This window comes from Flavobacterium sp. RSSB_23, from assembly GCF_051547145.1.
In the GTDB taxonomy this organism is placed as follows: Bacteria; Bacteroidota; Bacteroidia; order Flavobacteriales; family Flavobacteriaceae; genus Flavobacterium.
Genome location: NZ_JBPTTO010000007.1, coordinates 1 through 57671, shown reverse-complemented (window position 1 = coordinate 57671; position 57671 = coordinate 1). Strand labels below are relative to the sequence as shown.

Genomic DNA, 57671 nt, shown 5'->3' with positions numbered 1-57671 from the left:
TTGGAAGCCCTGAGGTCATTGCCTCCAAAGCTGAAGTTGGTGTTCCTTCCGCAAAAGATGTTAACAAAAAGCAATCTGATTCATCATATATTTTTTTTATTTCTTCAGCTGACTTAAATCCAAACAATTTTACATTTTTTAAATTATTTTGCAAAATGGTATTTTGTAGAATAACTCTTTCCGGACCATCTCCTACAATGAAAAATTCAACATCTGGTAAATCAATAGCTATTTCTAGTATAAGATTTATATTTTTTTTAGGTACGAGATTAGCAACTGTTACAACAATAAATCTTTCGTTAGCAAACTTTTTGATTGAACTATTATAAAAAACATCATTTACTCCACTATGTTGAAATATTATTTTTTTTTGGGGGAAAAACTTCTTAATCACACATGAAGATTCATACCCCGTTGTAAATATTAGATCAACATTCTTTAATCCCAAAGGTAGTAGTTTTCTATGCTGAAAATTATTGGTTATTGTATCATGATTAGTGTAAATAATTTTTTTCGCTCCTGTTATTTTTTTTAAAACACCTATAAAAACTAGAGAACTCCAATCTCCATGAATATGTATTACATCAAATTGCTTCTTTCTAATTAATAGCTTGATGACAGTAAAAATATAAAATAAAAACACGCCTATGAACAAAGGTCTAATCTTATAAAACTTTACAATGGGTAGTATTTTTCTATCCTTATAAGTTATTGCATTACCTTGATTAAAAAAAACTGTTGCAGAATTCTCAATATTTTGGAATTTAGTCAAAAAATATACATGCTTCTCCATCCCTCCTTTTATTGGAGGCAATAAATAATATAATCGCAGAATTCTCATATTTTTCTGATAATTTTAGCAGGATTCCCTCCTATTACACAATTTGACGGGACATCTTTTATGACAACACTTCCTGCACCGATAACTACATTATCTCCAATTATTATATCACCGATGATGACGCTATTCGAGCCAATTTCAACATTATTACCAATAGTCGCAGCTTTTGTATTTGTTCCATCAGAAAGCTTTTTACTACCAATAGTAACACTGTTTCGGATTAAACAATTTTTACCAATAATAGTTGTTGCATTTATTACAGTTGACTGACCATGAAATATTTGAAAATTACAACCAATTTTTGCATTTAAGTTAATTTCAATCCCTATTAACCATTCAACTACTACTCTATATAAAAATATCAATGGAAACAAAAAAATCCTTACATAACGTTGTCTATTTAAAGCCGAAAATAACCTAAATAAGAACATAATGAATCTTCCCTTTACACTGTATTTATTGGCTCTCCAGTCTTGTACTAAATATTTAAACATCATTTTATTTATTCAAATTTTGTAAACATCACCACGGTATTACATATCATTTATCTCTTTCCTATACAAATCAAACATCTTGTTCCAATTGTATTTTTTTGAGGCATCAGAATAAGCTTCTCTACCTATCTTTTCTCTTAAAGTCGAATTTTCAACTAATGATATGATTGCATTCTCAAGTTCAAATACAGAACCTGGAGTTACTAAAATAGAATTCTCAGAATTCAATATACCAGGAATAGCACATACCGTAGTAGAAATTATTGGCAATCCCATAGCCATAGACTCTAATATTGTTCGAGGCATTGCTTCACCAAAATAAGGCAAAGATGGCTGTATATAAATATCCGATTTCTTTAGTAAATCAATTAAATTTTCTTGTTCAATCCAATCTATCAATTGAACGTTCTTACTTTCTCCAATTAACTGTTTCAATTCATTTTTCAAACTTCCACCGCCAATTAAAATAAGCTTTATATTAAACCTATCACTTAGATTTTGAACAACTTTAATAGCAACATCATATCCTTTTTGTCTAACAAATCTTCCAACACTCGTAATGACAATATCATTTTTAATTTCATAATCTGTTTTAGGAGGAGAAAAAAAATTACAGTTAACCCTATTAGGTATTAAAGCAATATTATCTATTTTTAAATTATGATTCAATAACGCTGTCATCGTAGAACTCAAGGATCTCACTTTAGTAGCACTTTTAAATACAAATTTTGATATTCTAGACAATATTCTTTTTTTTAAGGTATCCTCTTTAAAGAAATCAAAATAAAAATCTCCGTGAATTTCAATCATAATTGGGATTTTAAAAATCTTGGATGCGAAAATTCCAGAAATCCCTCCTGCTAAAGCATCTTGTGCTAATATTCTGTTAATCTTATACTTTCTTACATAATACAATAGCAATAAACTAGTTAAAACAAATATTTTAGAGGAATTAAATACTTTAGGAATTAGAATTAAATTTATTTTTCCTTTTTTAAATTTCTCAAACTTATTTCGTTTTGATCTTGCAAATACATAATAATTATCAAAACCTGTTGAAAGCTCCTCCCAAATTTTAGAAGTGTGTCCAGAAGCTTCTATGGCTCCGAATTGATTCGCGGAAATATGCAATAAATTATTCATTAAATATGGTTTGATATTAAAAAAAAACTAGTTTGATAAAGCATTTAAGATTATAAACTTCTTAATTCTTACACAACATCAATTTGAAAGATTAGCTAAAAAAAAAATCAAATACTCTTTTTTATCGTTTCTAATTCTTCTTTTAAATAATGAGAAAACAACTTAGCTCCATCTAAATTAAGATGCTCAGAATCATACCAAAAAGAAAGATTAGTTAAAGTCGGATATTTTTGAAAATCATTAAAATCTATTAAAGGAACATTAAATTGTTTTAGCAAAGGTTTGATTGATTGCATACTTCTTTCATATTTTTTTTTAACTGAATGCATGGTTGGCGGCACTATTACAATTATACTTAAATTATTCTCTTTGCATTGATCTAATAAATCTTTTAATACTTCAATCTTTAAAGGCTCAACATTGTCTGAATATTTTACTATTCTCGCTTCTTTTTCCTTAACTGTCAATACAACTCTCAAACTATCAGTATTAGTTTTTTTAAAACAACTAAATCCATCATTTTCAACCAAAGCTCCTTTATGGGTTTTATAAGCATTAATAAAAAGTGTTGGGAGGACACTATTATATCTGTAAAGGTAAGATTGCCATTTAAAATAACAGTATTTATCTTTGCCACTATTAACGTATTTTTTTACTAATGGTTCATTATCATAATATTGACGAAGAGATATTGACGAATCAAAAGCTGGAAAATCCACCGATTCTAAAAATTGATATGGGTCAATAGAAATAATAATATTTTTTGGCAATTTATTTTTATGCTCAAGAATCTCCAAAACTGACGAATGGAAATCTAACAACTTTCCAGCGTGCGCCAAGTTAAAAACCTCACTCCCAATACTATCTGGTATAATTCCAAATTCCACTTTTGAATCTCCTAACAAAAGGGTATTTGTATTACCCTTTTTCCATAGATAAAAATTTAACTTACCTCCTACATTATCACCACATTTAACATAGTCATTTACGTTGAATAGTAGAGTTCCAAAAATTCTATCTATACTTAAAAGTATTATAAAAATAATTAATAAGAATACTAATATTTTTTTCATATAAAACTAAAATTGAAAATAAATAAATTGATCTCCAGATTGAGGGCTAAATAGGATTACTAATAACAGAATCAAAATAACAAAACTTGCATAAAAGAATAGTGACTTAGGATTATATTGTTGTTTAAAACTCCCTTTTCTTAAATATAAATAATCAAACCCAATGGTAATAAATATACCCGCTATAGCCGTTCCAAAAGCCACTGTACTATTTATATAAAAATCTGATATTGATAAATCCGTAAAACATTTCTTTAAAATGATTATTGCTTGATGTAATGTTTCTGCCCTGAAAAAAATCCAAGTTATACAAATCAAATTAAAAACTAAAAAGCTAAAAAAAACTTTAGCAAAAATATTTTTAGTAGCAAAATCCTTAATTAGCTTAGGATAATCTATATATTTCTCAACACAAAGAAAAACAGCTATTAATGCACCCCAAATTATATAGTTCCAAGAAGCTCCATGCCAAAGCCCTCCAATTAGCATTGTAATAATTAAATTCCTATAAGTAAATAATGTTCCTTTTCGATTGCCTCCGAGTGAGAAATAAAGATAATCCCTAAGCCAAAAAGAAAGGGATATATGCCATCTTCTCCAAAATTCAGTTACAGATTTTGAAAAATAAGGAGCATTGAAATTTTCCATTAAATCATAGCCCATCATTTTTGCTATTCCAATTGCCATATCTGAATAACCGGAAAAATCACAATAAATCTGAAACGCAAATAAATAGGTAGCAACTAATAAAGTACTACCAGAATTAAGTTCGTAATTTGGGTAAACCGTATTTACATATACTGCAATACTATCTGCAACAATAGCTTTTTTAAACAATCCATAACTAAATTGTGTCAATCCACAAACAAAGTAGTCAAAATTTATTTTTTGATCATTTTTACGCAACTGTGGTATTAATGCTGAAGGTCTTTCAATTGGCCCGGCTACAAGTTGTGGAAAAAACATTACATATAAAGAATAAATTCCAAGATTTCTTTCTGCTTTTTCTGTCCCTCTGTATACTTCAATAGTATAAGCCATTGATTGAAAAGTGTGGAAAGACAAACCTATAGGAAGGATTATATTAATAAAATCTAATTTGAGGTCTTGACTAAAAAAATTGAAAGCTATAAAATTCCAATTTTCAATAAAAAAATTAACATATTTGAAATACCCCAATAGGAGAATATTAGCCATTAAACTTACAATTAAAATTATTTTTTTGTTTCGTAATTTGGTTTGGTTTTCAATCAGTATTCCAGCAAAATAATCAATTAAAATAGTAAGAAATAAAATCAAGATATAAATTGGCACTAATCTCATATAAAAAAAGCAACTAGCAATGAGTAAAAACGTACCTCTCCATTTAGGTGCAAGTGCAAAAAAAACAATAAAAACTAAAACAAAAAATATTAAAAAATCAAAAGAATTAAAAAGCATAACATATTGTAAGTTTGGGTAAGTATTTATTGAAATTCACAACTTTTATATCCTGAAAATCAATTTTCAAAAATTGTTTCTGTGTACATTCTCGCAACCGATTCAGTACTAAATTTTTTTATGACCATTAGATTCTCATTCTTTATTGATTCTAATTCTATTGAAGACAATTTAGCCATTTTCTTCAAATTATCAGCAAAGTCTCCAGCCTCGCTAATATCTGACATATAATTCAATTGCTTCTCCCCTAATATATCTTTTATCCCTCCTGCATTAGTTGTTACAATTGGCAATCCACAAGCCATCGCCTCTATTAATACTCTTGGGAATCCTTCTGCTCCCGTTGGATTTATAAAAATATCTGCTACTTGATAATATTGATGTACTTTACTGTTTGGCTGAGATCCAAGAAAAATAACGCTTTGCCCAAGCCCCATTTCTCTTACTTGGCTCTCAATTTCATTCCGGTCACTACCCCCTCCAATAAAATAGAATTTAAAATTCTGACAAGCCAATTCAGGGTCAAGAAAGAAACTTTGAAGAAACTTTTTCACATAAAACTTTGTTTTTCTAACAGGTGAAAAATTATGCACAAATAAAACCACCTTGTGGTTTAGCTCTATTTTTAAATCTGCCTTTATCATTTCTTTATCCTCTTGTGAAATCATAGAAAATCTAGAAACATCAATATCGTTATATAGTATTTTTATTTTCTTTCTATCAACACCAACATTTTCAGTATAATAATCCTTCATACTCTCTGGACCAGTTACAAAATGAGTTACATTCCTTTTTATAAAGTTAAATGGAAGTCTAGTCTTGAAATACCATTTTACTTTACTGAAATTAAAAGGTTTACTATCGTCATATTCAAACACAGTTCCGCTGTGCCAATAATACACCTCCAATTTTGAAAAAAAAGACTTAAAGATACATGTTACGGTAGCCCAAGTAGATATTCTAGAAAAAACTTTATTATAGTTTTCTTTTTGAGCCTTCCCTAATAAAACATAAAGTTCTATCAATCTATTTACTTTTTTTGATTTTAAACATACTACTTTGATATTTGAATTCTTCATTAGTGGCTCCCCATCAGACTTTTCAATTATTAGTAGTAATTCCACACCATTATTAGCTATCTCTTCAAGTAAATTTATAACATGAAAAAAATGTTCAGAACTATTAACTGAATAATGATTAAGAATATAAATTAATTTTTTTTTACCTAACTCCATATATTTGATTGATTTTATAACTTATGGCCGTAACTATGCATATCAAGATCCACAAAAAACTACCTGGCAAAAACCAAGTTGCACTTTGATTAAATAATATAAAAACTGTTAACCACACATACGCAGATTTTTTAAAAACATCTAGATATGTTGGCAATTCCATACATTTTACCCTAACGATCTTTATCAATCCATAGATAAAAAAGACGAATGCAATAAAACCAATAAAACCATAATCACATATGACTGCCAATATTTGATTATTGGGTGTCGTTAGAAAAGTTAAATCTCCCTTTTCAACATCAGACAATAATTTATCATATTTATTGTACATAGTCAATGAGTAATTCTGATACCCCAATAAAGGTCTCTCTGATATGTTTTCTAAAGCGGTTGATATTGCATTAAATCGGTGTCCAGTTGTTTGTGCATCCTTTCCGGCAAAATCTCCATTATTATATCTTTGCAAAATTCCAATTTTATTAAAAACACTAGGTGAAAATAATAATAAAAGAATAAAAAACACTAATAAAAATCCAGCTTTGATATAAAAAGAAGGTTGTATTTTTTTTCCTTTTAACAAGTATACTGCTGACGAAACAACTAATACTATAGTAGCCCCAACAGATGCTCCCATTAAAATTCCAATAGCAAAAAAAACAAAGAGTGGTGTTTTTTTACTATACAATGCATATATAGCAAAAAAAGAAAGAAACCAAGGCAATTGATCGCCCATCAAACCAAAAGCTCTAGTTACAGTTTCATTGCTAGAAATCTCACCTAAAATTCCTATTTTCCCAAAAAAGAAAGTATAATAAACTAATAGGGTGTTTATAATAGCAAAATAGACAAGGCTATTTATCACTTTTTTAATGCCATATGTATCAATATTAATGCTCTTAAAATCAATAAAAAGCAAGTAGATTAAAAATAACTGTAAATTAACAGTAACAACACCAGAGGATATACTTGGAGACAGAAAAAAAGAACTTAATGTTGAGAAAAGTATATATATCCAAAAAACTCTTGCTGCTTTATTAAAACCAAAAACATTTACATTTTGCAATAGTAATTTAAAGAATACTCGCAGAAGGATAATTAGCAATAAAAGAATTGACGCTGTAATATCAATATTTTCCGAAACAAAAAAAGGTTCAACAAAAAACAATTTTACATAAAGTAACAGAATTCCGATATATGCGGAATAATCCATTTTTTTTGCTTTCAATATATTCATATAAATTATTTATACCTTACAAAGAGAAAAAACATTTTAAAATAATTATTTTTTCTGAACAAGAATTTTTTTGTGCTTAAATTTGTTGTATACAAAAGGATCCTTCTCTTGGAGCAATTTTTCAACAGATTCTTGATTTCTATATCGTACCACTTTTGCTGGATTACCTACTGCAATACCATAGTCTGGTACATCTCTACTAACAACCGCACCAGCACCTACAATAGCACCTTTACCTATTGTAACACCTGGAAGAACAATCACTCTTCTGCCTATCCAAACATAATCTTTAATAACAACTTTTGCTATTAAAAATTTATTATCAAAAGGTAAACCAGCCAAATCTTCACTGTCAAAATTATGACTTCTTGAATAAATACATACTTCAGGACCAAAGATTACTCCATTCCCTATCTCTACTTCTCCTGTACCATCAATCTCTGTGTTTTTACCTAGGTATACATTATTTCCTAAAATAATTTTATTAGGACTAATAAAAACAGATGAAAATCCTTTGTAATTACAATTTGTACCTTCTCTTTTAAATTTAAAATTATAATACTTAAAAAAAATAATGATTTTTCTAAACATAACCTTTTTTATTTACTTTAAAACTTTGACTCAAAATCATAAACAATTGTAATCCAAAAGTAGCAAGAACAAATGTTATCAATATAGGATAAATTGTATTTGAATTAATATAAAAACTAATAAATGAGCCTATAACTACAACTACCATATAAATCAATTCACTAATATTAGCTTCTTTATTTTTATAATTTGATAGCATTTCAGATCTAGCTAAAAGAAAATAAACATGGGGATAAACTAACAAACTTGGTATTAGAATTTCAAGTAAAAAATAATTTCCAGTAAAAATTTTTAAATAAATAACACCAATAAATAAAAATAAAAATTGAAGAACAACTGAAAAATATAATACTTTTTTATAAAAAATTTCTCTATACCTTTTTATATTTTCCTTATTCATAAAGAATGCTTCTAATGTCCTACTCAATCCAAAAACAAAGGAAGCTATCTTAACAAAAATCGTAAATAACCCAATAATATCTTTATTTGTAAAATTACTGAATACTAAAACTATAACATTTTCTCTCAACCTCTTTAAGAAAGTATTGAGATAATAGGGTTTAAAAACTTCAAAATTATTCTTTATGAAAAATACCGTTTCTGGAAAAACATTTAGATTCTTCATTATAAAGCTAATCTCTTGACGATCCTCAAAAGCATAAATAAGAATTACTATTAGTTGAACAATTGTCATTGTCCATAACAAATCTGTTAAGTTGTCCATATACCCCATATAATAAAAAAGACCAAGCGTAGCCACTTTTAAAACAGCGATTATAAAAAGCATAAAAAAATACCTAAGGAGTCTACCTGACGCTTGAAACTTTATATCAAAGTAACCTAAAAGATAAGTACTGATTCCAAATAAATATACTGTCAAAATATCAAGAGAGATAAAACCTAAACCTGATATTAGTAAAACAAAAAACAAAAATAAAATACTGGATATAATAAAAAAAACCAACAACTTAACTTTGTATTCTTGATTATCCTGTAATTTAAATATGGAAAAATTTGCAGGTATTACAGAATAAATTAGCCCTCCAAAAGCCAAATAAGAACTGAATATAGCAAATTCACCAAAAATAGTTAAAGACAAAGTTTTTACAATCAAATAACTTGATAGAAAATTGATAGCCGCAGTAAGTGTATTTAAAATTGATGTTGATAATAATTTCCTATACATTTTTTATATTATTTTAGTCAGAACATCCTTGCTTAATCTATCTAAACACAATTAGCACAATCATAGATTACGATAATAATAAAATGGATTATTATTATTTAGTATAATAGGACTGAAACCATTTAACAAAATTTGCAACGCCAATATTTATATCTATTGTAGGGTGGTAATTGAAATCATTTTGCAATTTTGTAATATCTGCCCAAGTTTTTTCTACATCACCAGCTTGCATCGGCAAAAAAATCTTTTGCGCTATTTTACCAGTACTTTTTTCAATTTCTATTATAAAGTCTAATAATTTAACTGGCTTGCTATTTCCAATATTGTATAACGAAAACAAATTAGTTTCACCATTATCGTTAATTAAAATTGAAACTACACCGTTAACAATATCATCTATATATGTAAAATCTCTTGAAAGTTCACCATTATTAAAAACGTTAATCGGCTTATCATTTAATATAGCTTCTGTAAATAATGACATGGCCATATCTGGACGTCCCCAAGGGCCATAAACCGTAAAAAATCGTAATCCAATAGTCTTTAGACCAAATAAATGACTATATGTATGTGCCATCAATTCGTTAGATTTTTTAGTTGCTGCATACAAACTTATAGGGTGATCTACACTATCATCAGTTGAAAATGGTACTTTCTCATTCTTACCATATACGCTTGAACTACTAGCATAAACCAATTTCTTTATTTTATGATGGCGACAATTCTCTAATAAATTTACAAATCCAAGAATATTACTTTCAATATAAGTAAATGGTTTTTCCAAAGAGTAACGAACACCGGCCTGAGCAGCTAAATTGCAGACAACATCAAACTTTTCTTTACTAAAAAGTTCGCACAAACCCTCTCTATCCTCAAGATTCATTTTTATAAATTGAAAATTAGTTTTATGTATTGTACTTTCTGCTTTTACATCCTTTCCAATAATAATTCCTAAATTCTTAAGTCTAGCCAATTTTAGATTTATATCATAATAGTCATTGATATTGTCTAATCCAAAAACCTGAAAACCCATTTTTAGCAAATGTTCACAAACATGATATCCTATAAAACCTGCGGCTCCTGTGACTAAAATTTTTTTCATTTCTTTATATATTTAATATCAATATTTCTCAATTACGTTTTTTACTTACAATACATTTAATAACAAACTCTTTTTTATGTGTATACTTTTCTAAGATATTAAGCACATCACAACAAATGGTAAACTTAATATACTATTATCTTATAAATTATAAATCATTATTTTTTTAATTCATTCTTATTCTAGCTAATACATTCACTGCTAAAGTTTTTAATTTGATTATAAAAAATATATATTGCAATAATCCATATGTTTATATGAAAATTATAGGCACATAAATAAAAATTATTTATTATAAAAAATATGTAAATAAATATCTAAATGCAATTCTGTTATTTAAATAAAATTTTGCTTACAGATCAGCGAGATTTTTATTGAATGTACCTCTCACTTGCTGTGGGTATCTCTTTTTTTACTTGAACATTAATAGGTTCAATTTGGTATTATATACTTAAATACTCAATCAATTTTATTTTACCGAGCATTTTTAAATATGGGATAAAAAAAGCAAAAAAATTTTCTTTATAAAAATAAAATCTTCATTACAATTTACCATCTACATTTCCTTGCATACCCCCTTTTACATCATACATCAAGCTATTTCTGTTTTTCAAAGAAGCTAAATCTAAATCTAAAAAAACTTTATGTGCAACTCCAAGAACAATTGCATCAAATTTCCAATTTGGTAATACTTGTGTTGTAATCAAATTGTACTCATGTTTAACTTCATCGGGATTTGCCATAGGGTCAAATATTGTGACTTGAATTCCATAGTCACTTAATGCTTTGACAACATCCACTATCTTGGTATTACGTACATCTGGACAGTTTTCTTTAAAAGTTATACCTAGCATTAATAATTGTGAATTTTTTACGGCAATTCCTTTTTTTATCATTAATTTTACAACCTGAGAGGCCACATACTCTCCCATACTATCATTCATTCGGCGGCCAGCCAAAATAATTTCAGGATGGTAGCCAAACTCTTGGGCACGTTGTGCCAAATAATAGGGATCTACCCCAATACAATGCCCTCCTACCAATCCAGGTTTGAATGGCAAAAAGTTCCATTTGGTCCCAGCCGCTTCCAAAACCGCATGGGTGTCTATCCCCATCAAATTAAAAATTTTAGCTAACTCGTTTACAAACGCAATATTGATATCCCGTTGAGAATTTTCAATCACTTTAGCAGCTTCGGCTACTTTGATAGTTGGTGCTAAATGGGTTCCTGCGGTAATGACACTTTTATACAAGGCATCTACTACAAGACCAATTTCTGGTGTAGAACCAGCAGTAACTTTTAGTATTTTCTCTACAGTATGCTCTTTATCACCTGGATTAATACGTTCTGGAGAATAACCTGCAAAAAAATCTACATTATATTGCAAACCCGAAACTTTTTCCAAAACGGGTACACATTCCTCCTCAGTTACTCCAGGATATACGGTAGATTCATAAATAACAACGTCTCCTTTTTTCAAAACCTTCCCTACAGTCTCACTTGCCTTATAAAGAGGAGTCAAATCAGGGCGGTTGTTTTTATCTACTGGAGTAGGTACCGTAACAATATAAATGCTACACTCTTTTAAAATAGCCAAATCATTGGTACAATACAATCCTTTTGCATCCGAAAATTGAGCTACCAATACTTCTTGTAGAATAGCCTCTTCCACTTCTAGAGTACTATCGTGTCCCTGAGTAAGTTCTTGAATCCTTTTGGTATTGATATCAAAACCAACCGTGGGATATTTAGTAGCAAACAATCGAGCCAAAGGCAAGCCTACATATCCTAAACCTATAACAGCAATTTTTTTCATAAACCTTATTAAATTATCTAATTATTCTAATTTTTACTTATCCAAATTGGAAAAATACCAAGCTACGGCTTGTTGCAAGCCTTCTTGGATAGCATATTTTGGAGCGTAGCCTAATAGTTGCTTTGCTTTTTCAATACTTGCCAATGAATGGGGTATATCCCCTGCTCTGTTGGGACCATGCAACACTTCCACTTCAGCAATTTTAGGATCAAAAAGGGCAAGATACTCTTTAAGTAATCCAACTAATTGGGTTAAAGTAGTACGGTCACCAAAAGCTGTATTGTACACCGTATTCACCGCTTCAGGATTAGTAGTAGTCATTGCTAATTCATTCATTTGAATCACATTATCAATATAAGTAAAATCCCTAGAATGTAAACCGTCTCCATTTATCATTGGACTTTCATATTGCATCAATTGCATTACAAATTTAGGGATAACCGCTGCATAAGCACCTTTAGGGTCTTGTCTTCTCCCGAATACATTAAAATAGCGCAAACCAATAGTCTCTATACCGTAGGCTTTAGAAAAGATATCGGCATAAAGTTCATTCACATACTTGGTAATAGCATAAGGAGACAAAGGCTTGCCTATCACTTCTTCTACCTTTGGTAACCCTTGTGAATCGCCATAAGTAGAAGAGCTAGCAGCATACACAAAACGCTTCACTTTGGCATCTCGCGAAGCAGTCAACATATTTAAAAAACCTGATACATTGACCTCATTAGTAGTAATTGGATCATTAATAGAACGAGGCACAGAGCCCAGAGCCGCTTGATGCAACACATAATCTATTCCTTCAACTGCCTTTTGGCAATCAGATAAATTACGAATATCACCTTCTATCAACCTATACTTAGGATGCTCCAAAAAAAGAGCTATATTGTGCCGATGACCAGTTGCAAAGTTATCCAAACAAACCACTTCATATCCTTTTTCTAAAAAATATTCCGTCAAATTGGAACCGATAAAACCAGCTCCGCCTGTAATTAATATATTCATTATTTTCTTTTTTTTATCCTTAATGGTTTAAAAAAATTAGTCTTTTTTTAATTCTTTCTGACTAACTTCCCTTCTCAAACCTGAACTCGAAAAGCGGTGATCTCTGGTATTAAAATACAATTCAATCCCTTTCGCTTCGCAATACATTCTACCAGTAAAATCATGTTCTCGGTATTCGTCACCTACAATACGCACGTCTATTTTAAAAGAGCGTAAGATATCTTCTAAATCTTGTTCAGTAGCATAAGGTACAATTTCATCTACGAACTTACATCCTTTCAATTGAATATATCGTTCCACTACAGTCTGAACAGGCCGATTCTTTTCTGGTCGGTCTAAAGTGGGATCCGTTTGCAAACCCACAATCAAAAAATCACATTGCCGTTTGGCTTCTTCTAACATTTTGATGTGCCCAGCATGCAAAAGATCAAAGGCACTAAAGGTAATTCCTACTTTCATTTTTTTAGTTATCTGTTTTTAGTTATGAGTTATGAGTTGTCTGTTTTCGATTATCATTTATGACTTTATACTGTTAAGTCTCTAAAAAAGTCTCAAATGCTCTTCAACTTCGCTCCGTATAAACTGCACTACTTAACATTACGATGGTAAGATTCCTTCAACCTTTGTAAACCCTTAACCAACGAAATAGTTAAAAATGCAAACTCTTAAACCTCATCTCTTCCTTCTTACTAGCGCTTTACTTCCTCCCACGGCTTCGCCACTGTAAGTCCCATTTAAGAAACTACATTCGTAATTTTTTTTGCGAATTTAACGTAAATAAACAAGAATAGTCAGCTTATTTAAAACTTAAATTTCAACAATTTTGTTAATTTTTTAGTCATTAGCTGGTTAATAGGTGAACTGGTAAAAAGTTTATTCGATTAACCAATTAAACCTTAAACACTAAACTACTAACCTTTAAACAACTTTAAACTTTAAACCTTAAACTCTAAAATAATTAACCAACACTCCCTTTTCGCTCTACTCGTAACAGACAGCCCAAAGCCTCTAAAACGAGAACGTAACATTTATCATTAACTTCTTGCACTATGGCGGATTGGTCTTTAAAAACACCTTGCTCCAAGACAATTCGATTGCCCGCTTGCCAAGTAGTAACCTCAACCTTATAAGTGTCCGGTTCCGAAAGCCATTGTTGAATATCTTGAATCTCTTGTGTTCTAACGATGGCTGGTTGCCCTAACCAAAATAAATAACGAACCACACCTAAGACAGCGAAAACAGTATTTCTATCCCTCTCTTCAATTTGTACAAAAACATAGGAAGGAAAAAGCGGCGTTACTACTTTTTTCTTGCGATCACTCCATTGCTGCACTTTTGTAATTACTGGACAATAGGCTGTAACACCTATTTGCTGCAACTTTTCGGTCACTTTCTTTTCCCATTTGGGCTTTGTATAAAGTACGTACCAGTTCATTTTTATCGGGTTTCGGTTATCGGTTTCATTTGTGGGTTTACGGTTTGGGTTGTCGGTTGTTGGTTGTCTGTTATCTGTTGTGGCTGGAGGTTGCATTATCTGATAACTCATAACCGTGAATAACTCTTAACGGGTGACACACAACTCATAACTCACAACTCATAGCAAATACAATAGCAATATAACCCAATGTATTCTTGTCATATCGAGCGCAGTCGAAAGGTAACAATGGCTCTCGACTGCGGTCGAACTGACAAAATGGACTATTTAAAATAAGCTATTAGTATCACAAAACCATATCTCTTTGAGCAGTTGATGCTTAGCGAAGTAGAAGCACAATCGAGAAGTCTTGTTTTCGACTCCCTTCAGCGTCGGGTTACAACGAAAACTTCCCTAGACAACTCATAACTCTTAACCCACAACTCAAAACTCAAAACCTCCTACAACTTCCCGTCTACTTGTTCTCCCAAAACTCCTTTCACATCGTAGACCACTGCCCTTTCTTTTTTCAAATCAGCTATAGATAGTTGTAAAAACTCGGAATGTGCTACCCCTAAAACTACCGCATCGTACTTGGTATTGGGTACTTCTTTTTGGGTGGTTAATCCATATTCATGCGCCACCTCAGCAGGACTGGCCCAAGGGTCGTAAATCGTAACGGCTATACCATATTCTTGAAAAGCGCGAACCACATCAACAATTTTGGTATTGCGAACATCCGGGCAATTCTCTTTAAAAGTGATTCCTAATAACAACAAGCTAGCGCCATTTATTATCACTCCTTTTTTTATCATTAACTTCACCACTTGAGAAGCTACATACTCCCCCATACTATCATTCAAACGTCTTCCTGCTAAAATGATTTCAGGATGATATCCTTTTTCTTGGGCTTTTTGTGCCAAATAATAAGGATCTACTCCTATACAATGTCCACCCACTAAGCCTGGTTTGAACGGCAAGAAATTCCACTTAGTACTCGCAGCTTTTAAAACTTCACTAGTATCAACATCCAATAAATTGAAGATTTTAGCCAATTCGTTTACGAAAGCGATATTGATATCCCGCTGTGAATTTTCAATTACTTTGGCCGCTTCCGCCACTTTAATCGTAGGCGCTAAATAGGTTCCGACTGTAATAACACTTTTGTATAAAGCGTCTACTTGCTGACCAATTTCTGGCGTAGAACCTGAAGTTATTTTTAAGATTTTATCAACGGTATGCTCTTTATCTCCGGGATTGATGCGTTCAGGGGAATAGCCTGCAAAAAAATCGACATTGAATCGCAAACCAGAAATTTTTTCTAATACAGGTATGCACTCTTCTTCAGTTACCCCAGGATATACTGTAGATTCATAAATAACAATATCTCCTTTTTTTAATACTTTCCCAACGGTAGCACTTGAAGCATACAGGGGTGTTAAGTCAGGGCGATTGTTTTTATCAACTGGAGTAGGCACAGTAACAATGTAATAATTACAGTCTTGTATCGAAGTCAGCTCATTTGAACATAGCAGTCCTTTTTCTGACGCATCGAAATCTGTAACCAAAACCGATTGCAATACAGCATCGTCGATTTCTAAAGTACTATCAACACCTGACTGCAATTCAGCCACTCTGTTTTTATTAATATCGAACCCAACCACAGGATATTGAGTAGCAAATAGTCTGGCCAAAGGCAATCCAACGTAGCCTAATCCAATTACGGCAATTTTTATTTTTGTATCCAATGTATTACTTATTTAAGCTAACAGTCTTTTTCTGAAAGTTATTAGGATTGCAAATATAACAAAAAGCAAAACAGCAATCCTTTGCTTTTGGATGGAGTAAAAAAACAAAAAGAGACATTTCAAGCAATAAACCTTCAACCTATTGTTTTTGAGATACTAAGCAATCTATTAGCGTTAAATTAAATATAAAAAATCACTAGTTTTAGGGATAGTCCAAGTAAGATGTTTTGTGAGAAAAATAAGCAATAGCTAACTTTATATTAAGCTAGCTATAGGCACGGTGTGTAACGATTTTCAGAACGTCACGATCGGCTCCAATTTAATAAATCAAATGCAAGGTTCGCAATGGATTACGCAATGAAACGCAAAAGTTGTATTGACAAGAAACATTCTCGATTGTTACCAACTGAAGCAGGGATTGCTTTTTCTTTTCCCCAAATCCTAAAGGGCAAAAAAAGGAACAACAACGCGTTGTATGGTAAGGTGCTTTTTGATTTTTTTTACCTCTACAGGAAGTAATGAATTATGTGCTTCTAAACAGTCTCGACTGCGCTCGACTTGACAATTATACAGAGCATCATAGTAAGATTTCAGCAGTTAACTGTTGCCTAAGTACTTGGCTGACGGAGGAATCGTTACAACATTTCATATCATATTGGTCTCAGCAATTGAAGTGATGATCAAAGTTACTGTCAAGGAAAAGAAGAGGCTTCTATTTCCTTTTTCAACCTCTAAGTCCTACCTTCTGAATTTAAGTATCCTCTCAAAAGTTGATACTCAGCGAAGTCGAAGTATAGTCGAGAGGACTTGTTTCACCTACACGTCTTGTTTTCGGCTCCCTCTAGGGGCGGGGTAAAACGAAAACTAAAAAAAAGACTTTCTATTAAACACTATACCTTAACCGCAATGTTCGCAAAGAATTACGCAAAGGAACGCAAAGTATTTAGATGTTGATAAATAGACTCTCGGGGTAAAAAAAATGAGGTTTAAATGCTTGACATCAAACCTCATTACTTCAAAATACACCCCAGCTCCTATAACTCCAAGTGTATATTTTTTTTAAAGGAGTCGTTGAATCTTCGATTTCAAGAGGGGAGTAAACCGCTTAATCAAATTTTGTTTGCTTATTATTCAAAAGGATTCTTTTACCTAATTTCTGTCTTTAAGTGTAAACTCGAGTAGTTTATACTGAGCTAATCTAAGTACAGTCAAGAGGATATGTTCTTCTACACGTCTTGTTGTCGGCTCCCTTTAGGGTCGGGGAAAAACGAAAACTCTCCCTAACACCCGACAACTGATAACTGACAACCCATAACCAATAACTGATTACCAATAACCGACAACCCACAACTCACAACCCATAACAGATAACTGACAACCGACAACTGATAACTGACAACCCACAACTCAAAACCGACAACTCACAACTCACAACCCACAACTCACAACTCACAACCGACAACTCACAACCGACAACCCACAACTCACAACTCACAACTCACAACCCAAAACCGATAACCAATAACCCACAACTCACAACCCATAACCGATAACTGACAACTAAAAACTGAACACTGCCCACTCTTTTCGGCTCCTTTCAGTACATAATTTGTAATTATATTTTCCCCTACTTACAGCAATAAATCAATCCTAAAAAAAGCTATGTGATTGAATTTCAATCAACAGCACGCACTTATTTTTAAAAAAAACACAGTTTTTAATAAAAATTCTCACTACCTTTAATATATAATTAACTCATAATGAATATGTTTACAATCATATCCTTATAAAATAATTGTAAAACCATATAAAAAAATACAAGAACTATTTTTCTGATTCAATCTTAAAAAAATAATTTTTAACAAGTATTTATATGAAAAAAATTAGCCCCAAAACTAGTCTCGTTTTAGTAGCAACATTGCTCATTTTGTTGTATTCGTGTGCTCACGATACTACTAATGACAATACTCCGATTCCGAATAGTAGTACATTCGATTTTAAAACCACTAAACAAGTAAAAGTTTCACTTTCAGTCTTAAATTCAGAAAACAAACCTATCGGAGGGGTATTTGTACAAATTTACACTCAAAATCCTTTGACAACGGAAGGTTTACTTAAAGCAAATAGCAGCGATTTTTTAGCATTTAAAGGCATTAGTTCAACTGCTGGAATAGTAGATTTTGAAATAGCACCACAAACATTTGTTGACAGCATAAGTGTTTTAGTAGACCATGTTGGTTTTCCTTCATTAAAACAGATTAAAATTGATTCTAATACTATTAGTGCTGTAATCGGTGGATCAAATCCAAAAACGAATAAGAGTGCCACAAATTTAAAAACTAATGCAACAGTAGTTTTACCAGAACCGACAAAAAAAAATGGCTACTATGCACTTGGTTCTTGGGATAACTTGGGTAAACCAAATTACTTATGGAATACGGATGACAAAATAGCCAATGATTTTTTAGCAGATGTAAATGCGTCGCTACCGGAACGAAAAAAACTAACAGATTCACATCCTGAATATTTCGCTACTACTGATAATGGCAACATTGAACTGATAGCTGATGCAGAAGTTTGGATTACATTCGTGCACGAAGGCACTGGTTACAAAAATACGCTAGGATATTATACGCATAAAAATGACAATCCCCCAAACAGTAAAACAGAGATAAAAGATGCCACTATCCTCTTCCCAAATAGTTCTTACACTGGGTCTGGGGGTTCTTTACGCAGTGGTAACAAAGTACAACTATTGTATCTGGATCCTGTAACTAATAAATACACAACCGTTTTCCCGAAGGGAACCACTATCGCTTGGTTTTTAATTACCGCTGGCTTTTCAACTACTAATGGTGCTATTGGTACTGGTATCAACACCTACTATTCCGACACCCGTTTTAATCCAGAGAAAAGTGAGAGTAAAAAAAAGCACAATGTCGTTCTAAAAGATGTGAAACGGCAACTTTTCTTAGTAGGTTTTGAAGATCTCCAAAGAGAAGGAAATACAGATGACGATTTTAATGATGTTGTTTTTTATTCTACCGTTTCTCCCTACACTGCCGCTAAAACAGACAACATAAGAGCAATAGATACACCAACAGATAGCGATGGTGATGGCGTGGGTGATACGCTTGATGAATTTCCAACTGAGCCTACAAAAGCATTTAACAATTATTATCCATCCAAAAATAATGTTGGAACACTTGCCTTTGAAGATTTATGGCCTTACAAAGGAGATTATGATTTCAACGATTTAGTACTTGATTATAATTTTAATCAAGTAACTAATGCCGAGAATAAAGTTGTTGAAGTAAATGCTGCCATAACAGTTCGAGCAATTGGTGCTTCATTGAAAAATGGGTTTTCGTTACAATTTAACACTATACCAACCAATGTAAAATCGGTTACTGGACAAAGTTTAAATAATGGGGTATTTGTTCTAAATTCCAATGGAACAGAACAAAAACAATCAAAAGCAGTCATCCCCATTTTTGACGATCCATTTAAAGTATTGAATTATAATGGCTCTATTGTTAACACTTATGTAGGAGGAGCCTATGCAGCTCCTAAAACAATTAACACAAAAATTGAGTTTATAACTGCAATACCCTTCAGTAATTTTGGAACACCACCTTACAACCCTTTTATTGTCATAAATGCAATACGCGGCAAAGAGATCCATTTACCAGCTAGTGCACCCACAGATTTGGCAGACAAATCACTGTTTGGTACTGGTGACGACAACACTAATCTGTCTATTCAAAAGTATTACATGTCAGACACCAATTTACCTTGGGCCATTAACATCCCCATGCAATTTGCATATCCTGCAGAAAAACAAGACATTACTAAAGCCTTTTTAGTTTTTAACCAATGGACTAAAAGTCAAGGATTTAATTATATGGATTGGTACATGGACAAAAACGGATACAGAGACACTTCTAAACTATTTAAAAAATAAAAATCGGAACAGCAATAAATCCAAAATAAGAACTATTTTAAATACTCTTCAAACGGAACTATGTGCAGACATACAAGAACATTTACTACTTTTTAAAGCAACAACTAGCCGTTACACTGCTCCAAAGTGTAACGGCTTTTAATTTAATGCTAAAGCCACCCATTAGCTACCTTTTTCTTCCCAAAAGTTTTAAAGCTCCAATCATAAGTTCTTTTGCGAAAGACAATTCAAGGTCATAAAAAAATGGAGTAAAATCAAAGATTACAGCACTTTAGGTTGTTTTTTAATTGACTATTAAACTAGACTTATTAACAACAGAAGCAAATGTAGGTTTTCTGTTTATTAATAAATTATTAATTCATTAATAGAAATACCACAAAAAAAAAATTTTTACAAAAAATAAATTAAAAATTGAATAAAAACTAATTTAAGCATAGGAAATAACTTTAAAAACTGTTAATAAGTTCACTTTTTTTACAATCACTTTTTTATAATCTTTGTAGTGTTATTACAAAGTAATTAATCAGCTTTGTATGACAAAATCATTTATTATTAACTTTTTAAAAAGCTAGATTATGGCTATTAAATTTAGAATTCAGTCAAGAAAAAACCCACAGGACCTGACTGCCCCTGAAAAGTATTATGCCGCCTCTATTGGCAATGGTGAAACAGATTTGGAAGCTTTAGCGACCATGATTTCGTATCAAAGCACCTTGACGGATACGGATTGTTACGCTGTGTTAAAATCGTTGGAGTACAACATCATCAACGAGCTCAATCAAGGACGTATTATCAAATTGGGAAGTTTGGGTAACTTTCAAGTCAGTATCAGCTCGGAGGGAAAAAACACGCCCGAAGAAGTTACTGCAGCAGACGTTAAAAAAAGCCGCATATTATTCCGCCCTGGAAAGAAATTGCGCCAACTGCTTAAATCAGTAAATTACCAAAAAGCCAGCTAGTAGCCCGTATTTTTAGTTAATTGAGTAGTTGAAAGTCTCGAGTGTTCCCGCACTCGGGGCTTTTTTTTTATAAATTTCCTTTCATTTCGTCCGTATGCAATTTATAGTTCATCAGGATGAACCGTTTACTTCATCAGGACGAAGCCAAAAAAGCATCAAGACGAAATGAATTGTCCCGCGCTCAGACAATTGAAAAGATTAATAAATGTTTTTTTCCTACAAAAGGAACGAAATACTTTTGTTTTTCACACAAAATAGTTTCCAATCTCCCCCTCTTCGCGTACTTTTTTTTAAAAAAAAGGTGCTTTTACTTCATTTTTAAGCAAAAAAAAGCTCAAAAAAAGCAGCTAGTAACCCGTCTTTTTGAGCAAATTAAGAGTTGAAAGTCTCGAATAGTTCCCGCTATTCGTATTTCGATGCGGTAAAAATACCTTTTCCCTAGCTATTTGTCAACTTTTTTTAAGCCTTTTTTAAGCTTTTTTTTAAAGGTTGGGTTGATTTCTTTGGCGGGTTTGGTGGATTATGATTTGCGAAGGGTTCTTTTAGATTGCTTACTATGGTCAACCTATAGCTGGGACATATGAAACCTTAACCGCAAGGTTCGCAAAGAATTACGCAAAGGAACGCAAAGTATTTATATAATGACAAATAGAGTCTTGGTGTAAAAAAAAACAAGGTTTAAATGCTTGATATCAAACCTCATTACTTCAAAACACACCCCAGCCCCTATAACTCCACGTGTATATTTTTTTTAAAGGAGTCGTTGAATCTTAGATTTCAAGAGGGGAGTAAACCGCTTAATCAAATTATGCATGCTGTATTTTCAGGAGGCTTCTTTACCTAATTTCTGTCTTTAAGTGTCACCTCGAGTAGTTTATACTGAGCGAAGTCGAAGTAAAGTCGAAAGGACTTGTTCTCCTTTACGTCTTGTTTTCAACTCCCTTTAGGATCGGGGTAAAACGAAAACTTAACCTCATCAGCCCTTTATTGTTCACCTCAAAAACACACCCCCACCCCCTCTCAAGAGGGGAGTAAACTGCTTAATCAAATTTTGTTTGCAGTATTAGTCAAGAGGCTTCTTTTACCTACTTTGTTTTTAAGTGTCACCTCGATTAGTTTATACTGAGCTAAGCTAAGTACAGTCAAGAGGATATGTTCTTCTACACGTCTTGTTTTCGGCTCCCTTTAGGGGCGGGGTAAAACGAAAACTCTCCCTAACACACAACAACTGTAACTGACAACCCACAACTCAAAACCGATAACTCACAACCCACAACCGATAACTCACAACTCATAACTCACAACCGATAACTGCCCCTACGCCCCAATCCCTAGATACACAAAACCAATGGCTTTCATTTGATCAACATCTAAAATATTTCTACCATCAAAAACAAAGGCTGGTTTTTGCATGCTATCATAGATTTTTTGCCAATCATAACTTCTAAATTCATCCCACTCTGTTAGGATGGCAATAGCATGGGCATTCTGACACGCTTCATAGGCAGTAGCAGCCGCAGCAATGTGCTCTTTGTTTTTGCCTGGGGTTCTTGATTCTAAATAATCCAAATCAGAAAGAATTTTAGAAAATGAAACTTTAGGATCATATACTGTAAGTCGGGCTTCTTCATTAATCAGATCGTCAGCTACATAAATCGCTGCAGATTCTCTCGTATCATTGGTGTCTTTTTTAAACGCCCATCCCAAAAGAGCAATTTTTTTATCGGCTACTGTATTGTATAATGTTTGTACTATTTTATTGGAGAAACGTCTTTTTTGATGATCATTCATAATGATAACCTGCTCCCAATAATCGGCTACTTCATGTAACCCATAGGATTTGGCAATATACACCAAATTCAGAATGTCCTTTTGAAAACAAGAGCCTCCAAAACCTACAGAGGCTTTCAAAAACTTGGGACCTATTCTGCTATCCATTCCTATAGCTCTGGCTACTTCATTCACATCGGCACCCGTTTGCTCACACAATTCAGACATCGCATTGATAGAAGAAATTCGTTGTGCTAAAAAAGCATTGGCTGTTAATTTTGACAATTCAGAAGACCAAACATTGGTGGTCAAAATCTTTTCAGGGGCTACCCAATTGGCATACACGGCTACTAAAGACTGAATGGCTTGTTCTCCTTCTGGAGTAGTATCTCCACCAATTAGAATACGGTCTGGAGCCAAAAGATCGCTTACAGCTGTTCCTTCAGCTAAAAATTCAGGGTTGGATAAAATTTGAAATTGCACCCCATTACCTGTATGGTCTAAAATACTTTTAAGTGCTTCAGCTGTACGAACTGGCAAAGTCGATTTTTCAACCACTATCTTATTGTCTTTGGCAACTTTAGCGATTTGACGCGCGCACAACTCAATGAATTTCAAATCGGCAGCCATTCCTTTCCCTTTTCCATAGGTTTTGGTTGGTGTATTCACCGAAATAAAAATCATTTCCGCTTCGTCGATTGCTTTTTCAACATCGGTTGAGAAAAACAAATTACGCCCTCGAGCTTCTGCCACAATCTCAGCCAATCCTGGCTCATAAATTGGAATAGTAGTTACATCTTCATTATTCCAAGCTGCAATTCTTTCTTGATTTAAATCCACCACAGTGACTTGAATCTGTGGACATTTTTGCGCAATAACCGCCATCGTAGGTCCTCCGACATATCCGGCGCCTATGCAACATATTTTTGTAATTGACATTTTTATTTTTTGGTTTATTTTTTATTTTTATCTTTCAGTTATCAACCTTCAATCAGTGAACTTTCTAGCAGCAGCATTCAAATTACTATAGGCTAAATACTACACTTCTGACTCTTGACTCAAATTCGCTTTCTTTCCGTCAACAAATACTACACATACACCCAAAACTCATAACAGAAAACTCACAACTCAGAAAGTCACTATTTCAAATGCTCCCAATACCAACCCACCGCTTCTTTTAAACCCTGTTGCAGAGAAAATTGAGGAGCATAGCCTAATAGTCTTTGTGCCTTATCAATACTAGCCAACGAATGAGGTATGTCGCCCGTGCGATTGGGACCATATTCAATAGGAATGTTTTTGATGCTTTCATCATATTCTCCTAAATAGGCTTTCAAATAACCCACAAGATCATTCAATGTATTTCGGTCTCCAAAGGCAGTATTAAAAACAGTATTAATGGCTTCTGGCTGCGTGGTCGTCATTGCCAATTCATTCATCTGAATAACATTATCGATATAGGTGAAATCTCTAGAATAATTCCCGTCTCCGTTAATTATTGGGCTTTGGTGTTGCATCAGCTGCATCACAAATTTTGGAATAACTGCTGCGTAAGCACCTTTAGGGTCTTGCTTGCGTCCGAAAACATTAAAATAACGCAATCCGATGGTTTCTAAACCGTAGGTTTTTCCAAAAATTTCAGCATACAATTCATTAACATATTTTGTAATCGCATAAGGAGACAATGGCTTACCTATAACCTCTTCAACTTTTGGCAACCCCTGAGAATCTCCATAAGTAGAGGAACTCGCTGCGTAGACAAAACGCTTTACTTTAGCATCTCTTGCAGCCACCAACATGTTCAAAAAGCCAGAAACGTTTACGTCATTGGTAGTAACAGGATCACCAATTGAGCGCGGAACAGAACCTAATGCCGCTTGATGCAACACATAATCGACTCCTTCAACCGCCACTACACAATCATTTATATTTCTGATATCACCTTCAATTAATTTAAATTGAGGATGAGCGGCCACTGCTGCAAGATTATGACGATGTCCTGTTGCAAAATTATCTAACACTACTACTTTATATCCTTTTGCTAAAAAATATTCTGTAAGATTAGAACCAATAAAACCAGCACCACCTGTAATTAGTATCGTTTTTTCCATCATAGTTTTCGTTCCTTTTTTAACCACTTCAACACTTTAGAAATAGTGCTTACAACTGGTTCTTTTTCATGATAACCATCAGCATAACTATTATTACCATAACCGTAACCATAGCCATAACCATAACCTGTACCGTATTTTGCTTTGTTTTCAAAACCATTCAAGATGATACTAGTGTTCTTCAATTCCCCTCTTTTGACTCTATTATTTAAAAGCGTTATCATGTCCTTTTTTGAAAAGTTTTGACGAACAATATAAAGAGTTACATCACAATATTGATCCAACTCCAAAGCATCTGATACCAATCCAACTGGAGGGGTATCCAAAATGATGTAATCATACTTTTGTTTTAATTCGCGCATCAAATCTCCCAAGTGCTCACTTATAATTAACTCAGCAGGGTTAGGCGGAATAGGTCCAGATAAAATAACATCTAGAAAAGGAATTTCTGTAGCATTTGTAATTTCATCAACAGAACTTTCATTGATTAAATAATTGACAACTCCTTTATCATTATTTAAATTAAATTCTTCAAACAACTTTGGTTTACGCAAATCCAAACCAACTATTACTGTCTTTTTTTCACTTAATGCAAAAACCGTTGCAATATTAATAGAGCAAAATGTTTTTCCTTCACCACTTACAGAAGAGGTAATCATTAATGTTTTCGCCCCATCTACATTTTGCTTTTTATACAAAAACTGTAAAGATGATCGAATGGCTCGAAACGATTCCGACAAAGCTGATTTAGGTTTATTATATACTGCTAAGGCAGTTTTATCTCTATTAACCCCAATCACTCCTATCAAAGGAATGTTCGTAAGATTGGACAACTCCTCTGTGTTTTGAATAGAATTATTGATAAAGAAAATAATCAAAACTACAATTAAGGGTATCAAAATCCCTAAAAACAAGGCAAGAACGTAGTTAACAGAAGTTTTGGGACCAATTAAACCTCCACCAACATCTTTGGCGGGATCAATAAAGTGAATATCGGATAAGTTTGCGGCTTTTACAATATCAGCCTCACTTCGTTTTTGTAAAAAAGTAGTATAAATATTGTCACTCAAATCATACTTACGTTTTATTTTAATCAATTCTTGCTGATCTTCGGGTAACTGTTTGATAACACTCTCTGAAGCTCCTATTTTACTATTGACTGTCGCTAAATCATATTGTAAAGCTTGTTTGGCCGTAACGATGTTTTCTAATAAAACATTTTTTACTGCCAGCATTTGATTGTCAAAATCTTTAAATATTTTCTCGCTCTTTACGGCATAAGCCATTTCAGAACGTTGGGTAGACAATGCAATTAATTTAGAAACATTTACCACAATATTAGGATCTTCAATTCCTGCTACTGATGGTGCTGGTAACTTAGAATAATCGACACTGCTTTTCAGATAAGAACGTAACGAATTGTAATACGCAATTTTTCTAGTAATCTCGTCTTTCTCAACATCGTACTTTAAAATTCTATCTGAAAATTTTACCCCTCCATCTTCAACATCAATAATGTTTTTATCTTTTCGAAAGGATTTTAATTCATTACCTGTTTCTTTTAATTGCGATTCCATTGACACTAACGTACTATCAATAAAAGCAATTGTATTGGTAGCAAATTGATTTTTACTATCCAATTGCCTTTTTATCAACATCTTTACCGTAGCATTCAAATAATCTACCAAACGTGCTTTGTTGGTACCCTGCATGCTTAAGGTCAAAACAGAACCTCCTTTATCATCCGCTCTAACTGCTATACCTTTATAATTCGATACAGTACCATCAAAATCATTAAAGCGAACGAAGTATTCATTTCCTTTATAAAAACCAGGATTGTCCTTTATATTTAAACGCCAATTCAAAAAAGGAAGCACCACTTCTTGCCCTACTTTAAATCTCTTTTTAAATTCACCAACGGCTACATTTGTAGTTGACCTAGAAGCATCAGCATAATGAATTAAAGGAACAGAACTGTTCTCAAAGGTGATTTTAAGCTCGTAAACAGATTCTGATACGAAAGTTATACTAATTAGTGCACCTGTTAATTGCCCTTTCTTCTTATCTAACTCTAGTTCAAATGGTACTGCACCATAAGCATCAATTAAGTTGTATTCGCCTTGCACTAAATAGTCAATATAATACTGTAATTTTTCAACCACTAATTCGTTATGGGAACGCGATTGCAAGGTGGTAGTAATGGTTTGCACTTCATCAGAAACTCCTCCCCAATTAAAAGTCAAACTGGTATTTGAAGTGAACAATGGATTGCTTTCTTCTTTTACAGAAATCAATGTTTCTAATCCATAAATTTTTTCTTTCCTAATATTGACTTGATAGGCAATAAAAAAACAGATGGCTAAGCTTATCAAAAACCACTTCCAGTAGCCCGCTATTTTAAGCAAAAAGCCTTTGAAATCAAACGTGGATTGATTTTCAAAAATGGAAAAATCTTTAAGGTCAAGCATTTTTAGAAAAGGGATTTAGTTTTTTAATAATAGATAGGTAGTTGTAACCAATGACAGAAGTGTAATGATAGTACCTAAAGATTCGATACCTGTTTTTCCTGTACCCCAAGATTTTTGTTTCATAGGCTTCACATATACATAATCATTGGGTTGCAAATAATAATAAGGCGAGTTGATAACATTGCGATCGGTTAAATCCAAATCATGCATTTCAACTCCAGTGGGTGTTTTTCGCATAATGGTCACTTCTTTTCTATTTCCAACCATTGTAATGTCACCTGCATTGGCAATAGCCTCTAATATGGTTACACTCTCCTGGAAAAGCGTTTTGGTACCTGTACTCCCCACCTCACCATTAATAGTATAACGGAATCCTGATAACTTTACGTTGACAAAAAGATTCGCTTCGTTTTTAAAGTATTCTTCTAAGAGTTTTTTTTCTATTTTCAAACGAACTTCTTCCAGTGTATAACCCAGAACATTCATTTCTCCTAAAATAGGAATACGAATATTACCGTGATCGTCTACTCTATATCCGTTAAAGTACAAGCCACTTTCAGAATTTTGATTTAAATTCTCATTGGCACTTGCGTTAGCATTAAAAATAGCCACCAATTTTGGATCTATGGCTTTCAAATTGATACTTAAAACATCATTCGTTTGCAGTCGATAAGGTTTTGACCCAATAGCCATAACAGCCTTTTCAGGAGACTCCGACTCTTTTTGTTGCAAATAAGTTAAATCTTTGGTTGGTATACAAGAACTCAAAAGTAAACCACTCATTAGTACCAAAAAGAAAATCGTTTTGTTCATCCTTATTATTTTATTACAAATATAGTTTATCATTCACAATTAACAGAAAACTCAATGTATTAATTAGAACCTGTAGTCTTAAAGGAAGACTCAAAAGGCACACGTTGCAATATACTTCGTCCTAAAGTTACCTCGTCTGCATATTCTAATTCATCACCAACTGCAATACCTCTTGCAATGGTTGACAGAATCAAATCAGTAGCATTGATTTGCTTATATATATAAAAGTTTGTCGTATCCCCTTCCATTGTTGAACTCAATGCAAAAATCAATTCTTTAACTTGACCTGAATTTACTTTTTCGATTAAGGAATTAATATTCAATTGACTAGGTCCTACACCATCTATTGGAGAAATTTTCCCTCCCAATACATGGTAAATCCCTTTATATTGACCTGTATTTTCAATAGCCATAACATCACGGATATCCTCAACTACACAAATCAACTGATGATTTCTGGAAGTATTGGCACAAATCTGACACAACTCAGTATCTGATATATTATGACAACTAGTACAAAAACGAATATCGTTCCTCATATTAAGCAAAGATTCCGATAAAAAACGTGTTTGGTCGGATGGTTGTTTGAGTAAGTGTAAAACCAATCGCAAAGCAGTTCTTTTACCGATTCCTGGTAATTGAGCCATTTCACTAACCGCTTTTTCTAATAACTTCGAAGAAAATTCCATAGCGACAAAAATACGTTTAAAATTGAAAAAACACTATTTTTATAGCAAACTAGCGCTTTTATAGGATGTTATTAGTAATTTTTACAAACAATTGTACTTATCCAATAAAATCATACACTTTTCTTTTATTCTTGCTTTTTTTTCTTCACCTAAAGTCGAACTTGATGGAAGGCATAACCCTTGTTCAAACAAAGTTGCCGCAATTACTCCTCCGTAGTAAGGGTATTTTTCAAAAACAGGTTGCAAATGCATCGGTTTCCATAATGGACGCGCTTCAATATTAAATTCTTCTAAAAACAAACGAAAAATTTCGGGCGTTAATCCGTTTGTTATTTCACTATCAATTAAAATGGTGGTCAACCAATAATTGGAAAAAAAATCAGCATTGGGCTCCGTAAAAACTGAAATTCCCTTTACTCCTAAAAATAGCTCTTTATAAAAAGAATGATTATTTCTACGTGACTGAATACGCGAATTGAGCACCTCTAATTGTCCTCTCCCTACAGCTGCTGCAATGGAGCTCATGGCATAATTATATCCAACTTCAGTGTGTTGATAATAAGGCGCTGCATCACGAGCTTGCGTAGCCAAAAAAGCAGCGCGCTCTTTTTGTGAAGCATCCGAAAGTAATAATGCACCACCACTTGATGTCGTAATGATTTTGTTCCCGTTAAATGAAAAAACACCAATATCCCCGAGAGTTCCACAAGGGACACCTTTATAGCGACTTCCCAAAGCCTCAGCACTGTCCTCTAAAACTGCAATTCCATATTTATTTGCTACTTCATTAATCTTATCTGCCTGATAAGGCATACCATACAAATCCACAACAATAATGCACTTTGGTTTTTTACCTTTACTAATTCTATCTTGTATTGCTTCTTCTAATGCTATTGGACACATGTTCCAAGTATCCAACTCACTATCAACAAAAACTGGACTTGCTCCTATATAAAGAATTGGATTCACCGAAGCTGAAAAAGTCATTGATTGACAAATAACTTCATCTCCAGGTTGCACACCTAACAATAACAACCCCAAATGAATAGCCGAAGTACCAGAATTAGTAGCATTTACAATGACATTATTACCTAAATAACACTCTAAATCCTCCTCAAAATCACGCACAACATTTCCACCAGAAGTTATCGCTTTAGCTTCTAATGCTTGTTGTACATAGTGCAACTCTTTACCACAAGGATGAGATTCAGAAAGAAAGATTCTATCTAGATTCATAAATAAAACTGCCTTTAAAGACTAAATGATTATTTTTTTAAACTTTAATCAAAACAAAATGGTTACTTAAAAATTGAGATACCAACGCTACCTACTGAATTGTTGCGTTAAAAATCAATCCAAATTAGTAATAACTTAGCATCTCAAAATATAACAAATCCTTTAATATTGATTGAGCGTAAGTAAAACTAAAGTACAAGCTACTTCTACTTGAATCCCATTCAGTTCAAGCAATTGATACAACTCTGGATTCTCAGTACCTGGGTTAAAGACTACACGTTTAGGCTTTGCTTCCACAATGTAATTATAATAATCCCTTTGTCTTGATGGATTCAAATACAAGGTTATGGTATCTATATTTTTCAAAGGAATTGCCTTTGTTTTAATTTTCACACCAGCTACCTCTCCTGCATTTTGACCTATTGCAATTACAGAATGCCCTTTCTCGACCAATAAGGAAATGGCTTTAAAGGCATATTTTTCCGGTTTAGAAGTCGCTCCTAAAACTACTGTTTTTTTATTTTTTGTCATTTTTCTAAATATATGCTACAAAAGTAGTCAAAAAACAAGGACAGCCTCTACCTTTTAACCAATGAAAACCGTAGTGTTCAGAAAACAATAAATTAACAAACAAGTAAGATTTATCACTCTGAAAAGTGTAGCTTTGTAACAAAACACGAGATATGGAATTATTTATTTACCTATTTGCCGCTTTATTTTCTGTTTTAAATCCTATAGGAACAGTTCCAATTTTTGTTGGGCTAACCCAAAACGACAGCCAACCCGAACGTAACAGACTCTCCCTTTGGACCGCTATAAATGTCTTTATCATTTTAGTAGTGTCCTTTTTGGTCGGACAATATGTACTAACTTTCTTCGGAATTAGCATTGACTCATTAAGAATAGCTGGTGGAATTGTAATTGTAAGCTCTGGTTTTTCACTTTTGTCAGGAAAATTCAACAAGAAAAGAGGTATTAATAAAAAGATTGAAAATGATGCCCAAAAAAGAAATGATATCGCACTTACTCCATTAGCAATACCAATGCTAGCGGGACCTGGCTCAATGTCCCTACTGATTGCATTTTACAACCAACATAAATCTACAAATGAAATTTTGATTTCAATAGCTGCTATTTTGGCCATATCAGCAACTATATTTGTTATTTTAAGGAGCGCACACTATTTGGCAAAAGCTCTAGGAGCCTCTGGGATTGTTGCGATTTCTCGTATCGTAGGATTTATTGTAATTGCTATTGGTATACAATATATAGTAGGCGCTTTAGTGAATATAATCAAAGCTAATTTTTAGATAAAAAAATGCCTGTCAAAACTTATTTCTGACAGGCTGAATTTTAAAATGTTTTTGTATTTAAGCTCTTGGCAAAAAAATCTCCGCCATCATACATCGGGCACTTCCACCACCACAAGCCTCAATAGTATCCAAACTAGAGCTTAAAATCGTAACGTGCTCTTCTAATTCTGTAATTTGTTTTTTCGTCAATGATTGATGAGCTGCAGCACTCATAATCAAATACCTTCTGTCGTCAGCACCTTTGACTTCTAGCATGTTACCTGCAAAATTATTAACTTGATCTTCAGTAATTAAAATCACTTGTTTATCATCGTTTTTCAAACTATCAATAACCATCTTACGTTCTTTTTTATCGTCAATTGCATCTGCACATAAAACAGCAAAAGTTTCACCCAAACACATCATCACATTAGTGTGATAAATCAATTTACGTTCTCCATTTACGGTTTGAAATGCTTCAAAAATTACTGGCGCAAAATCAAAATCTTCGCAAAATTCGATAAACAACTCTTCATCAGCTCTAGGTGATAAAGCACAATAAGCTTTCCCATTAGCACGATCTAGCAACAAACTTCCGGTTCCTTCCAAGAATATACTATCCATTTCAGCTTCAGTATAATCCATAATCTCATTGATTACAAAACCTTCATCTTCGAGAATATCTAAAATTTCTTCTCTTCGTTCTAAACGACGATTTTCAGCAAACATTGGATACAAAACAACATCTCCATTTTCATGAAAAGAAATCCAATTGTTTGGAAAAATACTGTCTGGAGTATCTGGAGACAATGTATCATCAACAACAATCACATTCACACCTACAGAACGTAATTTTTTCACAAATGCATCAAATTCTTCTTGTGCCTTGGCATTAACAGTAGCCGGTAACAATCCATCTAATACTTTTTGGTAATAATTATTTACGGCAGTTTGCTCATTCATTCTAAAAGCAACTGGACGTATCATCAATATAGAATTGGTAGTTTGTTTCATCTTTTTTTTAATTTAAATAATTCGGATTTAAAAAAATAATCCCAAAACACTTTTTAATCTCTAAGTAAAGGTAGGGTTGAACAACGTAATAAGCCTTCTTGTTTAGCTATCTCGGCGTATGGAATCTCCTCAACCACAAAACCTTGCTCTCTCAACCAATTATTCAATCTTGTAAAATTCTTCTCAGAAACAACGACATTGGGAGCAATAGAAAAAACATTAGAATTCATATCATACATTTCGTCTCTTGTGATATGAAACAAATTTTCCTTTCCAAAAAGACTCACCAAGAACAGATAATCAGCCTCTTCTCTAAATCCATTTTTATAAATAATTCCTTTATCATTACCTACTGGTTGGAAACAACAATCTAAATGTAAGGCATTATCTCTAGCTTCTAATTTTGATTTAACCAAATCAAAATCTTTGACTATTTTATTGGGAAAAAGTTGTCTAATAAAATCAACACCTTGCCAATTCGTTCTTGCAGTTATATAATCTTTATAATCGCTTCCTTTATAGGTTCCAATAAAAATGTAATCATTCCAAAGCATAACATCACCTCCTTCAATATGGACTTCTTCTGGAGGCCTAACAACTTTTGAGGGGTTGATTTGATCAATAACATATTGAATCGCATCTAATTCTCTCTCTCTGTCTGGCAAAATATTCGATTTGATAAAAACATCATCAATAACAAATCCAATATCTCTTGCAAATATTTGATTATAATTTGAAATTAACTCAGGTCTATATACTGTAACGTTGTATTTTTCAAAAACAGCATTAAAAGCATCCATCTCAACAATCATGTCTTTTTCTAAAGGATAAGTACCTGCTACTATATGCTCTAAAGATTTTGGATCATAAGCTTCATCTACCGTTGGAGTTGGCCCATTACTATTTGCTACTCCTAAAATAACCTTTCTTAATCTTGCCGTTTCATTTTTTACATTTAACTCTAACATTATAACTTGAAATTATTTAGAACCAAAAAAGCTCCACAGATTCGTGAAGCTTTTTAGTCATTATATTTTATCTTTTATCTACACTTTTAAATTCCCGTAATGGATAGCCAACATAAACTTGTCTTGGACGACCAATAGGTTCTTTGTTTTCTCTCATTTCTTTCCATTGCGCAATCCAACCTGGCAAACGTCCTATAGCAAACATTACTGTAAACATATCAGTTGGAATTCCTAAGGCTCTGTAAATAATTCCAGAGTAGAAATCAACATTAGGATACAAACTTCTTGATTTGAAGTACTCATCTTCTAAAGCCGCAACTTCTAATTTTTTAGCGATCTCTAAAATTGGGTCTTCAACACCCAAAGTAGCTAAAACTTCATCTGCTGCTTTCTTAATAATTCTTGCTCTAGGATCGAAATTTTTGTAAACTCTATGACCAAATCCCATCAAACGGAAAGGATCATTTTTATCTTTTGCTTTTGATAAGTACTTTTCAGTATCTCCACCATCTTTGTGAATTTCTTCTAACATCTCTAAAACGGCTTGGTTAGCCCCACCATGAAGTGGCCCCCAAAGTGCAGAAACTCCAGCTGAAATAGAAGCAAATAAACCAGCATGCGAAGAACCTACCATTCTCACTGTAGATGTAGAACAGTTTTGTTCGTGATCAGCATGTAGAATAAACAATTTATCTAACGCACTTACAACAATAGGATCTGCTTTATAAGGTCCTGTAGGCAATTCAAACATTAGACGCATAAAATTCTCTACATACCCCTTTGTATTATCATAATAATTTAATGGGAATCCCATGCTTTTTCTGTACGTCCAAGTAGCAATAACTAAAAATTTACCCATAGTTTTGCATACCGCTTCATACATTTCCTTCTCGTTCTCTACATTAACTGATTTAGGATTAAAAGCTGTCAAAGCACTTGTTAAAGCAGATAAAACACCCATTGGATGGGCAGTTTTTGGAAATCCGTCAATAATATTCTTCATTTCTTCGTTTACCAAAGTATGCTTGCGAATATCATTTTCAAACTGAATTAATTCTTCAGCAGTTGGTAATTCACCAAAAATTACAAGATAAGACACTTCTAAAAAGTGACCTTTTTCAGCTAAGTCTTCAATTGAATACCCTCTGTATCGAAGAATTCCTAACTCACCATCTAAAAAAGTAACCTCACTTTTACAAGAACCTGAATTTTTGTATCCAGGATCTATAGTAATCACCCCAGATAAATCTCTTAATTTACTAATATCAACAGCTCCTTCGTTTTCGCTACCCACTATGAATGGAAGCTCAAATTTATTGCCATCAATTTCTAACGTTGCTATTTTTGACATAATATTATATGGATATACTTTTAATTAAATATTTCCCAAATCTAATGAATTTAGAACTAATTTAAAAACGAATTCAATCCCCAACTTGTTAAATGTTTACAAAAAAAGCCATCTGAATAAACAGATGGCTTTTAGTATAAAAAACACTATTGTTATTTTACATTGAAAGCATTTTTGCCAGGAAAATAGGCAGTAGCTTCAAGTTCTTCTTCTATTCTCAATAATTGATTGTATTTAGCCATACGATCAGAACGAGATGCAGAACCTGTTTTAATTTGACCACAGTTCAAAGCAACCGCTAAATCAGCAATAGTATAATCTTCAGTTTCTCCTGAACGGTGAGACATTACAGATGTATACCCAGCATTTTTAGCCATATTTACTGCTGCAATTGTTTCAGTCAAAGTACCAATCTGATTTACTTTTACAAGGATTGAATTCGCAATTCCTTTTTCAATACCAGTAGATAAACGCTCAACATTAGTAACAAATAAATCATCACCAACCAATTGCACTTTATCTCCAATTTTCTCAGTTAATAATTTCCAACCATCCCAGTCATTTTCTTGCATACCATCTTCGATAGAAATAATTGGATACTTAGCTGTTAATTCTGCCAAATATTCAACTTGCTCTGCTGATGTTCTAACTTTTCCAGTTGGACCTTCAAATTTAGAATAATCATATTTACCATCAACATAAAACTCTGAAGAAGCACAGTCTAAAGCAATCATCACTTCATCTCCAAAAGTATAACCTGCAGCTTCAACTGCTTTTTTGATAGTATCTAATGCATCTTCTGTACCACCTGCCAAATTAGGAGCAAAACCTCCTTCATCACCAACTGCTGTAGAAAGACCTCTATCGTGTAATACTTTTTTAAGATTATGGAAGATTTCAGTACCCATTTGCAATGCATGTGTAAATGACGTTGCTTTTACTGGCATAATCATGAACTCTTGAAAAGCAATTGGAGCATCTGAATGCGAGCCACCATTAATGATATTCATCATTGGTAATGGCAAAGTGTTAGCTGAAACTCCACCTACATATCTATACAAAGGAAGCCCTAATTCATTTGCAGCAGCTTTTGCAGCAGCAAGAGAAACACCCAAGATAGCATTTGCACCTAATTTTGATTTATTTGGAGTACCATCTAAATCAATCATTAATTGATCAATTTTATTTTGTTCAAATACAGAAGTACCTACTAACTCTTCAGCTATAATCGTATTTACATTATTCACAGCAGTTAAAACTCCTTTTCCTAAAAAGGCTTTACCACCATCTCTCAACTCTACCGCCTCGTGTTCACCTGTTGAAGCTCCTGATGGAACTGCAGCTCTTCCTATAATTCCGTTTTCTGTAATTACATCTACTTCAATAGTTGGATTACCTCTTGAATCGAAAATTTGTCTTGCGAAAATTTTAACAATAATACTCATTATTCTTATATTTTATGTTATTAATTTGTATTTTACTCAAAATTACGGAAATAAAATGATAATCATAAATAAAGAATAGACTATATTTTATAATTTATTAACGATAACGTTTTAGCTTTTTGCTTTCTCAATATTCGAAATAAACTGATCAAATAAATACGATGAATCATGTGGTCCAGGGCTTGCTTCAGGATGATATTGAACAGAAAAACAATTTTTACTTTTCATTCTCATTCCTGCTACAGTAGAATCATTTAAATGTAGATGAGTAATTACTAAATCAGGATGTTTTTCTAATTCTTCTTTATTGACGGCAAATCCATGATTTTGAGAAGTAATTTCACCTTTTCCAGTTTCCAAATTAGTAACTGGATGATTGATACCTCTGTGACCATTAAACATTTTATAAGTAGAAACTCCGTTTGCTAATGCAATTACTTGATGTCCCAAACAAATTCCAAATAAAGGTTTATCTTTTTCTATAATTTGTTTTGCAACATTAATAGCGCTTTCAAGAGGATCAGGATCACCAGGCCCATTCGACAAAAAGTATCCATCAGGATTAAATGACGCTAAATCCTCAAAACTAGCATCATAAGGAAAGACTTTAATATAACAATCTCTTTTGGCAAGATTTCGTAGAATATTAGTTTTAATACCTAAATCTAAAGCAGCTACTTTATATTTTGCATTTTCATCACCATAAAAATAAGGAGTTTTTGTAGACACTCTAGAAGCTAGCTCCAAACCTTTCATATCAGGAACTTTAGCGAGTGCTAATTTTAAATCTTCGATTGGTGTCCCATCCGTACAAATAACAGCATTCATAGCACCATTTTCTCTGATATAACTCACAAGAGCTCTAGTATCAACATCAGAAATACAAATGAGGTTTTGCTTTTTAAAATAATTTTCAAGACTCTCAGTTGCATCTGGACGCGAATAGTTAAAACTAAAATTTTTACAAATAAGACCAGATATTTTAATATTGCCTGATTCTACTTCTTTATCATTAACACCATAGTTACCAATATGAGCATTTGTAGCTACCATTAATTGTCCAAAATAAGAAGGATCAGTGAAAATTTCTTGATATCCTGTCATTCCAGTGTTAAAACAAACTTCACCATAAGCGATTCCGCTTAAGCCAATTGATTTTCCATAGAAAATAGTTCCATCACTAAGTAATAATAAAGCTTGTTGTCTAGTTGTATATTTCATTTGCGGTTGTTGTTATTATTTTGCAAATTTAAACCAATTATTTAGGCTTGGTATTAAAAATGCAATAAAAATTTACAATTCAAAAGCTTTTAACAAAACACTATAAAAATGAAACTAATTATACAAATTACAAAATAGATTTATAATAATCTAAAATTTTACATATGTCTCCTTCATCATCATACTTAAGTTTATTTGTTTTAACATACTCCTTAATCAAATCACTTTTATCAATTAAAGCATTAAGAACAGCATTTTTCTTAAGTTGAACTTTTACTTTTCTTCCATTCAGAATAAAAAAATACGAGGATATTTGCGTATATTCAGCATCACTAATAATAACATTTGTCATTGGATTAATTACAGCTTTTGTTGTTGAAAGGTGGACATATTTCAAAAACTGTATTGAATTCAAATTGCAAATTTCAAGAGACAAACCTTTTAAATCCCCATCATTAAAAACTTTATATCGTTTGTCATTCTTTAAAACATAATCAAACTTATCTAAATCATATTGAAAAACTGAATCCTTCGATAAATAAGATTCTAAAGTTTTAGACTTTAGATTAAAATTTAAATTAACAACATTTATTGACTTACCACTTTTCAATACTACAATATAGTTACTATTAAAATTGGGAAACAAGTAAATTGAACCCTTAATAGTATTATCAACTACTACACCTGGCACCCATAAACCGGAGGTTCTGAGATTACCAACATAGCTAGAAGTATTAAAATCACTTACAGAAACGTTTTCAATATCGTTTTGGGAAAGTGCTTGAAAAAATGATAAAACAAAAATAAAAAGAAAACAAAGCTTTTTCATAATGGAATTTGTGTTAATTTATAAAATATTACGAATATAACTACAAATTTATGAAAAACAAAAAAAAGGGTAAACTATAAATAGCTTACCCTTAATTCTTATTGAATAATTATTTACATATTTATTCAGCAGCTTCAGCAGTTGGCTCAGCATTAACCTCAGGAGCTTCAGTAGCTTCTTCAACTTTTTTAGCTTTTCCACCACGACGGCTTTTTGCTTTTTTAACCTCTTTTTTACCTCCGTTGTAAAGTTCGTTAAAATCAACTAGTTCAATCATTGCCATATCAGCATTATCTCCCAAACGATTTCCAACTTTAATAATACGAGTATATCCACCTGGACGGTCTCCTACTTTTGCAGCTACATCTCTGAATAAATCAGTTACAGCATATTTATTACGTAAATAAGAGAAAACGATACGACGATTGTGAGTAGTATCAGCTTTAGATTTTGTTATAAGCGGCTCAACAAATTGTTTAAGCGCTTTAGCTTTAGCAACAGTAGTGTTAATACGTTTGTGCTCTATAAGAGAACAAGCCATATTAGCTAACATAGATTTTCTATGTGCAGTCTGTCTGCTTAAGTGATTATTTTTTTTTCCGTGTCTCATTGCTTTATGAATTTAATCGCGCCTCAAGGCGGATTAGATTATTCTTTATCTAGTTTGTATTTTGTCAAATCCATACCGAAAGTAAGGTTCTTCACTGCTACTAGTTCATCTAGTTCAGTTAAAGATTTTTTACCGAAATTACGGAACTTCATTAAGTCATTTTTATTAAAAGATACTAAATCACCAAGTGTATCAACTTCAGCCGCTTTCAAACAATTTAAAGCTCTAACAGATAAGTCCATATCAACAAGCTTAGTTTTAAGCAATTGTCTCATATGCAATGATTCTTCATCATACGATTCTGTTTGTGCTATTTCATCAGCCTCAAGTGTAATTCTTTCATCAGAAAATAACATGAAATGGTGAATTAAAACTTTAGCAGCTTCAGTAAGTGCATCTTTAGGATTAATAGATCCATCAGTTTTGATTTCAAAAACTAATTTTTCATAATCTGTTTTTTGCTCTACACGGAAGTTTTCAATAGCATATTTTACATTTTTTACTGGAGTAAAAATAGAATCTGTAAAAATAGTACCAATTGCTGCATTCTGTTTTTTGTTCTCTTCTGCAGGAACATAACCTCTACCTTTTTCAATAGTCAAATCAAAACTTAATTTGATTTTACTGTCTAAGTTACAAATAACAAGTTCTGGGTTCAAAACTTGAAATCCTGAAATAAACTTTTGAAAATCACCAGCTGTTAATTGATCTTTACCGGAAACAGAAATAGTAACTGATTCATTATCAATATCCTCAATTTGACGTTTAAAACGTACTTGTTTAAGATTTAAGATAATTTCGGTAACATCTTCAACAACTCCTGATATAGTGGAAAACTCATGATCTACACCTTCGATACGAACAGATGTTATTGCATATCCTTCTAATGCTGAAAGCAAAACTCTTCTAAGTGCATTACCTACGGTCAATCCGTAACCTGGTTCTAAAGGTCTAAATTCAAATTTACCTTCAAAATCGGTGGAATCGATCATGATAACTTTATCGGGCTTCTGAAAATTAAATATTGCCATAAATTTCGACTAAGTCAATTATTATTTGTTGTACAACTCTACGATTAATTGTTCTTTAATATTTTCAGGAATTTGAAGTCTTGCAGGTACAGAAACAAAAGTTCCTTCTTTAAGATCATTATTCCAAGTAATCCATTCATAAACATGACTTGAATTAGACAAAGAACGTTCGATAGCTTCTAATGATTTAGACTTTTCACGAACAGCAACTTTATCACCAGGCTTAAGGTGGTAAGAAGGAATATTTACAACTTCACCATTTACAGTAATGTGTCTGTGAGAAACGATTTGACGAGCACCTCTTCTAGAAGGAGCAATTCCCATTCTAAAAACTACATTATCCAATCTTGATTCACATAATTGTAATAAAACCTCACCAGTAACACCTTTAGTAGCTGATGCTTTTTCAAATAAATTTCTGAATTGTTTTTCTAAAATTCCATAAGAATATTTAGCTTTTTGCTTTTCCATTAACTGAACAGCATACTCAGATTTTTTTCCTCTTTTTTTAGCCATCCCGTGTTGTCCAGGAGGGTAATTTCTTTTTTCGAAAGCTTTGTCATCTCCGAAAATTGCTTCGCCAAATTTACGAGCGATTCTTGTGCTAGGACCAGTATATCTTGCCATTTTAATTTGTTTAAGATAGAAAATTATGAATTCAGGTCAAATCCTTCGATAATCTATGTTCTATCTAGGTTATACTATAAATAATTTTTGAGTATTAAACTCTACGTCTTTTAGGAGGACGACATCCATTGTGAGGCATTGGAGTAACATCAATAATTTCTGTAACTTCAATTCCACCATTATGTATAGAACGAATTGCAGACTCACGTCCGTTTCCTGGTCCTTTTACATATACTTTAACTTTTTTAAGTCCAGCCTCAAGAGCTACTTTACTACAATCTTCTGCTGCCATTTGGGCTGCGTATGGAGTATTCTTTTTAGAACCTCTGAAACCCATTTTACCAGCTGAAGACCAAGAAATAACTTCACCTTTTTTGTTTGTTAACGAAATGATGATGTTATTGAAGGTAGCAGAAATATGAGCCTCTCCCGTTGATTCAACGATAACTTTACGTTTTTTTGCAGTTGCTTTAGCCATATTACTTATTATTTAGTTGCTTTTTTCTTGTTAGCAACAGTTTTTCTTTTACCTTTTCTTGTTCTAGAGTTGTTTTTAGTTCTTTGTCCTCTTAATGGAAGACCCGATCTATGACGAATACCTCTGTAGCATCCAATATCCATTAAACGTTTGATGTTTAAAGAAACCTCTGAACGCAACTCTCCTTCAATTTTGAAAGCAGATACAGCTTCTCGGATTGCTCCAATCTCATCGTCATTCCAATCTTGAACTTTTTTATCTTGGCTTACTTGAGCTTTCTCTAAAATCTCAATTGCTCTACTTTTTCCTAATCCGAAGATATAGGTAAGTGCTATAACACCTCTCTTGTTTTTTGGGATATCTACCCCTGCTATTCTTGCCATAATTATCCTTGTCTTTGTTTAAATCTAGGATTCTTTTTGTTGATTACGTATAATCTGCCTTTTCTACGCACAATAATGCACTCGGCGCTTCTTTTTTTAACTGATGCTCTTACTTTCATTTTGAATATCTTTAATATCTATAAGTAATTCTTGCTTTTGACAAATCGTAAGGGCTCATCTCTAGTTTCACTTTATCACCAGGTAATAATTTGATATAATGCATACGCATTTTACCAGAAATGTGAGCAATTACAATATGTCCATTTTCTAACTCTACACGGAACATTGCATTAGATAATGCTTCTATAATTGATCCGTCTTGTTCTATTGCTGATTGTTTTGCCATAAATTAAGCTACTGCTTTTCTATTTTTACCACTTTTCATCAAACCATCATAGTGCTTATTCAACAAGTATGAATTAATTTGCTGCATTGTGTCAATAGCAACACCAACCATAATGATTAATGAAGTACCTCCAAAAAACATTGCCCAAGATTGCTGTACATCCATTAGACTCACAACAATTGCTGGGAACACAGCTATTAAAGCAAGAAATAGAGACCCTGGAAAAGTAATTAGTGACATCACTTTATCAAGATAATCAGATGTTTCAGCACCTGGTCTAACACCTGGGATGAAACCACCGCTTCTTTTCAAATCGTCAGACATTTTGTTAGTAGGAACAGTGATTGCTGTGTAAAAGAATGTAAAGATAACTATTAAGCTAGCAAATACAAAATTATACCAAAAACCAAAGATATCACTAAAAGCACTAACAATTGTTTGAGAAGTTTCTGATTTTGACAAACCAGCTACAGCAGCTGGAATAAACATAATAGCTTGAGCAAAAATAATCGGCATAACTCCAGAAGCATTTAACTTCAATGGAATCCATTGTCTATTACCGCCCATCATATCTTGTTCAAAATCTCCTGATGTCGTACGTCTTGCATACTGAACAGGAATTTTTCTTACCGCCATTACAAGCAACACACAAGAAATAATAACCAACATCCAAATGATAACTTCAATTACTAAAAGCATTAAACCACCATTGTTATTCGTTACTCTCGTTGTAAATTCTTGAATAAATGCTTGTGGGAATCTAGCTAAAATCCCTACCATAATAAGTAGAGAAATACCATTACCAATACCTTTATCAGTAATTTTTTCACCCAACCACATTGCAAAAATTGTACCTGTAACTAAGATAACTACAGAAGAAAATAAGAATTCAAAAGAATTAAAACCTAACAAAAAGGCATTACTTGGTAATGTTCTGTAAAGATTGTAGATGTAAGTTGGCCCTTGTACTAAGGTAATACCAATAGTTAACCAACGGGTAATCTGATTGATTTTTTTTCTACCGCTTTCTCCATCACTTTGTAGTTTTTGCAAATAAGGAATAGCAATTCCCATTAACTGAACTACAATAGAAGCAGAAATATACGGCATAATTCCTAATGCGAAAACAGACGCTTTAGAAAAAGCACCACCTGTAAACATATCCAAAATAGAACCGATACCTTCTTTTGTTTGACCAGCTAAACCAGTCAATTGAGTAGCATCAATTCCAGGAAGTGTTACATGGGCACCAAATCGATAAACTAAAAGAAGTCCTAGAGTTACTAGGATTCTGTTTTTTAGTTCCTCAATCTTCCAAACATTACTTAATGATTCAAAAAATTTCTTCATCTTTATTGAAAAATTATAATGTTACAGCTTCACCTCCAGCAGCTTCAATAGCAGCTTTTGCAGTAGCAGTAAATTTGTGAGCAGATACCTTTAATTTCGCTTTCAATTCACCTCTTCCTAAAATCTTAACGATTTCATTTTTGGTAGCCAAACGATTTGAAACATAAACTGTCATATCAACAGTATCAGTTACAAGACCATTATCAACCAATAATTGAAGTGTATCTAAATTAACACCTTCGTATTCTTTACGATTGATGTTTGTGAAACCAAACTTAGGAACACGTCTTTGAAGTGGCATTTGTCCACCTTCAAAACCAATCTTTTTAGAATAACCAGAACGAGATTTAGCTCCTTTGTGACCTCTTGCAGAAGTACCACCTTTACCAGAACCTTCACCTCTACCTAATCTCTTATTTTGATTGTGTGTAGAACCCTCAGCAGGTTGTAAATTACTTAAATTCATACCAGTATTTGTTATTTAATTTCTTCTACAGAAACTAAGTGTTTAACTTTATTTATCATCCCAAGGATAGCAGGATTAGAATCATGCTCTACAACTTGTCCCATTTTACGTAAACCCAAAGCTTCTAATCCTCTTTTTTGAGTAAGTGGACAGTTGATTTTGCTACGTACTTGTTTTACTAATAATTTAGCCATAATTTCTTAAATTAACCTTTAAAAACTTTCTCTAAAGAAACCCCTCTTTGTCTTGCAACTGTATGAGCGCTTCTCATTTGCAATAAAGCATCAAAAGTAGCTTTAACCACATTATGAGGATTTGATGAACCTTGAGATTTTGATAATACATCATGAATTCCTACTGATTCAAGAACTGAACGAACAGCTCCACCAGCAATAACTCCAGTACCATGAGAGGCAGGAATTAAAAATACACGTGCACCACCAAATTTACCTTTTTGTTCGTGAGGAACAGATTGACCGTTCAAAGGAATTCTAACTAAATTTTTCTTAGCATCTTCTACTGCTTTTGCAATAGCTTCAGAAACATCTTTAGATTTACCTAATCCGTGTCCAACTACTCCGTTTTCATCACCTACAACTACAATAGCAGAAAAACCAAAAGCTCTACCACCTTTTGTAACCTTAGTAACACGATTTACACTTACCAAACGATCTTTTAATTCAAGACCACTTGGTTTTACTAACTCTATATTCTTGTACTTATTAGACATACTATATTAGAATTTAAGCCCAGCCGCTCTTGCGCCTTCTGCTAATGATTTAATACGACCATGATATAAATAACCTCCTCTATCGAAAGTTACTGTTTCAATACCAGCTTTCAAAGCTTTCTCTGCAACTAATTTACCAACTGCAGTTGCAACTTCAATATTCGTACCTTTTCCTATTTCTTTTTCTCTTGAAGAGGCAGCTAACAAAGTAACACCATTTACATCATCAATTAATTGAGCATAAATTTCTTTGTTACTTCTAAAAACAGAAAGTCTCGGTTTAGTAGCTGAACCACTAATCGTTTTTCTAATTCTGAATCTAATTCTCTGTCTTCTTTCAGGTTTTGTTAATGACATAATCTTATTTTTTAAGCTGATTTACCTGCTTTTCTTCTTAATACTTCACCTACAAATTTAACCCCTTTACCTTTGTAAGGCTCTGGTTTACGGAAACCTCTAATTTTGGCAGCAACTTGTCCTAAAAGTTGTTTATCAAAAGAAGTTAACTTAACAATTGGGTTCTTTCCTTTTTCAGAAATAGTTTCCAAAGTTACCTCTGGAGCAATTTCTAAAATAATATTATGAGAAAAACCTAAGGCTAAATCTAGTTTTTGTCCTTGATTTGAAGCTCTATAACCAACTCCAACCAATTCTAAAGATTTAGTAAAACCTTCACTTACACCAACAATCATGTTATTGATTAAAGAACGGTATAAACCGTGTTTTGCTCTTTGGTCTTTGTGATCAGACGATCTTTCAATTGTAACTTGACCGTCTTCAACTTTTACAGTAACATCTGAATATTCCTGTGTTAGTTGACCATTTTTTCCTTTTACAGTAATAATACCATCCTTAACTTCTACAGTTACTCCGGCAGGGATTACAATTGGACTTTTACCTATTCTTGACATCTTATCTAGTCTTTAAAAATTAGTATACGTAACAAATTACTTCTCCTCCAACATTCAATTGCTTAGCTTGTTTTCCTGTCATCAAACCTTTTGATGTAGAAACAATAGCAATTCCTAATCCATTAAGGATTCTAGGCAATTTAGAAGCACCTGCGTATTTACGTAAACCTGGTTTACTAATTCTTTGGATATCTTTAATTACTGACTCTTTAGTAACTTTATCGTACTTCAAAGCAATTTTGATAGAACCCTGAACAGTGTTGTTCTCAAATTTGTAACTTAAGATGTAACCTTGATCAAATAAGATCTTAGTTATTTCTTTTTTTAGATTAGAAGCCGGAATTTCAACAACTTTGTGGTTTGCAGCCACAGCGTTTCTAACTCTCGTCAAATAATCTGCAATTGGATCTGTATACATATGTATTAATTTGCGGTAACGGTTTTCGAACTATTCGAACCTGAAACCAGTTTATAAATGTGAAAAAACAGACGTGATTACTCACGTCTGAATATTATTTTTCTACCAAGATGCTTTTTTAACACCTGGTATCAATCCATTGTTAGCCATTTCACGGAATGTAACACGTGAAATACCGAATTGACGCATATACCCTCTTGGTCTACCTGTTAATTTACAACGATTGTGCAAACGAACTGGTGAAGCATTTTTCGGTAATTTTTGCAAACCTACGAAATCTCCAGCTTCTAACAAAGCTTTTCTTTTCTCAGCATACTTAGCTACCGTTTTTTCTCTTTTCACCTCACGGGCTTTCATTGATTCTTTAGCCATATCTTAATTCTTTTTAAAAGGTAAACCTAATTCAGCCAACAATGACTTTGCTTCTTTATCTGTTTTTGCAGAAGTAACAAAGGAAATATCCATACCAGATATTTTGTTTACTTTATCAATATCAATTTCTGGGAAAATGATTTGCTCTAAAACCCCTAAGTTATAATTTCCTCTTCCGTCAAAACCTGTAGATTTAATACCACTGAAGTCTCTTACACGAGGCAAAGATGAAGTTATAAGTCTATCTAAAAACTCATACATTCTCTCTCCACGTAAAGTCACTTTTGCACCAATAGGCATCCCTTTTCTAAGTTTAAAAGACGCAACGTCTTTCTTAGAAATAGTAGCTACTGCTTTTTGTCCAGTAATCTTAGTTAACTCTTCAACTGCATAGTCAATTAGTTTTTTATCAGATACTGCTGCACCAACTCCTTTACTCAATACAATTTTTTCCAATTTTGGAACTTCCATTATATTTGAGTAACCGAACTCTTCTTTAAGAGCAGCAATAACTCTGCTCTTATATTCTTCTTTTAGTCTAGGTATATATGCCATTACTATAGTACTTGATTAGATTTTTTTGAAAATCTTACTTTCTTATCTCCTTCTACTCTAATACCTACTCTTGTAGTTTCCTTTGTTTTAGGATCTATAAGAGCAATGTTAGAAATTTGTATAGAAGCTTCCTTTTTTACAATACCACCTTGAGGGTTTTTAGCACTTGGCTTCGTGTGTTTGGAAACCATGTTTACACCTTCAACAATCGCTTTGTTTTTCTCACGGTAAACACGTAATACTTTACCTTCAGCACCTTTATGGTCTCCAGCAATTACTCTTACGATATCTCCTGATTTTATTTTTAGCTTTATCATCTTATAACGAATTAAAGCACTTCTGGTGCTAATGATACAATTTTCATGAATTGTTTTTCACGAAGTTCTCTTGCTACCGGACCAAAAACACGAGTTCCTCTCATTTCACCAGCTGCGTTTAACAACACACATGCATTGTCATCAAATCTGATGTATGAACCATCTGCTCTTCTTACTTCTTTTTTGGTACGTACAACAACTGCAGTTGAAACAGCTCCTTTTTTCACGTTTCCGTTTGGAGTTGCATCTTTGATAGAAACTACAATCTTGTCACCAACAGAGGCATACCTTCTTTTGGTACCTCCTAAAACACGGATAGTTAAAACTTCTTTAGCTCCTGTGTTATCTGCTACTTTTAGTCTTGATTCTTGTTGTACCATAATTATTTAGCTCTTTCAATGATTTCAACTAATCTCCAACATTTTGATTTACTCAAAGGACGCGTTTCGCTAATTCTTACAGTATCTCCAATGTTACAGTCGTTTGTTTCGTCGTGTGCAACAAATTTCTTTGTTTTCAACACGAACTTACCGTATAATGGGTGCTTTACTTTAGTTACTTGAGCAACAACAATAGACTTATCCATTTTGTTTGAAGTAACCACACCAATTCTTTCTTTTCTTAAATTTCTTTTTTCCATCTTTCAGCAGATTACAATTATTGTAACTCTCTTTTAGTAAGTTCTGTAGCTAATCTAGCAACCGCTCTACGTACACTTCTAATTTGAAGTGGATTTTCGATCGGAGAAATAGCGTGAGCCATTTTTAAATCGGCATAAACCTTTTTAGTTTGACTTAGTTTTTCTTGCAACTCCGCTGCAGAAAGATCTTTTATTTCTGATTGTTTCATAATATAATATAGATTATGCTTCGAAATCTCTTGCAACAACGAATTTAGTTTTTACTGGAAGCTTTTGAGCTGCTAGACGTAACGCCTCTTTAGCAACTGACAAAGGAACTCCTCCAACTTCGAACATAATTCTTCCAGGTTTAACTACAGCTGCCCAATATTCAACGGCACCTTTACCTTTACCCATACGTACCTCAAGAGGCTTCTTAGTGATTGGTTTGTCTGGAAATATTTTAATCCATAATTGTCCTTCTCTTTTCATATAACGAGTTGCAGCGATACGTGCAGCTTCGATTTGACGAGAGGTTAAGAACATTCCATCTTCATGTACAGATTTAATACCAAACATTCCATTTGAAAGTTCATGTCCTCTTTGAGAATTCCCTTTCATTTTACCCTTTTGTACCTTACGATACTTTGTTCTTTTAGGCTGTAACATTTTTCTTTAGTTTAAAAATTTACTTTCTTTTACGAGCGTCTGGTTTTCCACCTTTATTGAAAGGCTTTCTGTCTCCTCTAGAAGAATCTCCTCCTTTACCACCAGCTTGTTTTTTATCCATGCCAGCAAGTGGAGAAAGATCTCTCTTTCCGTAAACTTCACCTTTCATGATCCACACTTTAATTCCCATTCTACCATATGTAGTATGAGCCTCAGCAAGTGCATAATCAATATCAGCTCTGAAAGTTGATAGAGGAATTCTACCTTCTTTGAAACCTTCTGAACGTGCCATCTCAGCACCATTCAAACGACCAGAGATTAAAACTTTAATTCCTTCAGCATTCATACGCATAGAGGCTGCGATAGCCATTTTAATAGCACGTCTGTAAGAAATTCTGCTTTCAATTTGACGACAGATGCTTGTAGCAACTAGATACGCGTCAAGTTCAGGTCTTTTAATTTCAAAGATGTTAATTTGAACCTCTTTGTCTGTAATTTTCTTAAGTTCTTCTTTCAACTTGTCTACCTCTTGTCCGCCTTTACCGATAATGATACCAGGCCTAGCAGTAGTGATAGTAACGGTTACAAGTTTCAAAGTTCTCTCGATGATTACTTTTGATACACTAGCTTTTGATAAACGAGCATGAACATACTTTCTGATTTTGTGATCTTCGGCTAATTTATCACCGTAATCATTTCCACCATACCAGTTTGAGTCCCATCCTCTGATGATACCAAGTCTATTTCCAATTGGATTTGTCTTTTGTCCCATGCTGCTTAAGAATTGCTTTGTGTGTTATTGATAGCTCCCAACACGATTGTCACGTGATTTGAACGTTTTCTTATTCTGTGTGCTCTTCCTTGTGGAGCTGGACGAAGTCTTTTCAACATCATTCCACCATCTACACGGATTTCCTTAACAAATAAACCAGCTTCTTCTAAACTAGCTTCACTATTTTTTTGCTCCCAGTTATTGATTGCAGATAATAATAGTTTTTCTAATTTTCTTGAAGCTTCTTTAGAACTAAATCTTAATATGTTAAGTGCTCTTTCTACCTTCTGACCTCTTACTAGATCTGCTACTAAGCGCATTTTTCTAGGTGAAGTAGGGCAGTTATTTAACTTCGCGAAAGCAATAGACTTATTAGCCTCTTTTCTCGCATCTGCTGTTTCTCTTTTACGAACTCCCATTGCTTCTTATTTTTTACCTTTATTTTTTGCTCCAGCATGACCTCTAAAAGATCTAGTTGGTGAAAATTCTCCTAATTTATGTCCTACCATGTTTTCAGTAACGTAAACAGGTACAAATTGACGACCGTTATGAACTGCGATAGTTTGTCCAACAAAGTCTGGAGTAATCATAGAAGCTCTAGACCAAGTCTTTACAACTCCTTTATTACCACCTGCGATGTTTTCTTCAACTTTCTTTTCTAACTTATAATGAACGAAAGGTCCTTTTTTTAATGAACGTGCCATATCTTATTATTTCTTTCTACGTTCTACGATATACTTGTTACTCGGGTTTTTCTTAGAACGTGTTCTATAACCTTTAGCTGGTATTCCATTTCTTGAACGTGGATGTCCACCAGAAGAACGTCCTTCTCCACCACCCATTGGGTGATCAACAGGGTTCATTGCAACAGGTCTTGTTCTAGGTCTTCTTCCTAACCATCTAGTTCTACCAGCTTTTCCTGATACAACTAATTGATGATCTGAATTAGAAACTGCTCCTATAGTAGCCGAACACGTTAACAAAATTAATCTTGTTTCACCTGATGGCATTTTAATAGTTGCGTATTTTCCATCTCTTGCCATTAATTGAGCAAATGTTCCAGCAGAACGAGCAATTACAGCCCCTTGACCTGGTCTCAATTCGATACAAGAAATTACAGTTCCTAGTGGAACTCTACTTAAAGGTAAAGTGTTACCAATTTCAGGCTGAGATTCAGCACCAGAAACTACTTTCTGACCAACTTTCAAACCATTTTGAGCGATAACATAAGTTTTCTCACCATCAGCATAAGCTAATAAAGCGATAAAAGCAGTACGATTTGGATCGTATTCAATTGATTTTACCGTAGCTGGAATTCCTTCTTTTGTACGTTTAAAATCGATAATACGATATCTCTGCTTGTGACCACCACCCGTATAACGCATGGTCATCTTTCCTTGACTATTTCTACCTCCAGAGTTTTTTATCGGCGCTATCAAAGAGCGTTCCGGCTTATCAGTTGTAATAGCGTCATAACCATTCACAACTCTAAATCGCTGACCTGGGGTAATAGGTTTTAATTTTCTTACTGACATTTTATCTTAGATATTGTTGTAAAAATCAATTGTTTCTCCTTCTTGTACTTGAACAATTGCTTTTTTAATTGCATTTGTCTTTCCACTGATTAAACCACTTTTAGTGTATTTTGTAGTTCTGTCTGGTCTTACATTCATAGTATTAACACTAACAACGTTTACTCCGTAAGCAGCCTCAACAGCTTTCTTAATTTCAACTTTGTTTGCTTTTCTGTTAACTTCGAATCCAAAACGGTTCAAAACTTCACTTTCTTTGGTTACTTTTTCCGTTACTATAGGTTTAATTATGATGCTCATATCCTATTATTTACTTAAATTATCTTCAATTACTTCCAAAGAACTCTCCAAAAGCACTAAATTATTAGCATTTAAAATAGCGTAAGTGCTTAATTCTGAACTACTTACAACATTAGACGCCTTTAAATTACGTGACGACAAATATACATTTTTATTGGTATCACCCAATATAAATAGTGATTTTTTATTTTCTAACTCTAAAGCTTTCAAAACATTAATGAAATTTTTAGTGCTTGGCGTTTCAAAATTAAAGTCTTCCAAAACAATGATGTTTGATTCTTTAGCTTTAATAGAGAAAGCAGATTTTCTAGCCAATCTTTTTAAGTTTTTATTCAATTTGAATGAATAACTTCTTGGTCTTGGCCCAAAAACAGTTCCACCACCTTTAAACAATGGATTTTTTGCACTACCCGCACGAGCAGTACCAGTTCCTTTTTGTTTTTTAATCTTACGAGTACTTCCTGCTACTTCAGCTCTTTCTTTAGCTTTGTGCGTACCTTGTCTTTGATTAGCAAGATATTGCTTAACATCAAGATATACTGCGTGATTATTTGGTTCAATTGCGAATACTGAATCAGAAAGTTGAACTTTTCTTCCAGTATCTTTTCCGTTGAAATCTAATACTTTTACTTCCATTACTTCTGAATGATTACATAAGAGTTGTTATGCCCAGGAACACATCCTTTAATAACTAGTAAGTTCTTATCAGAAACTACTTTTAAAACTCTAAGGTTTTGAACTTTTACATTTTCTCCTCCCATTCTTCCAGCCATACGCATTCCTTTGAATACTCTAGACGGATAAGAAGAAGCTCCTACAGAACCCGGCGCTCTTAAACGGTTATGCTGACCATGAGTTGCTTGACCAACACCACCAAAACCGTGACGTTTCACAACCCCTTGAAAACCTTTACCTTTAGACACACCTTGTACATCCACAAATTCTCCTTCTTCAAAAATAGAAACATCAATAAGATCTCCTAATTTTTGTTCAGTTGCAAAATCTTGAAATTCAACGACTTTTTTCTTAGCAACAGTTCCCGCTTTTTTAAAGTGACCTAAAGCCGCTTTCGTGGAATGTTTCTCGTTTTTGTCATCGAAACCAAGTTGCAACGCTTCATACCCGTCAACCTCTTTGGTTCTGACTTGGGTAACAACACATGGTCCAGCTTCGATTACTGTACAAGGAATATTTTTCCCGTTTTCATCGAAAATACTAGTCATGCCGATTTTTCTACCAATTAACCCAGACATAAATATTAATTATTAATTATTAAATATAAATATAGAACGCAGCTTTTAAGCAAATTCTATTTTTTTGTGGGTGCAAAGGTATAACTTATTTACACACAATCCAAAAAATATTTTTTTGCCTAAAAACAGCGTTCTTAAATACTCTAGAACTACTTAAACTTTGATTTCAACTTCAACTCCACTAGGCAATTCTAATTTCATTAAAGCATCAATTGTTTTAGATGAAGAAGAATAAATATCAATTAATCTCTTATATGACATTACTTCAAACTGCTCTCTTGCTTTCTTATTTACGTGCGGAGAACGCAATACTGTAAATAATTTTTTGTGTGTTGGCAATGGAATTGGACCAGTTACCACAGCACCAGTAGTTTTTACTGTTTTCACAATCTTTTCAGCAGATTTATCCACCAACATATGATCGTAAGATTTCAATTTTATTCTGATTTTTTGACTCATTTTCTTAAAGATTATGCGTTTCCTTTTGCTTTTTTGATAACTGCTTCTGAAATATTAGAAGGTGTTTCAGCGTAGTGTGAAAATTCCATTGTAGATGTTGCACGACCTGAAGACAAAGTTCTTAAAGTTGTAACATATCCAAACATTTCTGATAACGGAACATCAGCCTTAATAGTTTTTGCACCATTTCTATCACCCATATCATTTACCTGACCTCTACGACGGTTAATATCACCAACGATATCCCCCATGTTTTCTTCTGGTGTAATAACCTCCATTTTCATGATAGGCTCAAGAATAATAGCTCCAGCAGCTTTAGCAACTTCTCTATAACCCATTCTAGCTGCTAATTCAAAAGAAAGAGCATCAGAATCCACAGGGTGGAAAGATCCATCTAATAAAGTTACTTTCAAACTATCCACTTGATAACCTGCCAAAGGACCAGTTTTCATAGCTTCACGGAAACCTTTTTCAACTGCAGGAATATATTCTTTTGGAACGTTTCCTCCTTTTACCTCATTAACAAACTGCAATCCAACTGGAACTTTTCCATCAACCTCATCTGCAGGCTCAACTCTAAATACAATATCACCGAATTTACCGCGACCACCAGATTGTTTTTTGTAAGTTTCTCTATGTTGAGCAGATTTTGTAAACGCTTCTTTATATTCAACTTGAGGCTCACCTTGATTTACCTCAACTTTAAATTCACGTTTCATACGATCCACAAGGATATCCAAGTGCAACTCACCCATACCTGAGATAATAGTTTGCCCAGAAGCCTCATCTGTTCTAACAGTAAACGTAGGATCTTCTTCAGCTAATTTAGCCAAAGCCATACCCATTTTATCAACGTCAGCTTTAGTTTTAGGCTCAATAGCAATACCAATTACTGGCGCAGGGAATTTCATAGACTCAAGAATAATTGGGTGTTTTTCATCACACAATGTATCTCCAGTTTTAATATCTTTAAATCCAACAGCAGCTCCAATATCACCCGCTTCAATATACTCGATTGGATTTTGCTTGTTAGCATGCATTTGGTAAATACGAGAAATTCTTTCTTTGTTTCCAGAACGAGTGTTCAACACATAAGAACCAGCATCTAATCTTCCAGAGTACGCACGGAAGAAAGCTAAACGACCTACGAATGGGTCAGTTGCAATCTTAAATGCTAAAGCAGCAAACGGCTCTTTTACATCTGGCTTACGTAAGATTTGAGTTTGATCTTCTTCCAATAATTCAGCATCATCTGGATGAATACCAGAGATTCCTTCTTTATCCATTGGAGAAGGCAAGTATTTACATACTGCATCTAACATGAATTGAACCCCTTTGTTTTTGAATGAAGAACCAGCAATCATCGGAATGATAGCCATATCCATTGTAGCTGCTCTTAGTGCATTATTAATCTCTTCTTCAGTAATAGAATTTTCATCTTCCATATACTTATCCAAAAGATTCTCATCATAAGTAGCAATTTCCTCAATTAGAATTGAACGATAGTGTTTCACTTCGTCAATCATATCTGCAGGAATATCAACAATATCAAAAGTCGCTCCTTGTGTAGCATCATGCCAAACAATAGCTTGATTTTTAACCAAGTCAACCACTCCTTTAAAGTCATTTTCTTCACCAATTGGCAAAGTGATAGCTACCGCGTTTGATTTCAACATATCTTTTACTTGTTGACAAACTGCTAAGAAATTAGACCCTTGACGGTCCATTTTATTAACAAACCCCATACGAGGCACACGGTATTGATCAGCTAATCTCCAGTTAGTTTCAGATTGAGGCTCAACACCATCAACCGCACTAAATAAGAAAACCAATCCATCTAATACACGTAACGAACGGTTTACCTCTACTGTAAAGTCAACGTGACCAGGAGTATCGATTATGTTAAAGTGATACGGTTTAGATTCTGGTAAAATTTTACCTTGCTCAGTTGGAAAATTCCATTCACAAGTTGTAGCTGCAGAAGTAATGGTAATACCTCTTTCTTGCTCTTGTGCCATCCAGTCCATTGTTGCAGCACCATCGTGTACTTCACCAATTTTGTGTGATTTTCCAGTATAGAATAATATACGCTCAGTTGTTGTTGTTTTACCAGCATCAATGTGAGCAGCAATTCCAATATTTCTTGTATATTTTAGATCTCTTGCCATTTCTCTATGAATTAAAATCTAAAGTGAGAGAAAGCTTTGTTAGCTTCTGCCATTTTGTGAGTATCCATTCTTTTCTTAACAGCAGCTCCTTCTTCTTTAGCCGCAGCTAAACATTCTGAAGCCAATCTTTGTGCCATTGATTTTTCGTTTCTTCTTCTTGAATAAAGAATTAACCATTTCATAGCCATAGATATTTTTCTGTCTGGACGAATTTGCATTGGAATTTGAAATGTAGCCCCTCCAACTCTACGACTACGCACTTCTACGTGTGGCATAACGTTAGTTAAAGCATCTTTCCAAATTTCTAAAGCTGATTTTTCATCATTTTGCTTTTTAGTTTCAATGATATCAATTGCATCATAAAAAACTTTAAAAGCTGTTGATTTCTTACCATCCCACATTAAGTTGTTCACAAAACGCGTTACCAATTGATCGTTAAATCTTGGATCCGGTAAAAGTGGTCTTTTCTTTGCCGCTCTTTTTCTCATGTCTTTTTTTAATTTTTTGTCATTAGCATAACTTCTCAAACAGAATTATAAATTCCATTTAAAAATCACACATTTAACTTTTTAAATTACTTTTTTGCTTCTTTTGGGCGTTTAGCACCATACTTAGATCTTCTTTGCGTTCTTCCAGCAACACCTGATGTATCAAGCGCACCACGAACGATGTGATATCTAACTCCTGGTAAATCTTTTACCCTTCCACCCCTAACTAATACTATCGAGTGCTCTTGTAAATTGTGTCCTTCTCCAGGGATGTAAGCATTCACTTCATTACCATTTGTCAAACGTACACGCGCAACTTTACGCATTGCAGAGTTTGGTTTTTTTGGTGTAGTAGTGTAAACACGCGTACAAACCCCTCTTCTTTGAGGACAAGAATCTAAAGCAACCGATTTACTCTTCTTAGTTATCTGAGTTCTTCCTGTTCTTACTAATTGTTGAATTGTTGGCATAATTAATACTAAAAATTTCTTATTATATTAAATTCCCGCTTTTTACGGGGTTGCAAATGTATAAAATATTTTTCACTATACAAACCATAATTCATTAATTTTCAATATCCTTATTTTAGATTATGAATTCCATAACATTCGGCAGATATTTGCGTTACTTTAAATTCAAACCAATAACATTGAGATATTTACTTCTACTTATCTTTTTCACCACCACATTCCAAGTATGCTTTGGTCAAAAGCTCACTTTGAAAATAACTGGAAAAACCGGAAAGGAAACAAAAATAATAGATTCTTTAAACTACAGCCGAGTTCACACCAACATAACATCTATAAAAAAAGAACTCCAATTAATTTCACATAAACTAGAAAAAATTGGCTACATAGAAAACAACCCAAGCGTTATTGAGAAAAAAGATGACAGTACATTTCACACAGAAATAGAATTAAAAGCGCAAATAAATAGCATACATATATATATAGGTAAAAACCAATATCTAAAACAATTATTCAACCAAGACACAAATAAAGATACTTTAAGAATTAAATATTCCGAAAGCAACACTTTATTGGAAGAATTTATTAAAAAATTAGAAGCAAATGGTTATCCGTTAGCAAAAGTGCAATTAGTAGACATAAAAAGAAAAAACAAGATATTAATTGCTGACCTAAGCATAAAGCCCAATAGTCAGAGAAAAATCAATCAGATAGTAATAAAAAATAATGATTCAGAAAAAAAACATAATTATTTTCCACAAAATCATTTGTCACAAATCAATAAAAAATTTAAAAACAAAATACTAAACCAAAAAACCATTGAATTATTAAAAGATCAATTCAATAACTACCCTTTTATAAGACAAATTAAAGACCCCGAAATACTTTTTAGCAATGACTCGACAATTGCATACGTATATATAGAAAAAAAAGCAGCAAATTCATTTGACGGATACATTGGCATTGGAAACAACAATCAAGACAAAACAAGACTCAACGGATACTTAGACATCCAATTAAACAACCTATTAAAGAAAGGCGAAGAGTTTTACATCTACTGGAAAAGCGACGGTAACAACCAAAAAACTTTTAATGCAGGAATTAAACTTGATTATTTATTTAGATCACCAATAGGACTTAAGGCCAATTTAAATATTTTCAAACAAGATAGCACTTTTCAAAACTCTAAAACACTGATTGACATAACATACCCTATCAATATTAAAACAAAAGTTTACACAGGAATAGAATCAACAGTATCAAGCGATATACAAAACAACAATATCAAAGTAAGCGATTTCAACAATCAATTCATTACAACAGGAATGGATTACCTAAAAACAGACACAAACAGTACTTTATTCCCTGATAAAACAAAAGTGAATTTAAGAGTTGGTATCGGCCACAGAGACAACATAGACTCAAACAACAACAAAACAAAAGAAAAACAATTTTTTACACAGCTCGAACTCACACATCATTTCTACATTAACAAAAAAAACAGCTTCTTTATAAAAAACCAAAACTATTATTTAAAAAGCAACACATACTTAACAAATGAATTATTTCGCTTTGGGGGCTTATACTCCATCCGTGGTTTTACAGAAAACAGCTTAAAAGCAAATTTCGCATCAATCATCATTACTGAATATAGATTTCTTTTAAATAAAAACTTATACTTACATTCCGTAATTGACTACGCAATATATAAAGACCAAAGTATCTTAACAAGTGTTCAAAAAATTAACACTATAAAAACTATCGGTTTTGGTCTGGGAATACTAACAAATAATGGAATTTTAAAATTTTCAATAACAAATGGCTCAAATTACGATACCGATATAAAATTTTTTAACAGCATAGTTAACTTGTGCTATAATGTTAAATTTTAAAAAAA

Annotated in this window: 64 protein-coding genes (1 of these 64 running past the window's edge); 4 read left to right on the top strand and 60 right to left on the bottom strand. The window is 33.1% G+C overall.

The window, feature by feature from the left end:
• From ACSVH9_RS11650 to ACSVH9_RS11580, 15 genes are all read right to left on the bottom strand, one after another.
• Positions 1-841, bottom strand: partial view of a glycosyltransferase family 4 protein gene (locus ACSVH9_RS11650; RefSeq protein WP_438063845.1) — the 5' portion only. It extends 239 nt beyond the left edge of the window; 841 of the gene's 1080 nt are visible here — the first part of the coding sequence; its start codon is at positions 839-841; the stop codon falls past the left edge of the window.
• Positions 838-1338, bottom strand: a complete 501-nt coding sequence (locus tag ACSVH9_RS11645) for a serine O-acetyltransferase (protein ID WP_438063844.1) — start codon at positions 1336-1338, stop codon at positions 838-840. Before ACSVH9_RS11645 ends, ACSVH9_RS11650 begins: the two co-directional genes overlap by 4 nt.
• A gap of 36 nt (positions 1339-1374) precedes the next feature.
• Positions 1375-2478 (bottom strand): glycosyltransferase family 4 protein, encoded by a 1104-nt coding sequence (locus tag ACSVH9_RS11640; RefSeq protein ID WP_438063843.1) that lies wholly within the window; start codon positions 2476-2478, stop codon positions 1375-1377.
• 107 nt (positions 2479-2585) lie between these two features.
• A complete protein-coding gene (locus ACSVH9_RS11635; RefSeq protein ID WP_438063842.1) occupies positions 2586-3551 on the bottom strand; it encodes a hypothetical protein in 966 nt (321 codons plus the stop codon).
• 6 nt (positions 3552-3557) lie between these two features.
• On the bottom strand, positions 3558-4991 hold the full coding sequence (locus ACSVH9_RS11630) for an MBOAT family O-acyltransferase (protein ID WP_438063841.1): 1434 nt from the start codon (positions 4989-4991) through the stop codon (positions 3558-3560).
• A gap of 59 nt (positions 4992-5050) precedes the next feature.
• Complete coding sequence (locus ACSVH9_RS11625) at positions 5051-6226, bottom strand: glycosyltransferase (RefSeq protein WP_438063840.1); 1176 nt, start codon at positions 6224-6226, stop codon at positions 5051-5053.
• Positions 6213-7463 (bottom strand): O-antigen ligase family protein, encoded by a 1251-nt coding sequence (locus ACSVH9_RS11620; RefSeq protein WP_438063839.1) that lies wholly within the window; start codon positions 7461-7463, stop codon positions 6213-6215. Before ACSVH9_RS11620 ends, ACSVH9_RS11625 begins: the two co-directional genes overlap by 14 nt.
• Before the next feature lie 45 nt (positions 7464-7508).
• Complete coding sequence (locus tag ACSVH9_RS11615; protein ID WP_438063838.1) at positions 7509-8054, bottom strand: acyltransferase; 546 nt, start codon at positions 8052-8054, stop codon at positions 7509-7511.
• Entirely contained in the window at positions 8047-9240 is a 1194-nt protein-coding gene (locus ACSVH9_RS11610) for a hypothetical protein (RefSeq protein WP_438063837.1), read from the bottom strand. Before ACSVH9_RS11610 ends, ACSVH9_RS11615 begins: the two co-directional genes overlap by 8 nt.
• Positions 9241-9334: 94 nt before the next feature.
• Positions 9335-10342, bottom strand: a complete 1008-nt coding sequence (locus ACSVH9_RS11605) for an NAD-dependent epimerase/dehydratase family protein (protein WP_438063836.1) — start codon at positions 10340-10342, stop codon at positions 9335-9337.
• 542 nt (positions 10343-10884) lie between these two features.
• Positions 10885-12159: a nucleotide sugar dehydrogenase gene (locus tag ACSVH9_RS11600; protein WP_438063835.1), complete on the bottom strand. Its 1275-nt coding sequence runs from the start codon at positions 12157-12159 to the stop codon at positions 10885-10887.
• A gap of 33 nt (positions 12160-12192) precedes the next feature.
• On the bottom strand, positions 12193-13161 hold the full coding sequence (locus ACSVH9_RS11595) for an SDR family oxidoreductase (RefSeq protein WP_438063834.1): 969 nt from the start codon (positions 13159-13161) through the stop codon (positions 12193-12195).
• A gap of 36 nt (positions 13162-13197) precedes the next feature.
• Complete coding sequence (locus tag ACSVH9_RS11590) at positions 13198-13620, bottom strand: adenylyltransferase/cytidyltransferase family protein (RefSeq protein WP_438063833.1); 423 nt, start codon at positions 13618-13620, stop codon at positions 13198-13200.
• Between the two features lie 499 nt (positions 13621-14119).
• The gene (locus tag ACSVH9_RS11585; RefSeq protein ID WP_438063832.1) at positions 14120-14707 is read right to left on the bottom strand and encodes a UpxY family transcription antiterminator; all 588 of its coding nucleotides are present in this window, start codon (positions 14705-14707) and stop codon (positions 14120-14122) included.
• A 329-nt stretch (positions 14708-15036) separates the two neighbouring features.
• Positions 15037-16323, bottom strand: coding sequence for a nucleotide sugar dehydrogenase (locus tag ACSVH9_RS11580; RefSeq protein ID WP_438063831.1), 1287 nt, complete (start codon positions 16321-16323; stop codon positions 15037-15039).
• A gap of 1873 nt (positions 16324-18196) precedes the next feature.
• Here ACSVH9_RS11580 and ACSVH9_RS11575 point away from each other — a divergent pair.
• Complete coding sequence (locus ACSVH9_RS11575; RefSeq protein ID WP_438063830.1) at positions 18197-20287, top strand: LruC domain-containing protein; 2091 nt, start codon at positions 18197-18199, stop codon at positions 20285-20287.
• A 575-nt stretch (positions 20288-20862) separates the two neighbouring features.
• Positions 20863-21246, top strand: coding sequence for an HU family DNA-binding protein (locus ACSVH9_RS11570; RefSeq protein ID WP_438063829.1), 384 nt, complete (start codon positions 20863-20865; stop codon positions 21244-21246).
• Positions 21247-22563: 1317 nt separating this feature from the next.
• On the opposite strand, the gene ACSVH9_RS11565 is transcribed toward ACSVH9_RS11570, so the two are convergent.
• The 7 genes from ACSVH9_RS11565 to ACSVH9_RS11535 form a co-directional block, all read right to left on the bottom strand.
• Complete coding sequence (locus ACSVH9_RS11565) at positions 22564-23955, bottom strand: UDP-glucose 6-dehydrogenase (RefSeq protein WP_438063828.1); 1392 nt, start codon at positions 23953-23955, stop codon at positions 22564-22566.
• 200 nt (positions 23956-24155) lie between these two features.
• Positions 24156-25127, bottom strand: coding sequence for an SDR family oxidoreductase (locus ACSVH9_RS11560; RefSeq protein WP_438063957.1), 972 nt, complete (start codon positions 25125-25127; stop codon positions 24156-24158).
• On the bottom strand, positions 25127-27595 hold the full coding sequence (locus ACSVH9_RS11555; protein WP_438063827.1) for a polysaccharide biosynthesis tyrosine autokinase: 2469 nt from the start codon (positions 27593-27595) through the stop codon (positions 25127-25129). Before ACSVH9_RS11555 ends, ACSVH9_RS11560 begins: the two co-directional genes overlap by 1 nt.
• Before the next feature lie 15 nt (positions 27596-27610).
• Complete coding sequence (locus tag ACSVH9_RS11550; protein ID WP_438063826.1) at positions 27611-28408, bottom strand: polysaccharide biosynthesis/export family protein; 798 nt, start codon at positions 28406-28408, stop codon at positions 27611-27613.
• Positions 28409-28467: 59 nt separating this feature from the next.
• Positions 28468-29097: a recombination mediator RecR gene (gene recR, locus ACSVH9_RS11545; protein ID WP_438063825.1), complete on the bottom strand. Its 630-nt coding sequence runs from the start codon at positions 29095-29097 to the stop codon at positions 28468-28470.
• Positions 29098-29178: 81 nt separating this feature from the next.
• Positions 29179-30333 (bottom strand): DegT/DnrJ/EryC1/StrS family aminotransferase, encoded by a 1155-nt coding sequence (locus ACSVH9_RS11540; RefSeq protein ID WP_438063824.1) that lies wholly within the window; start codon positions 30331-30333, stop codon positions 29179-29181.
• Between the two features lie 162 nt (positions 30334-30495).
• A complete protein-coding gene (locus tag ACSVH9_RS11535; RefSeq protein ID WP_438063823.1) occupies positions 30496-30864 on the bottom strand; it encodes a CoA-binding protein in 369 nt (122 codons plus the stop codon).
• A 152-nt stretch (positions 30865-31016) separates the two neighbouring features.
• On the opposite strand from ACSVH9_RS11535, the gene ACSVH9_RS11530 reads away from it, so the two are divergent.
• Positions 31017-31643, top strand: coding sequence for a MarC family protein (locus ACSVH9_RS11530; protein WP_438063822.1), 627 nt, complete (start codon positions 31017-31019; stop codon positions 31641-31643).
• A 60-nt stretch (positions 31644-31703) separates the two neighbouring features.
• On the opposite strand, the gene ctlX is transcribed toward ACSVH9_RS11530, so the two are convergent.
• The 38 genes from ctlX to rpsL form a co-directional block, all read right to left on the bottom strand.
• Positions 31704-32639: a citrulline utilization hydrolase CtlX gene (gene ctlX, locus ACSVH9_RS11525; RefSeq protein WP_438063821.1), complete on the bottom strand. Its 936-nt coding sequence runs from the start codon at positions 32637-32639 to the stop codon at positions 31704-31706.
• 53 nt (positions 32640-32692) lie between these two features.
• The gene (locus tag ACSVH9_RS11520; RefSeq protein ID WP_438063820.1) at positions 32693-33607 is read right to left on the bottom strand and encodes a dimethylarginine dimethylaminohydrolase family protein; all 915 of its coding nucleotides are present in this window, start codon (positions 33605-33607) and stop codon (positions 32693-32695) included.
• Positions 33608-33674: 67 nt separating this feature from the next.
• Positions 33675-34958 carry a citrate synthase gene (locus ACSVH9_RS11515; protein WP_438063819.1) on the bottom strand — a complete coding sequence of 428 codons (1284 nt, stop codon included), beginning with the start codon at positions 34956-34958 and terminating at the stop codon, positions 33675-33677.
• Positions 34959-35110: 152 nt separating this feature from the next.
• Entirely contained in the window at positions 35111-36403 is a 1293-nt protein-coding gene (gene eno / locus ACSVH9_RS11510; RefSeq protein ID WP_159687085.1) for a phosphopyruvate hydratase, read from the bottom strand.
• 111 nt (positions 36404-36514) lie between these two features.
• Complete coding sequence (gene carA / locus ACSVH9_RS11505) at positions 36515-37624, bottom strand: glutamine-hydrolyzing carbamoyl-phosphate synthase small subunit (RefSeq protein ID WP_438063818.1); 1110 nt, start codon at positions 37622-37624, stop codon at positions 36515-36517.
• Positions 37625-37751: 127 nt separating this feature from the next.
• Positions 37752-38453 (bottom strand): hypothetical protein, encoded by a 702-nt coding sequence (locus ACSVH9_RS11500; protein ID WP_438063817.1) that lies wholly within the window; start codon positions 38451-38453, stop codon positions 37752-37754.
• Positions 38454-38574: 121 nt separating this feature from the next.
• Positions 38575-39063 (bottom strand): 50S ribosomal protein L17, encoded by a 489-nt coding sequence (rplQ, locus tag ACSVH9_RS11495; protein WP_438063816.1) that lies wholly within the window; start codon positions 39061-39063, stop codon positions 38575-38577.
• A gap of 38 nt (positions 39064-39101) precedes the next feature.
• Positions 39102-40094: a DNA-directed RNA polymerase subunit alpha gene (locus ACSVH9_RS11490; RefSeq protein ID WP_064716169.1), complete on the bottom strand. Its 993-nt coding sequence runs from the start codon at positions 40092-40094 to the stop codon at positions 39102-39104.
• 21 nt (positions 40095-40115) lie between these two features.
• The gene (gene rpsD / locus ACSVH9_RS11485) at positions 40116-40721 is read right to left on the bottom strand and encodes a 30S ribosomal protein S4 (RefSeq protein WP_064716170.1); all 606 of its coding nucleotides are present in this window, start codon (positions 40719-40721) and stop codon (positions 40116-40118) included.
• Between the two features lie 94 nt (positions 40722-40815).
• Positions 40816-41199, bottom strand: a complete 384-nt coding sequence (gene rpsK / locus ACSVH9_RS11480) for a 30S ribosomal protein S11 (protein WP_007803677.1) — start codon at positions 41197-41199, stop codon at positions 40816-40818.
• 8 nt (positions 41200-41207) lie between these two features.
• Positions 41208-41582 (bottom strand): 30S ribosomal protein S13, encoded by a 375-nt coding sequence (gene rpsM, locus ACSVH9_RS11475; protein WP_064716171.1) that lies wholly within the window; start codon positions 41580-41582, stop codon positions 41208-41210.
• A 2-nt stretch (positions 41583-41584) separates the two neighbouring features.
• Positions 41585-41701, bottom strand: a complete 117-nt coding sequence (gene ykgO / locus ACSVH9_RS11470; RefSeq protein ID WP_002987490.1) for a type B 50S ribosomal protein L36 — start codon at positions 41699-41701, stop codon at positions 41585-41587.
• A gap of 11 nt (positions 41702-41712) precedes the next feature.
• Positions 41713-41928, bottom strand: coding sequence for a translation initiation factor IF-1 (infA, locus tag ACSVH9_RS11465; protein ID WP_007136545.1), 216 nt, complete (start codon positions 41926-41928; stop codon positions 41713-41715).
• A gap of 3 nt (positions 41929-41931) precedes the next feature.
• Complete coding sequence (gene secY / locus ACSVH9_RS11460) at positions 41932-43278, bottom strand: preprotein translocase subunit SecY (protein WP_438063815.1); 1347 nt, start codon at positions 43276-43278, stop codon at positions 41932-41934.
• A 13-nt stretch (positions 43279-43291) separates the two neighbouring features.
• Positions 43292-43744, bottom strand: a complete 453-nt coding sequence (rplO, locus tag ACSVH9_RS11455) for a 50S ribosomal protein L15 (RefSeq protein WP_438063814.1) — start codon at positions 43742-43744, stop codon at positions 43292-43294.
• A gap of 11 nt (positions 43745-43755) precedes the next feature.
• Positions 43756-43938: a 50S ribosomal protein L30 gene (rpmD, locus tag ACSVH9_RS11450; RefSeq protein ID WP_024981523.1), complete on the bottom strand. Its 183-nt coding sequence runs from the start codon at positions 43936-43938 to the stop codon at positions 43756-43758.
• An 11-nt stretch (positions 43939-43949) separates the two neighbouring features.
• Positions 43950-44474: a 30S ribosomal protein S5 gene (gene rpsE / locus ACSVH9_RS11445; protein ID WP_064716174.1), complete on the bottom strand. Its 525-nt coding sequence runs from the start codon at positions 44472-44474 to the stop codon at positions 43950-43952.
• A 6-nt stretch (positions 44475-44480) separates the two neighbouring features.
• The gene (gene rplR / locus ACSVH9_RS11440) at positions 44481-44831 is read right to left on the bottom strand and encodes a 50S ribosomal protein L18 (RefSeq protein WP_064716175.1); all 351 of its coding nucleotides are present in this window, start codon (positions 44829-44831) and stop codon (positions 44481-44483) included.
• Between the two features lie 11 nt (positions 44832-44842).
• Positions 44843-45385 carry a 50S ribosomal protein L6 gene (gene rplF / locus ACSVH9_RS11435; protein WP_438063813.1) on the bottom strand — a complete coding sequence of 181 codons (543 nt, stop codon included), beginning with the start codon at positions 45383-45385 and terminating at the stop codon, positions 44843-44845.
• Positions 45386-45404: 19 nt separating this feature from the next.
• On the bottom strand, positions 45405-45803 hold the full coding sequence (rpsH, locus tag ACSVH9_RS11430) for a 30S ribosomal protein S8 (RefSeq protein ID WP_438063812.1): 399 nt from the start codon (positions 45801-45803) through the stop codon (positions 45405-45407).
• A gap of 102 nt (positions 45804-45905) precedes the next feature.
• Positions 45906-46175: a 30S ribosomal protein S14 gene (rpsN, locus tag ACSVH9_RS11425; protein WP_026707007.1), complete on the bottom strand. Its 270-nt coding sequence runs from the start codon at positions 46173-46175 to the stop codon at positions 45906-45908.
• Positions 46176-46178: 3 nt separating this feature from the next.
• Complete coding sequence (gene rplE / locus ACSVH9_RS11420) at positions 46179-46730, bottom strand: 50S ribosomal protein L5 (protein WP_064716178.1); 552 nt, start codon at positions 46728-46730, stop codon at positions 46179-46181.
• A 2-nt stretch (positions 46731-46732) separates the two neighbouring features.
• Complete coding sequence (gene rplX, locus ACSVH9_RS11415; RefSeq protein ID WP_026727873.1) at positions 46733-47047, bottom strand: 50S ribosomal protein L24; 315 nt, start codon at positions 47045-47047, stop codon at positions 46733-46735.
• Between the two features lie 11 nt (positions 47048-47058).
• Positions 47059-47427: a 50S ribosomal protein L14 gene (gene rplN / locus ACSVH9_RS11410; RefSeq protein ID WP_007803649.1), complete on the bottom strand. Its 369-nt coding sequence runs from the start codon at positions 47425-47427 to the stop codon at positions 47059-47061.
• Positions 47428-47429: 2 nt separating this feature from the next.
• A complete protein-coding gene (gene rpsQ / locus ACSVH9_RS11405) occupies positions 47430-47687 on the bottom strand; it encodes a 30S ribosomal protein S17 (protein WP_159687102.1) in 258 nt (85 codons plus the stop codon).
• 17 nt (positions 47688-47704) lie between these two features.
• Positions 47705-47896 (bottom strand): 50S ribosomal protein L29, encoded by a 192-nt coding sequence (gene rpmC / locus ACSVH9_RS11400; RefSeq protein WP_159687104.1) that lies wholly within the window; start codon positions 47894-47896, stop codon positions 47705-47707.
• A gap of 13 nt (positions 47897-47909) precedes the next feature.
• Positions 47910-48335 carry a 50S ribosomal protein L16 gene (gene rplP, locus ACSVH9_RS11395; RefSeq protein WP_017495016.1) on the bottom strand — a complete coding sequence of 142 codons (426 nt, stop codon included), beginning with the start codon at positions 48333-48335 and terminating at the stop codon, positions 47910-47912.
• Between the two features lie 19 nt (positions 48336-48354).
• Complete coding sequence (gene rpsC / locus ACSVH9_RS11390) at positions 48355-49107, bottom strand: 30S ribosomal protein S3 (RefSeq protein WP_024981513.1); 753 nt, start codon at positions 49105-49107, stop codon at positions 48355-48357.
• 5 nt (positions 49108-49112) lie between these two features.
• Entirely contained in the window at positions 49113-49526 is a 414-nt protein-coding gene (rplV, locus tag ACSVH9_RS11385) for a 50S ribosomal protein L22 (RefSeq protein ID WP_024981512.1), read from the bottom strand.
• 6 nt (positions 49527-49532) lie between these two features.
• Entirely contained in the window at positions 49533-49811 is a 279-nt protein-coding gene (gene rpsS, locus ACSVH9_RS11380) for a 30S ribosomal protein S19 (RefSeq protein WP_024981511.1), read from the bottom strand.
• 6 nt (positions 49812-49817) lie between these two features.
• Positions 49818-50642: a 50S ribosomal protein L2 gene (gene rplB, locus ACSVH9_RS11375; RefSeq protein WP_078211180.1), complete on the bottom strand. Its 825-nt coding sequence runs from the start codon at positions 50640-50642 to the stop codon at positions 49818-49820.
• 6 nt (positions 50643-50648) lie between these two features.
• Positions 50649-50939 (bottom strand): 50S ribosomal protein L23, encoded by a 291-nt coding sequence (rplW, locus tag ACSVH9_RS11370; RefSeq protein ID WP_064716180.1) that lies wholly within the window; start codon positions 50937-50939, stop codon positions 50649-50651.
• A 6-nt stretch (positions 50940-50945) separates the two neighbouring features.
• Positions 50946-51575, bottom strand: coding sequence for a 50S ribosomal protein L4 (gene rplD / locus ACSVH9_RS11365; protein WP_159687109.1), 630 nt, complete (start codon positions 51573-51575; stop codon positions 50946-50948).
• Positions 51575-52192 (bottom strand): 50S ribosomal protein L3, encoded by a 618-nt coding sequence (gene rplC, locus ACSVH9_RS11360; protein ID WP_024981507.1) that lies wholly within the window; start codon positions 52190-52192, stop codon positions 51575-51577. The genes rplD and rplC overlap by 1 nt, the downstream gene beginning before the upstream one ends.
• A 153-nt stretch (positions 52193-52345) precedes the next feature.
• The gene (gene rpsJ / locus ACSVH9_RS11355; RefSeq protein WP_007803605.1) at positions 52346-52651 is read right to left on the bottom strand and encodes a 30S ribosomal protein S10; all 306 of its coding nucleotides are present in this window, start codon (positions 52649-52651) and stop codon (positions 52346-52348) included.
• 11 nt (positions 52652-52662) lie between these two features.
• Positions 52663-54819 (bottom strand): elongation factor G, encoded by a 2157-nt coding sequence (gene fusA / locus ACSVH9_RS11350; RefSeq protein WP_438063811.1) that lies wholly within the window; start codon positions 54817-54819, stop codon positions 52663-52665.
• Between the two features lie 11 nt (positions 54820-54830).
• The gene (gene rpsG / locus ACSVH9_RS11345; protein ID WP_298294574.1) at positions 54831-55307 is read right to left on the bottom strand and encodes a 30S ribosomal protein S7; all 477 of its coding nucleotides are present in this window, start codon (positions 55305-55307) and stop codon (positions 54831-54833) included.
• Between the two features lie 86 nt (positions 55308-55393).
• On the bottom strand, positions 55394-55777 hold the full coding sequence (rpsL, locus tag ACSVH9_RS11340) for a 30S ribosomal protein S12 (protein WP_007136570.1): 384 nt from the start codon (positions 55775-55777) through the stop codon (positions 55394-55396).
• A 179-nt stretch (positions 55778-55956) separates the two neighbouring features.
• Between rpsL and ACSVH9_RS11335 the strand changes: the two genes are divergently transcribed.
• On the top strand, positions 55957-57666 hold the full coding sequence (locus ACSVH9_RS11335; protein WP_438063810.1) for a hypothetical protein: 1710 nt from the start codon (positions 55957-55959) through the stop codon (positions 57664-57666).
• The last annotated feature ends 5 nt before the right edge of the window (positions 57667-57671 follow it).

What these genes read in the sequence shown, in the direction of transcription:
- ACSVH9_RS11645 (WP_438063844.1), bottom strand. Translation starts at nt 1,338, where the DNA reads ATGATGTTTAAATATTTAGTACAAGACTGGAGAGCCAATAAATACAGT.
- ACSVH9_RS11640 (WP_438063843.1), bottom strand. Translation starts at nt 2,478, where the DNA reads ATGAATAATTTATTGCATATTTCCGCGAATCAATTCGGAGCCATAGAA.
- ACSVH9_RS11635 (WP_438063842.1), bottom strand. Translation starts at nt 3,551, where the DNA reads ATGAAAAAAATATTAGTATTCTTATTAATTATTTTTATAATACTTTTA.
- ACSVH9_RS11630 (WP_438063841.1), bottom strand. Translation starts at nt 4,991, where the DNA reads ATGCTTTTTAATTCTTTTGATTTTTTAATATTTTTTGTTTTAGTTTTT.
- ACSVH9_RS11625 (WP_438063840.1), bottom strand. Translation starts at nt 6,226, where the DNA reads ATGGAGTTAGGTAAAAAAAAATTAATTTATATTCTTAATCATTATTCA.
- ACSVH9_RS11620 (WP_438063839.1), bottom strand. Translation starts at nt 7,463, where the DNA reads ATGAATATATTGAAAGCAAAAAAAATGGATTATTCCGCATATATCGGA.
- ACSVH9_RS11615 (WP_438063838.1), bottom strand. Translation starts at nt 8,054, where the DNA reads ATGTTTAGAAAAATCATTATTTTTTTTAAGTATTATAATTTTAAATTT.
- ACSVH9_RS11610 (WP_438063837.1), bottom strand. Translation starts at nt 9,240, where the DNA reads ATGTATAGGAAATTATTATCAACATCAATTTTAAATACACTTACTGCG.
- ACSVH9_RS11605 (WP_438063836.1), bottom strand. Translation starts at nt 10,342, where the DNA reads ATGAAAAAAATTTTAGTCACAGGAGCCGCAGGTTTTATAGGATATCAT.
- ACSVH9_RS11600 (WP_438063835.1), bottom strand. Translation starts at nt 12,159, where the DNA reads ATGAAAAAAATTGCTGTTATAGGTTTAGGATATGTAGGCTTGCCTTTG.
- ACSVH9_RS11595 (WP_438063834.1), bottom strand. Translation starts at nt 13,161, where the DNA reads ATGAATATATTAATTACAGGCGGAGCTGGTTTTATCGGTTCCAATTTG.
- ACSVH9_RS11590 (WP_438063833.1), bottom strand. Translation starts at nt 13,620, where the DNA reads ATGAAAGTAGGAATTACCTTTAGTGCCTTTGATCTTTTGCATGCTGGG.
- ACSVH9_RS11585 (WP_438063832.1), bottom strand. Translation starts at nt 14,707, where the DNA reads ATGAGTTATCAGATAATGCAACCTCCAGCCACAACAGATAACAGACAA.
- ACSVH9_RS11575 (WP_438063830.1), top strand. Translation starts at nt 18,197, where the DNA reads ATGAAAAAAATTAGCCCCAAAACTAGTCTCGTTTTAGTAGCAACATTG.
- ACSVH9_RS11570 (WP_438063829.1), top strand. Translation starts at nt 20,863, where the DNA reads ATGGCTATTAAATTTAGAATTCAGTCAAGAAAAAACCCACAGGACCTG.
- ACSVH9_RS11565 (WP_438063828.1), bottom strand. Translation starts at nt 23,955, where the DNA reads ATGTCAATTACAAAAATATGTTGCATAGGCGCCGGATATGTCGGAGGA.
- ACSVH9_RS11560 (WP_438063957.1), bottom strand. Translation starts at nt 25,127, where the DNA reads ATGGAAAAAACGATACTAATTACAGGTGGTGCTGGTTTTATTGGTTCT.
- ACSVH9_RS11555 (WP_438063827.1), bottom strand. Translation starts at nt 27,595, where the DNA reads ATGCTTGACCTTAAAGATTTTTCCATTTTTGAAAATCAATCCACGTTT.
- ACSVH9_RS11550 (WP_438063826.1), bottom strand. Translation starts at nt 28,408, where the DNA reads ATGAACAAAACGATTTTCTTTTTGGTACTAATGAGTGGTTTACTTTTG.
- recR (WP_438063825.1), bottom strand. Translation starts at nt 29,097, where the DNA reads ATGGAATTTTCTTCGAAGTTATTAGAAAAAGCGGTTAGTGAAATGGCT.
- ACSVH9_RS11540 (WP_438063824.1), bottom strand. Translation starts at nt 30,333, where the DNA reads ATGAATCTAGATAGAATCTTTCTTTCTGAATCTCATCCTTGTGGTAAA.
- ACSVH9_RS11535 (WP_438063823.1), bottom strand. Translation starts at nt 30,864, where the DNA reads ATGACAAAAAATAAAAAAACAGTAGTTTTAGGAGCGACTTCTAAACCG.
- ACSVH9_RS11530 (WP_438063822.1), top strand. Translation starts at nt 31,017, where the DNA reads ATGGAATTATTTATTTACCTATTTGCCGCTTTATTTTCTGTTTTAAAT.
- ctlX (WP_438063821.1), bottom strand. Translation starts at nt 32,639, where the DNA reads ATGAAACAAACTACCAATTCTATATTGATGATACGTCCAGTTGCTTTT.
- ACSVH9_RS11520 (WP_438063820.1), bottom strand. Translation starts at nt 33,607, where the DNA reads ATGTTAGAGTTAAATGTAAAAAATGAAACGGCAAGATTAAGAAAGGTT.
- ACSVH9_RS11515 (WP_438063819.1), bottom strand. Translation starts at nt 34,958, where the DNA reads ATGTCAAAAATAGCAACGTTAGAAATTGATGGCAATAAATTTGAGCTT.
- eno (WP_159687085.1), bottom strand. Translation starts at nt 36,403, where the DNA reads ATGAGTATTATTGTTAAAATTTTCGCAAGACAAATTTTCGATTCAAGA.
- carA (WP_438063818.1), bottom strand. Translation starts at nt 37,624, where the DNA reads ATGAAATATACAACTAGACAACAAGCTTTATTATTACTTAGTGATGGA.
- ACSVH9_RS11500 (WP_438063817.1), bottom strand. Translation starts at nt 38,453, where the DNA reads ATGAAAAAGCTTTGTTTTCTTTTTATTTTTGTTTTATCATTTTTTCAA.
- rplQ (WP_438063816.1), bottom strand. Translation starts at nt 39,063, where the DNA reads ATGAGACACGGAAAAAAAAATAATCACTTAAGCAGACAGACTGCACAT.
- ACSVH9_RS11490 (WP_064716169.1), bottom strand. Translation starts at nt 40,094, where the DNA reads ATGGCAATATTTAATTTTCAGAAGCCCGATAAAGTTATCATGATCGAT.
- rpsD (WP_064716170.1), bottom strand. Translation starts at nt 40,721, where the DNA reads ATGGCAAGATATACTGGTCCTAGCACAAGAATCGCTCGTAAATTTGGC.
- rpsK (WP_007803677.1), bottom strand. Translation starts at nt 41,199, where the DNA reads ATGGCTAAAGCAACTGCAAAAAAACGTAAAGTTATCGTTGAATCAACG.
- rpsM (WP_064716171.1), bottom strand. Translation starts at nt 41,582, where the DNA reads ATGGCAAGAATAGCAGGGGTAGATATCCCAAAAAACAAGAGAGGTGTT.
- ykgO (WP_002987490.1), bottom strand. Translation starts at nt 41,701, where the DNA reads ATGAAAGTAAGAGCATCAGTTAAAAAAAGAAGCGCCGAGTGCATTATT.
- infA (WP_007136545.1), bottom strand. Translation starts at nt 41,928, where the DNA reads ATGGCAAAACAATCAGCAATAGAACAAGACGGATCAATTATAGAAGCA.
- secY (WP_438063815.1), bottom strand. Translation starts at nt 43,278, where the DNA reads ATGAAGAAATTTTTTGAATCATTAAGTAATGTTTGGAAGATTGAGGAA.
- rplO (WP_438063814.1), bottom strand. Translation starts at nt 43,744, where the DNA reads ATGAATTTAAGTAATTTACAACCTGCTGAGGGTTCTACACACAATCAA.
- rpmD (WP_024981523.1), bottom strand. Translation starts at nt 43,938, where the DNA reads ATGGCTAAATTATTAGTAAAACAAGTACGTAGCAAAATCAACTGTCCA.
- rpsE (WP_064716174.1), bottom strand. Translation starts at nt 44,474, where the DNA reads ATGTCTAATAAGTACAAGAATATAGAGTTAGTAAAACCAAGTGGTCTT.
- rplR (WP_064716175.1), bottom strand. Translation starts at nt 44,831, where the DNA reads ATGTCATTAACAAAACCTGAAAGAAGACAGAGAATTAGATTCAGAATT.
- rplF (WP_438063813.1), bottom strand. Translation starts at nt 45,385, where the DNA reads ATGTCAAGAATAGGTAAAAGTCCAATTGTAATCCCTGCCGGAGTAACT.
- rpsH (WP_438063812.1), bottom strand. Translation starts at nt 45,803, where the DNA reads ATGTATACAGATCCAATTGCAGATTATTTGACGAGAGTTAGAAACGCT.
- rpsN (WP_026707007.1), bottom strand. Translation starts at nt 46,175, where the DNA reads ATGGCTAAAGAATCAATGAAAGCCCGTGAGGTGAAAAGAGAAAAAACG.
- rplE (WP_064716178.1), bottom strand. Translation starts at nt 46,730, where the DNA reads ATGGCATATATACCTAGACTAAAAGAAGAATATAAGAGCAGAGTTATT.
- rplX (WP_026727873.1), bottom strand. Translation starts at nt 47,047, where the DNA reads ATGATAAAGCTAAAAATAAAATCAGGAGATATCGTAAGAGTAATTGCT.
- rplN (WP_007803649.1), bottom strand. Translation starts at nt 47,427, where the DNA reads ATGGTACAACAAGAATCAAGACTAAAAGTAGCAGATAACACAGGAGCT.
- rpsQ (WP_159687102.1), bottom strand. Translation starts at nt 47,687, where the DNA reads ATGGAAAAAAGAAATTTAAGAAAAGAAAGAATTGGTGTGGTTACTTCA.
- rpmC (WP_159687104.1), bottom strand. Translation starts at nt 47,896, where the DNA reads ATGAAACAATCAGAAATAAAAGATCTTTCTGCAGCGGAGTTGCAAGAA.
- rplP (WP_017495016.1), bottom strand. Translation starts at nt 48,335, where the DNA reads ATGTTACAGCCTAAAAGAACAAAGTATCGTAAGGTACAAAAGGGTAAA.
- rpsC (WP_024981513.1), bottom strand. Translation starts at nt 49,107, where the DNA reads ATGGGACAAAAGACAAATCCAATTGGAAATAGACTTGGTATCATCAGA.
- rplV (WP_024981512.1), bottom strand. Translation starts at nt 49,526, where the DNA reads ATGGGAGTTCGTAAAAGAGAAACAGCAGATGCGAGAAAAGAGGCTAAT.
- rpsS (WP_024981511.1), bottom strand. Translation starts at nt 49,811, where the DNA reads ATGGCACGTTCATTAAAAAAAGGACCTTTCGTTCATTATAAGTTAGAA.
- rplB (WP_078211180.1), bottom strand. Translation starts at nt 50,642, where the DNA reads ATGTCAGTAAGAAAATTAAAACCTATTACCCCAGGTCAGCGATTTAGA.
- rplW (WP_064716180.1), bottom strand. Translation starts at nt 50,939, where the DNA reads ATGAGCATCATAATTAAACCTATAGTAACGGAAAAAGTAACCAAAGAA.
- rplD (WP_159687109.1), bottom strand. Translation starts at nt 51,575, where the DNA reads ATGGAAGTAAAAGTATTAGATTTCAACGGAAAAGATACTGGAAGAAAA.
- rplC (WP_024981507.1), bottom strand. Translation starts at nt 52,192, where the DNA reads ATGTCTGGGTTAATTGGTAGAAAAATCGGCATGACTAGTATTTTCGAT.
- rpsJ (WP_007803605.1), bottom strand. Translation starts at nt 52,651, where the DNA reads ATGAGTCAAAAAATCAGAATAAAATTGAAATCTTACGATCATATGTTG.
- fusA (WP_438063811.1), bottom strand. Translation starts at nt 54,819, where the DNA reads ATGGCAAGAGATCTAAAATATACAAGAAATATTGGAATTGCTGCTCAC.
- rpsG (WP_298294574.1), bottom strand. Translation starts at nt 55,307, where the DNA reads ATGAGAAAAAGAGCGGCAAAGAAAAGACCACTTTTACCGGATCCAAGA.
- rpsL (WP_007136570.1), bottom strand. Translation starts at nt 55,777, where the DNA reads ATGCCAACAATTCAACAATTAGTAAGAACAGGAAGAACTCAGATAACT.